This window comes from Streptomyces sp. NPDC045899 (assembly GCF_056431485.1).
Window position 1 is genome coordinate 230,687 of record NZ_JBWKKP010000010.1, and the last position, 54,727, is coordinate 285,413.

At 72.8% G+C, this 54,727-nt stretch carries 49 protein-coding genes (1 of these 49 only partly in view); 39 read left to right on the forward strand and 10 right to left on the reverse strand.

All coding sequences use genetic code 11. The annotated features are described in order from the left end of the window. Both AC07FT_RS17520 and AC07FT_RS17525 read left to right on the forward strand, forming a co-directional pair. Positions 1-764, forward strand: the end of a protein-coding gene (locus tag AC07FT_RS17520) for a sensor histidine kinase (RefSeq protein WP_479176997.1). Its footprint begins 784 nt before the window's first position; 764 of the gene's 1,548 nt are visible here — the last part of the coding sequence; its start codon lies off the left edge, out of view; the stop codon is at positions 762-764. Further along, on the forward strand, positions 761-1,207 hold the full coding sequence (locus AC07FT_RS17525) for a response regulator (protein ID WP_479176951.1): 447 nt from the start codon (positions 761-763) through the stop codon (positions 1,205-1,207). The genes AC07FT_RS17520 and AC07FT_RS17525 overlap by 4 nt, the downstream gene beginning before the upstream one ends. Positions 1,208-1,226: 19 nt before the next feature. Here AC07FT_RS17525 and AC07FT_RS17530 read toward each other — a convergent pair whose 3' ends face one another. Continuing rightward, complete coding sequence (locus tag AC07FT_RS17530) at positions 1,227-2,732, reverse strand: aminotransferase-like domain-containing protein (protein WP_479176952.1); 1,506 nt, start codon at positions 2,730-2,732, stop codon at positions 1,227-1,229. Between the two features lie 95 nt (positions 2,733-2,827). On the opposite strand from AC07FT_RS17530, the gene AC07FT_RS17535 reads away from it, so the two are divergent. Continuing rightward, entirely contained in the window at positions 2,828-3,463 is a 636-nt protein-coding gene (locus tag AC07FT_RS17535; RefSeq protein WP_479176953.1) for a LysE family translocator, read from the forward strand. Here the strand turns inward: AC07FT_RS17535 and AC07FT_RS17540 are convergent. After that, on the reverse strand, positions 3,421-4,401 hold the full coding sequence (locus AC07FT_RS17540; protein ID WP_254738995.1) for a helix-turn-helix transcriptional regulator: 981 nt from the start codon (positions 4,399-4,401) through the stop codon (positions 3,421-3,423). The genes AC07FT_RS17535 and AC07FT_RS17540 overlap by 43 nt on opposite strands. A gap of 600 nt (positions 4,402-5,001) precedes the next feature. On the opposite strand from AC07FT_RS17540, the gene AC07FT_RS17545 reads away from it, so the two are divergent. From AC07FT_RS17545 to AC07FT_RS17620, 16 genes are all read left to right on the forward strand, one after another. Next, a complete protein-coding gene (locus AC07FT_RS17545) occupies positions 5,002-6,618 on the forward strand; it encodes an AMP-binding protein (protein ID WP_479176954.1) in 1,617 nt (538 codons plus the stop codon). A gap of 2 nt (positions 6,619-6,620) precedes the next feature. Then, complete coding sequence (locus tag AC07FT_RS17550) at positions 6,621-6,920, forward strand: phosphopantetheine-binding protein (RefSeq protein WP_471197823.1); 300 nt, start codon at positions 6,621-6,623, stop codon at positions 6,918-6,920. Beyond that, entirely contained in the window at positions 6,917-8,038 is a 1,122-nt protein-coding gene (locus tag AC07FT_RS17555) for a hypothetical protein (RefSeq protein WP_479176955.1), read from the forward strand. Before AC07FT_RS17550 ends, AC07FT_RS17555 begins: the two co-directional genes overlap by 4 nt. Further along, positions 8,031-8,873: a tryptophan synthase subunit alpha gene (gene trpA, locus AC07FT_RS17560; RefSeq protein ID WP_479176956.1), complete on the forward strand. Its 843-nt coding sequence runs from the start codon at positions 8,031-8,033 to the stop codon at positions 8,871-8,873. Before AC07FT_RS17555 ends, trpA begins: the two co-directional genes overlap by 8 nt. Continuing rightward, complete coding sequence (locus tag AC07FT_RS17565) at positions 8,870-9,244, forward strand: ectoine synthase (protein ID WP_479176957.1); 375 nt, start codon at positions 8,870-8,872, stop codon at positions 9,242-9,244. Before trpA ends, AC07FT_RS17565 begins: the two co-directional genes overlap by 4 nt. A gap of 41 nt (positions 9,245-9,285) precedes the next feature. Then, complete coding sequence (locus AC07FT_RS17570; RefSeq protein WP_479176958.1) at positions 9,286-10,425, forward strand: acyl-CoA dehydrogenase family protein; 1,140 nt, start codon at positions 9,286-9,288, stop codon at positions 10,423-10,425. 38 nt (positions 10,426-10,463) lie between these two features. Beyond that, on the forward strand, positions 10,464-11,153 hold the full coding sequence (locus AC07FT_RS17575; RefSeq protein WP_471197808.1) for a transglutaminase-like domain-containing protein: 690 nt from the start codon (positions 10,464-10,466) through the stop codon (positions 11,151-11,153). Positions 11,154-11,170: 17 nt separating this feature from the next. Next, on the forward strand, positions 11,171-12,547 hold the full coding sequence (locus AC07FT_RS17580) for a TrpB-like pyridoxal phosphate-dependent enzyme (RefSeq protein ID WP_479176959.1): 1,377 nt from the start codon (positions 11,171-11,173) through the stop codon (positions 12,545-12,547). A 6-nt stretch (positions 12,548-12,553) separates the two neighbouring features. Next, complete coding sequence (gene trpF / locus AC07FT_RS17585) at positions 12,554-13,240, forward strand: phosphoribosylanthranilate isomerase (RefSeq protein WP_479176960.1); 687 nt, start codon at positions 12,554-12,556, stop codon at positions 13,238-13,240. After that, positions 13,237-13,968 (forward strand): beta/alpha barrel domain-containing protein, encoded by a 732-nt coding sequence (locus tag AC07FT_RS17590; RefSeq protein ID WP_479176961.1) that lies wholly within the window; start codon positions 13,237-13,239, stop codon positions 13,966-13,968. Before trpF ends, AC07FT_RS17590 begins: the two co-directional genes overlap by 4 nt. Continuing rightward, positions 13,965-15,425 carry a UbiD family decarboxylase domain-containing protein gene (locus AC07FT_RS17595; protein WP_479176962.1) on the forward strand — a complete coding sequence of 487 codons (1,461 nt, stop codon included), beginning with the start codon at positions 13,965-13,967 and terminating at the stop codon, positions 15,423-15,425. The genes AC07FT_RS17590 and AC07FT_RS17595 overlap by 4 nt, the downstream gene beginning before the upstream one ends. 134 nt (positions 15,426-15,559) lie before the next feature. After that, the gene (locus AC07FT_RS17600) at positions 15,560-24,544 is read left to right on the forward strand and encodes an amino acid adenylation domain-containing protein (RefSeq protein WP_479176963.1); all 8,985 of its coding nucleotides are present in this window, start codon (positions 15,560-15,562) and stop codon (positions 24,542-24,544) included. A gap of 85 nt (positions 24,545-24,629) precedes the next feature. Continuing rightward, a complete protein-coding gene (locus AC07FT_RS17605) occupies positions 24,630-24,851 on the forward strand; it encodes an MbtH family protein (protein WP_479176964.1) in 222 nt (73 codons plus the stop codon). 8 nt (positions 24,852-24,859) lie between these two features. Beyond that, positions 24,860-26,374: an MFS transporter gene (locus tag AC07FT_RS17610; RefSeq protein ID WP_479176965.1), complete on the forward strand. Its 1,515-nt coding sequence runs from the start codon at positions 24,860-24,862 to the stop codon at positions 26,372-26,374. Positions 26,375-26,432: 58 nt separating this feature from the next. After that, positions 26,433-27,515, forward strand: a complete 1,083-nt coding sequence (locus AC07FT_RS17615; RefSeq protein WP_479176966.1) for a MupA/Atu3671 family FMN-dependent luciferase-like monooxygenase — start codon at positions 26,433-26,435, stop codon at positions 27,513-27,515. Next, positions 27,512-28,069, forward strand: a complete 558-nt coding sequence (locus AC07FT_RS17620; protein ID WP_479176967.1) for an NADPH-dependent FMN reductase — start codon at positions 27,512-27,514, stop codon at positions 28,067-28,069. Before AC07FT_RS17615 ends, AC07FT_RS17620 begins: the two co-directional genes overlap by 4 nt. Before the next feature lie 97 nt (positions 28,070-28,166). Here the strand turns inward: AC07FT_RS17620 and AC07FT_RS17625 are convergent, their stop codons facing one another. Further along, positions 28,167-28,649: a VOC family protein gene (locus AC07FT_RS17625; protein ID WP_479176968.1), complete on the reverse strand. Its 483-nt coding sequence runs from the start codon at positions 28,647-28,649 to the stop codon at positions 28,167-28,169. A gap of 83 nt (positions 28,650-28,732) precedes the next feature. Next, positions 28,733-29,500 carry a glycine betaine ABC transporter substrate-binding protein gene (locus tag AC07FT_RS17630; protein ID WP_479176969.1) on the reverse strand — a complete coding sequence of 256 codons (768 nt, stop codon included), beginning with the start codon at positions 29,498-29,500 and terminating at the stop codon, positions 28,733-28,735. Positions 29,501-29,675: 175 nt separating this feature from the next. On the opposite strand from AC07FT_RS17630, the gene AC07FT_RS17635 reads away from it, so the two are divergent. Together AC07FT_RS17635 and AC07FT_RS17640 are read left to right on the forward strand one after the other, a co-directional pair. Then, positions 29,676-30,632, forward strand: a complete 957-nt coding sequence (locus AC07FT_RS17635) for a LysR family transcriptional regulator (protein WP_479176970.1) — start codon at positions 29,676-29,678, stop codon at positions 30,630-30,632. Position 30,633: 1 nt separating this feature from the next. Continuing rightward, positions 30,634-30,987, forward strand: coding sequence for a VOC family protein (locus AC07FT_RS17640; RefSeq protein WP_479176971.1), 354 nt, complete (start codon positions 30,634-30,636; stop codon positions 30,985-30,987). 28 nt (positions 30,988-31,015) lie between these two features. Here the strand turns inward: AC07FT_RS17640 and AC07FT_RS17645 are convergent, their stop codons facing one another. Both AC07FT_RS17645 and AC07FT_RS17650 read right to left on the reverse strand, forming a co-directional pair. Then, positions 31,016-32,299 (reverse strand): carboxylesterase family protein, encoded by a 1,284-nt coding sequence (locus tag AC07FT_RS17645; RefSeq protein ID WP_479176972.1) that lies wholly within the window; start codon positions 32,297-32,299, stop codon positions 31,016-31,018. Next, the gene (locus AC07FT_RS17650) at positions 32,296-33,624 is read right to left on the reverse strand and encodes an MFS transporter (protein ID WP_479176973.1); all 1,329 of its coding nucleotides are present in this window, start codon (positions 33,622-33,624) and stop codon (positions 32,296-32,298) included. The genes AC07FT_RS17645 and AC07FT_RS17650 overlap by 4 nt, the downstream gene beginning before the upstream one ends. 251 nt (positions 33,625-33,875) lie before the next feature. Here AC07FT_RS17650 and AC07FT_RS17655 point away from each other — a divergent pair, with 251 nt between their 5' ends. The 5 genes from AC07FT_RS17655 to AC07FT_RS17675 all read left to right on the forward strand — a co-directional run bounded on the left by AC07FT_RS17655 (position 33,876) and on the right by AC07FT_RS17675 (position 38,172). Next, the gene (locus tag AC07FT_RS17655; RefSeq protein ID WP_479176974.1) at positions 33,876-35,348 is read left to right on the forward strand and encodes a 2-hydroxymuconic semialdehyde dehydrogenase; all 1,473 of its coding nucleotides are present in this window, start codon (positions 33,876-33,878) and stop codon (positions 35,346-35,348) included. A gap of 87 nt (positions 35,349-35,435) precedes the next feature. Next, entirely contained in the window at positions 35,436-36,200 is a 765-nt protein-coding gene (locus tag AC07FT_RS17660) for a 2-keto-4-pentenoate hydratase (protein ID WP_432011860.1), read from the forward strand. Beyond that, positions 36,200-36,658: a RidA family protein gene (locus AC07FT_RS17665; RefSeq protein ID WP_479176975.1), complete on the forward strand. Its 459-nt coding sequence runs from the start codon at positions 36,200-36,202 to the stop codon at positions 36,656-36,658. Before AC07FT_RS17660 ends, AC07FT_RS17665 begins: the two co-directional genes overlap by 1 nt. After that, entirely contained in the window at positions 36,655-37,176 is a 522-nt protein-coding gene (locus AC07FT_RS17670; protein WP_471197758.1) for a 3-hydroxyanthranilate 3,4-dioxygenase, read from the forward strand. The genes AC07FT_RS17665 and AC07FT_RS17670 overlap by 4 nt, the downstream gene beginning before the upstream one ends. Before the next feature lie 3 nt (positions 37,177-37,179). After that, positions 37,180-38,172, forward strand: coding sequence for an amidohydrolase family protein (locus AC07FT_RS17675; RefSeq protein ID WP_471197755.1), 993 nt, complete (start codon positions 37,180-37,182; stop codon positions 38,170-38,172). Here the strand turns inward: AC07FT_RS17675 and AC07FT_RS17680 are convergent. Together AC07FT_RS17680 and AC07FT_RS17685 are read right to left on the reverse strand one after the other, a co-directional pair. Further along, positions 38,157-39,182, reverse strand: a complete 1,026-nt coding sequence (locus tag AC07FT_RS17680) for a LysR substrate-binding domain-containing protein (protein ID WP_479176976.1) — start codon at positions 39,180-39,182, stop codon at positions 38,157-38,159. The genes AC07FT_RS17675 and AC07FT_RS17680 overlap by 16 nt on opposite strands. Positions 39,183-39,221: 39 nt before the next feature. After that, the gene (locus AC07FT_RS17685) at positions 39,222-39,950 is read right to left on the reverse strand and encodes an IclR family transcriptional regulator (RefSeq protein WP_479176998.1); all 729 of its coding nucleotides are present in this window, start codon (positions 39,948-39,950) and stop codon (positions 39,222-39,224) included. A gap of 150 nt (positions 39,951-40,100) precedes the next feature. Between AC07FT_RS17685 and AC07FT_RS17690 the strand changes: the two genes are divergently transcribed. From AC07FT_RS17690 to AC07FT_RS17725, 8 genes are all read left to right on the forward strand, one after another. Further along, complete coding sequence (locus tag AC07FT_RS17690; protein ID WP_471197750.1) at positions 40,101-40,919, forward strand: 2-keto-4-pentenoate hydratase; 819 nt, start codon at positions 40,101-40,103, stop codon at positions 40,917-40,919. After that, on the forward strand, positions 40,916-41,878 hold the full coding sequence (locus AC07FT_RS17695) for an acetaldehyde dehydrogenase (acetylating) (RefSeq protein ID WP_479176977.1): 963 nt from the start codon (positions 40,916-40,918) through the stop codon (positions 41,876-41,878). Before AC07FT_RS17690 ends, AC07FT_RS17695 begins: the two co-directional genes overlap by 4 nt. Further along, positions 41,875-42,930 carry a 4-hydroxy-2-oxovalerate aldolase gene (dmpG, locus tag AC07FT_RS17700; protein WP_479176978.1) on the forward strand — a complete coding sequence of 352 codons (1,056 nt, stop codon included), beginning with the start codon at positions 41,875-41,877 and terminating at the stop codon, positions 42,928-42,930. The genes AC07FT_RS17695 and dmpG overlap by 4 nt, the downstream gene beginning before the upstream one ends. 120 nt (positions 42,931-43,050) lie before the next feature. After that, positions 43,051-43,581 carry an EF-hand domain-containing protein gene (locus tag AC07FT_RS17705; protein WP_471197742.1) on the forward strand — a complete coding sequence of 177 codons (531 nt, stop codon included), beginning with the start codon at positions 43,051-43,053 and terminating at the stop codon, positions 43,579-43,581. A gap of 12 nt (positions 43,582-43,593) precedes the next feature. Further along, positions 43,594-45,459 carry an acyl-CoA dehydrogenase family protein gene (locus AC07FT_RS17710; RefSeq protein ID WP_479176979.1) on the forward strand — a complete coding sequence of 622 codons (1,866 nt, stop codon included), beginning with the start codon at positions 43,594-43,596 and terminating at the stop codon, positions 45,457-45,459. Between the two features lie 72 nt (positions 45,460-45,531). Further along, positions 45,532-46,908, forward strand: a complete 1,377-nt coding sequence (locus AC07FT_RS17715; RefSeq protein WP_479176980.1) for a cytochrome P450 — start codon at positions 45,532-45,534, stop codon at positions 46,906-46,908. A gap of 542 nt (positions 46,909-47,450) precedes the next feature. Next, complete coding sequence (locus AC07FT_RS17720) at positions 47,451-48,359, forward strand: NADP-dependent oxidoreductase (RefSeq protein ID WP_479176981.1); 909 nt, start codon at positions 47,451-47,453, stop codon at positions 48,357-48,359. 75 nt (positions 48,360-48,434) lie between these two features. Further along, the gene (locus tag AC07FT_RS17725; RefSeq protein ID WP_479176982.1) at positions 48,435-49,388 is read left to right on the forward strand and encodes an NAD(P)-dependent alcohol dehydrogenase; all 954 of its coding nucleotides are present in this window, start codon (positions 48,435-48,437) and stop codon (positions 49,386-49,388) included. Between the two features lie 59 nt (positions 49,389-49,447). On the opposite strand, the gene AC07FT_RS17730 is transcribed toward AC07FT_RS17725, so the two are convergent. After that, positions 49,448-50,266, reverse strand: a complete 819-nt coding sequence (locus AC07FT_RS17730) for a DUF899 family protein (RefSeq protein WP_479176983.1) — start codon at positions 50,264-50,266, stop codon at positions 49,448-49,450. A gap of 168 nt (positions 50,267-50,434) precedes the next feature. Here AC07FT_RS17730 and AC07FT_RS17735 point away from each other — a divergent pair, with 168 nt between their 5' ends. From AC07FT_RS17735 to AC07FT_RS17755, 5 genes are read left to right on the forward strand one after another with little or no spacing between them, the layout of a single operon-like run. Then, positions 50,435-50,914 carry a MarR family winged helix-turn-helix transcriptional regulator gene (locus tag AC07FT_RS17735; RefSeq protein WP_479176984.1) on the forward strand — a complete coding sequence of 160 codons (480 nt, stop codon included), beginning with the start codon at positions 50,435-50,437 and terminating at the stop codon, positions 50,912-50,914. Between the two features lie 12 nt (positions 50,915-50,926). After that, positions 50,927-51,394, forward strand: coding sequence for a MarR family transcriptional regulator (locus AC07FT_RS17740; protein WP_479176985.1), 468 nt, complete (start codon positions 50,927-50,929; stop codon positions 51,392-51,394). Between the two features lie 45 nt (positions 51,395-51,439). Continuing rightward, a complete protein-coding gene (locus tag AC07FT_RS17745; protein ID WP_479176986.1) occupies positions 51,440-51,997 on the forward strand; it encodes a GNAT family N-acetyltransferase in 558 nt (185 codons plus the stop codon). Positions 51,998-52,052: 55 nt separating this feature from the next. Next, complete coding sequence (locus tag AC07FT_RS17750) at positions 52,053-53,252, forward strand: acyl-CoA dehydrogenase family protein (RefSeq protein WP_479176987.1); 1,200 nt, start codon at positions 52,053-52,055, stop codon at positions 53,250-53,252. Beyond that, on the forward strand, positions 53,252-54,010 hold the full coding sequence (locus AC07FT_RS17755) for an SDR family NAD(P)-dependent oxidoreductase (protein WP_479176988.1): 759 nt from the start codon (positions 53,252-53,254) through the stop codon (positions 54,008-54,010). Before AC07FT_RS17750 ends, AC07FT_RS17755 begins: the two co-directional genes overlap by 1 nt. Before the next feature lie 31 nt (positions 54,011-54,041). On the opposite strand, the gene AC07FT_RS17760 is transcribed toward AC07FT_RS17755, so the two are convergent. Next, positions 54,042-54,614 (reverse strand): TetR/AcrR family transcriptional regulator, encoded by a 573-nt coding sequence (locus tag AC07FT_RS17760; protein ID WP_479176989.1) that lies wholly within the window; start codon positions 54,612-54,614, stop codon positions 54,042-54,044. Between the last annotated feature and the right edge of the window lie 113 nt (positions 54,615-54,727).

The following is a 54,727-nucleotide window of genomic DNA, read 5'->3' on the forward strand; positions in this document are numbered from 1 at the left end:
CCCAGGCCGTGGAACTGCGCCGGTCCAACGTCGAACTGGAACAGTTCGCCTATGTCGCCTCCCATGACCTCCAGGAGCCGCTGCGCAAGGTGGCGTCCTTCTGTCAGCTGCTGGAACGGCGGTACGGGGACAAACTGGACGACCGGGGGCGGCAGTACGTGGACTTCGCCGTCGACGGGGCGAAGCGCATGCAGGTGCTCATCAACGACCTGCTGACCTTCTCCCGCGTCGGACGGGTCAACGACAGCCGGCTGCCCATCGCCCTCCACCAGCCGCTGGACAAGGCCCTGGCCAACCTGGGGGCGGCCGTGGAGGAGTCCGGCGCCCGCGTGGACCGGCCGGATCGGCTGCCCGAGGTCATCGGGGACCCGACCATGCTGACCATGCTCTGGCAGAACCTGGTGGGCAACGCCCTGAAGTTCCGTGACCCCGAGCGCCCCGTCCACGTCTCGATCACCTGCGAAACCGATCCGGACGACCCGGACAGCCTGCTGCTGAGCGTCACCGACAACGGCATCGGCATCCCCGGGCAGTTCGCCGAGAAGGTCTTCCTCATCTTCCAGCGCCTGCACAGCCGAGAGGCCTACGGGGGCACCGGTATCGGTCTGGCCCTGTGCAAGAAGATCGTGGAGCAGCACGGCGGGCGGATCTGGATCGACACCGCCCACACCGACGGCACCCGCTTCCGCTTCGTCCTCCCCACCTCCCGCGCCGGGAGCCCCGACGGGTCCGGCGCCCCCACCGAGACAGAGGCCCTGACATGACCCCTGCCGCCAGCCCCATCGTCGTGCTCCTCGTCGAGGACGACCCCGGGGACGAGCTGATGACCCGGGAGGCGTTCGAGGACAACAAGATCGGCAACACCCTCCTGGTGGTCAGGGACGGCGAGGAGGCACTGGACTTCCTCTACCGGCGCGGCGACCACCCCGACGCCCCACGGCCCGATCTGATCCTGCTCGATCTGAACCTGCCCAAGTACGACGGCCGTCAGGTCCTGGAGAAGATCAAGTCCGACCCGGAGCTGGCCCATATCCCCGTCGTCGTCCTCACCACCTCCGCGGCCGAGGAGGACATCCTGCGCAGCTACAGGCTCCACGCCAACGCCTATGTCACCAAGCCGGTGGACCTGGACCAGTTCATCGCCGCGGTCCGTCAGATCGACGACTTCTTCGTCCAGGTCGTCCGGCTGCCGGGGCAGGTCGGGTAGCCGTCCCCGCCCCCGTCCGTCAGGGGCCCAGATCCGCCCACGCCGCGGCGAGCCGGTCCACCAGTGCGGTGAGCCGCTCCTCCGGCAGGGTGAGCGGAATCCTGATGTGACTGTCGTGCGCCCCACTGGGGTCCGTCACCGCTCCGGGGACGACCTCGACCCCGTGCCGCAACGCCACCTGGGCGTACACCTGGGCGTCGGTGTCATGGGGCAGCCTCGTCCACAGCGCGGAACCGCCGGGCTGTCTGCTCCACCGCCAGGCGGGCAGTCTCGCGGTGAGGAGCCCCTCCAGATGGTCCAGACGGCGGCGCAGGGTCAGTGCCCGGCGGGCCTTGAGCTCATCGAGCCGCGGCAGCAGCCGGGCCGCGAGGGCCTGGTCGAGCACCGGACTGCCCAGGTCCGCCAGTGCCTTCAGCCGGGCCAGCCGCCCGATCACCTCGGCCGGGCCCCGGACCCAGCCGATCCGCAGCCCGCCCCAGACCGCCTTCGCCAGTGAGCCCACGGTGAGCACCTCGGCACCCTGGCGCACCCCGCGGCCCGCGCCCGCCGCCGCGAACGCCGCGATGGGCGCGGGCTCCCGCGCACCCTCGTCGATACCGATGTCATAGGCGAGGTCCTCGACGAGCGGTACGCCGTGGTGGGCGCAGAGTTCGGCCACCCGGCGGCGGCGCCCCGCGGACATCAGCACCCCGGTCGGGTTGTGGTACGTGGGCGTCACGTACACCAGCTCGGGACGGTGCCGGGAAAGCGCTTCCGCGAGTCCGTCGACCCGGATCCCGTCCTGGTCCAGCGGCACCCCGTGCGGTACGGCACCGGCGGCGCGGAACACATCGAGACACCCCGGCCAGCTGGGGCACTCCACCACCACCGCCGAGCCCCGGCGCAGATACAACTGGGCCACCAGACCCAGCGCCTGGGTCGCCCCCGTGGTCACCAGCACCTGCTCGGGGGCGGTGGCCAGCCCGGTGGTGGCGAAGTGGTCCGCCAGCGCGTGGCGCAGAACCGGCAGGCCACCGGGGTGGTACCCGGTGTCCGCCATCAGCCCGGCCAGATCGGTGCGCAGTACGTCGTGCAGCGCCTCGCGCACCTCGGCCACCGCCGGTTCGGCCGCCATGGCCAGCGAGATGGTGTCCTCCCGGCGGTCCACCATCCGCTGGATCAGCGCGGTCGCCCGGCCGCCGGAGACCCGGCCGTCGGTCCCCGCGGGGCGGGGGACCGGGCGCGGGGTCACCCGGGTGCCGCTGCCGCGGCGGCTCTCCACCGCGCCGAGCGCCCGCAGTTCGTCGTAGGCCGCCACCACGGTGGCCCGGCTGACACCGAGGGCCTTGGCCAGTCCCCGTTCGGAGGGCAGCCGGGCGCTGGCGCACAGGTCTCCCGTGCGCACGGCGCGGTGCAGCGCCCGCGCCAGTTTGGTGTACAGCGGTCCGGGACCGGCCATCCAGTCGTCGAGCAGGAGCAGCAGCTCCGGTGGATGGGCCGCCCGGTCCGTGCCGAGGTCCGTCATCCGGTCCACTTCCCCCTTCATTGGCCCGGTCGGAAATCCTCCCGCACCGTCAGGCTGGAGGGGACCCCGCCGGAGGCAGGCTTCGACCGCCGGTACCGTACAGCGCTGGAGGGCACATGATCCCGGAGACCTCGCGGCTCCTCGCCTTCGTCGCCGCGTCGTTCGCCCTTGTGCTGATCCCCGGCCCCAACCTGGTCTACGTCCTCACCCGGAGCGTCAGCCAGGGGCGTCGTTCGGGGGTGTGCTCGGCGCTCGGGGTGGAGACGGGCACCCTGGTGCACATCGCGGCGGCCGTGTTCGGGCTCTCGGCCCTGATCGCCCGCTCCGACGTGGCCTACGCGACACTGAGGTACGCCGGTGCCGCCTATCTCGTCCACCTCGGTCTGCGGGCCCTGCGGCGGCCCGAAGCGCTGGATCTGTCCGGGACGGCGGCCCGGATCCCCCTGGCCGAGGTGTTCCGGGACGGCGTCCTGGTGAACGTGCTCAATCCCAAGGTCGCCCTGTTCTTCCTCGCCTTCCTGCCACAGTTCGTCAGTCCCGGGCAGGGCACGGCCGGGACACGGGGCCAGATGCTGGTGCTGGGCGCGGTGTTCTTCCTGGTGGCGCTGGCCCTGGACCTGGTCTACGCCCTGGCGGGCGGTCTGCTGAGCGGCTGGCTCCGCGACCGCCCCCGGATCCTGCGGCGCCAGCCGCAGGCGGTCGGAGCGGTCTACATCTCGCTGGGACTCTTCGCGGTGGTCCCGGCGCTGTGATCGAGCCAGCCCAGTTCATGCGCCCGCACCCCCGCCTGGAAGCGGCTGGTGGCGTTGAGCTTGTCCATCAGGTCGGCGGTGATCCGGCGCAAGGTCCGTATGGAGACGCCCAGTTCGCGGGCGATGGCCTCGTCCTTGAGTCCGGCGTTCAGCATCTGGAGCACGGTGAACTGCTGGGTGTCCAGCGGTGGGGCCTGCTCACGGCCGCTGTCGGGATGCATGCTGTCCAGGGGGGTCGCCGAATGCCAGCAGTGCTCGAAGACCCGGCGCAGCAGATGGGTGATGAGCGGGCCACGGGTGACCAGGGCGGCCGCCTGGTCCTCGTTGCCGGGGGCCGGGGTGAAGGCCATGACGTCGTCGACCACGATGAGCCGGAAGGGGATGGTGTGGGCCAGCCGGATCTCGGCGCCGATGGCCTGGAGTTCCCGCAGATAGCGCAGACCGTGCGGGATACGGCTGGTGGACGCGAGGTGGATGGTGCGCATGGCCACCCCGCGTTTGATGACCCGTTCGTTGCGGTTGATGCGGTCCGGGGTGCGGCTCTCGATCACCGGACCGGGCTGCATGCTCAGGACTTCGTTGACCGCGATCTCGGAGGAGTCCTCGAGCACCTCCGAGATACGGTCCATGCCGATGATCAGTTCCGCCGGGGCCAGGCTCCGCTGATCGTGGTACTGATCGGCCAGTTCGGTGCAGAGCAGCCGGATCGCCTTGCGCAGCCGCACGGTGTCGGCCAGCCACATATCGGCCGACTCCTCGGCCTGGAGCGCCAGCCTGGCCAGCGCCTTCTCGGTGGAGACGGTGGCGAGCCGGCCGGGACCCGCGTCGGTGAGCAGCCCGACCTCGCGCAGCAGATCAGTCGCCTCGCGGCAGGCGTCCGGGTCGAGGCTGGTGCGCTCACCTAACTCGCGCAGTTCCAGCGACGGTTCCTTCAGCATGTTCCGATACAGGTCCGCAAGCACTTTTCGGTCCTCTTCGATATCCACGGGTGAACCCCCTTGCGGCAAAACGGAATGATTCATTTTGCTGGCCCATGTGCGTCACGTCCCTTGTCGGCCAGCCTTGGTCACTTTACTGACCTTTTTTCCGGCAGCAGAGTTGTCCTAGGCGCCTTCCTCGCGGGATCGCACCGCTGGGGGGCGGAACGGTTGAAAGGAGTGCACGGGGAGATGGGAACAGTGACTGCATGCGGGTCCGCCGGTACGGCGGCGCGCATGAGGCGGGGGACGGTCAAAGGATCACCGGTCAGAGCGGCGGGCACGCCGTTCGCCGTGGTCGCGGCGAAGCGGGGAGTAGAAACCGCTTCCTGGGCGCGCCAGGACGGTGGGGACGACTTCGAGTGGGGCTGATCGTGCCGCGCGGCTGAGTCCGCGACAGCACGTTTCCGGCCATTGGGGGCCGGTCCGGATTCCCGATAGGCCCCCATTTCAAATGTTCGGCGCTCAACATCTTGGCATTCCTGTGTGCCGGGTGCTGAATTCGCCTGCCCCTTCCGCCGTTTGCCTTGCACGCGACCGCGTGCCGAGGAGGTCTGACCCATGCCCGCTTGTCTGCCCGCGCTCATCGCGCGGCACGCGGCGAACCACCCTGACGCACCCGCCCTTTTCTGGCACGGAGACACCACCGGTTACGGCGAGCTGGTCGCCATGGCCGACCGGGCCGCCGCGTGGATCGGCACCCACCGCGGTGGTTCCGGAGCCCCCCGGCCCGGGGACCCGGGCGAACGGCCGGGCCCGCTGGCCCTGGTCGCGAAGAAGACACCCGAGGCCGTGGCCGTGGTCCTCGCGTGTCTGCTGCTGCGCCGCCCCCTCCTCATCGCCTCCACGGACCTCGGCGCGGAAGCGCTCTCCGCCCTGCTGGCGTCCGCCGGAGCGGAACGGCTGCCGGACCCCACGGAGCTCACCGCGCGCCCCGACGAGGGCGCCCCGCCCGTGCCCACCACGCCGTACCCGGCCGCGGACGACTCCGATGACACCGCTCTGCTGCTGACCACCTCCGGCTCCACCGGCATCCCCAAGATCGCGCCGGTCACCTTCGGCGCGCTCGATCGTTTCACCGCGTGGGCGGCCGGCCACTTCGGCCTCGACGCGGAGACGACCGTACTCAACCACGCCCCACTCAACTTCGACTTGTGCCTCTTCGATCTCTGGACGACGCTCGGCAGCGGTGGCTGTGTCGCCCTGGTGGACCAGGACCTCGCCGTCAACCCGGCCCATCTGGAGGGGATCCTCCGCGCCCGGCCCGTCCATGTGGTCCAGGGGGTGCCCCTGCTCCACGCCCTGCTCACCCGGGGCGCCGCCGGCGGCGACGCCTCCCACCTCGCCCCGGTCCGGCACGTCCTGATCACCGGTGACGCGATCTCCGGCCCGGCCTTCGCCGCCCTCCCGCCGCTCTTCCCGCGGGCGCGCTTCCACAACGTCTACGGCTGCACCGAGACCAACGACAGCTTCGTGCACGAGATCGACCCGCGGGACCCGATGCCGCACGGCACACTGCCGCTCGGCTCCCCCGTGGCGGGCACGACCGCGTGGATCCGCACCGAGGACGGCGGGGTGCTGCACGGTCCCGGGCGCGGTGAACTCGTGGTGCGCACGCCCTTCCAGACCCCCGGCTACACCGGCGCCGCCCCCGCCGTCAGCCCGTTCGTCCCGCATCCGGAGGACCCGGACGGCGGCCCCTGCTACCGCACCGGCGACCTGGTGCGCCGGCACCCCGACGGCACGCTCACCCTGGAGGGCCGACGGGACTTCGTGGTGAAGGTGCGGGGCGTCCGCGTCAACACCGCCGAGGTGGAGGCCGCCCTGTGCGCCCACGACGGGATCGAGGAGGCCGCGGTCCTCGCGGTCCCCGACGACGAGGCCGGGAAGGTGCTGCACGCGGTCGTCCGCCGGACACCGGCCGCCACCCTCGACAGCCTCACCCTCCGCCACTACCTCGGTCAGCGGCTGCCGCGCGCCGCACTGCCCCGGACCGTGCGCTGGTCCGGTGAGCCGCTGCCCCGCACCTCCACCGGAAAGCTCGACCGGACCGCGCTGACGGACGCGCTCGCCACCGGGCCGTCCGCGTCCGGCGCGCCCGGTGCCCCCGCGGCCGTCGGCGCCCTCGTCGCCCGCGCGTCCGCCGACACCCGCCCCAGCCAAGGAACCGGAGACTGACCATGGCCCGCACCACGCAGATCAAGAAGTACCTGATCGAGCAGTTCTCGCTCGAGATCCAGCCCGAGGAACTCGCGGACGACTACGACCTGCTGGCCGGCGGCGTCATCGACAGCCTGGGTCTGCTCACCCTGGTGAGCTGGCTGGAGGACACCTACGGACTGGACGTGGACGTGCTCGACGTCGCGCCCGACAACTTCCGTTCCGTGGCCGCGATCGACGCGTTCTGCGACGCGGCGGCCGCGGGCGCCGGGGCGGCGGGTTCGGCGGAGACCGCCGCCACGGGGGCAAACCAGCCGTGAACGACCTGCTCCCCGCCCTCATCGCCCGGGAGCGCCCGGTCCCGGTCCACCTGTGGACCGCGTTCTGGGACCGGCTGCGCTCCGGTGACGGCCCGCCCGGCGAGGCCCTGGCCACGCTGACCGCGATGTCCACGCTGCTGCCCGGCGCCGAGACCCTGGACGCCTTCCTCACCTCGCTCGACGAGCGGTGCGAGGACGGACCGCGCGGCGGCGGACCGGTTCCGGCCGACTGGCCGGGCACGGTCAACCTGGTCGGGACCGGCGGCGGCCCGCCCACCGTCAACCTGAGCACCGCCGCCGCCCTGCTCGCCGCCACCCTCGGCGTACGGATCGTCAAGACCGGCTCCCGCGGCTACTCGGGCCGCACCGGATCGGTCGACGTCCTGGAGCGGCTGGGTATCCCGCTCACCACGTCCTACGCGCAGTGCGAGGACGCCCTGGACCGCCACGGCATCGCGTTCGCGGGCGGATTCGTCTACCCGCCCGAACTCACCACGCTCGCCCGGCGCATCCTGCCGTACGGGCTGAAGCAGGTCGGCCGGGCCGTCAACACCCTGGGGCCGCTACTGGCCCGCGTCCCGGTGACCACCCAGCTCACCGGGGTCTCGGACCCGCACGTCCACACCGTGTTCACCCGTCTCGCCGCGCTGCGCGCCCGCCCCGGCCACCGGCTGTGGCTGCTCTCCAACGACCTCGGCGTGGACGAGCTGGTCAGCTTCACCGACAACACCGTCTTCACCGACAGCACCGACCACACTGTCGTCACCGACACCACCGTCCCCTCGCACAACACCGCCGCGCAGCGCGTCGGCCCGAGCACCCTGCCCGCGCTGCGCCCCGCCCGGGGCACCCTCGCCGACCTGGCGCCCGTACCCGGAGGGCCGCCCCCCGAGGTCCTGCTGAAGGAACTCCTCGGCGGCCGGGGGCCGGAGGCCGCGCTGTCCACCATCGCCCTCAACGCGGCCGCGGCCGCCGTCCTCGGCGGCGCCCGGCCCGACTGGGCGACGGCCCTGGCCGACGCGCGGGACGCACTCGCCGAGGGCACCGCGCTCGGTCTCGTCGAGCGGCTGACCGCGCCCCGCGCGGGGTCCGGGACGGGGGCGACCGGCCATGGCTGAAGCCGCCCCGCGCACCCGTCCGTTCTTCCCCGGCCGCGGACCGCATGACCCCGGGCTGGCACTGTTCCTCAACGCCGGGGACCCGGGCCCGCCCGAGGTCTTCACCGATCTGCTGCTCGCCCTGGACGACGCCGGGGTGGACTGTGTGGAACTGGCCGTGCCGTTCCCGGACTCGATCACCGACGGACCGGTGATCCGGCGTTCCGCGGAGCGGGCCCTGGACCGCGGTGTCGACCTGGCGGCGACCCTGCGGCTGCTGGCCCGGGTCCGTCCGCGAATGCGGCACACCGCGGTGGCCCTGCTCGCCGACTGGCGGCATACCGTGGCCCCGCTCGGCCCGCCGGAGTTCATGCGGCGTGCCCGGGACAGCGGCGCCGACGCGGTGCTCGTGCACGGGGCGCCGCCCCGCGCCCGGCCCCGGTGCCTGGAGGCCGCGCACCACATCGGCCAGCCGATGGTGACGACCTGCTACGCCCGTTCCGAACCGGCCGTGCTGGACGAGGCCGCCCGCACCGCGTCGGCCTATCTCTACCTCGTCGCCCACTACGGGCGCACGGGCGCCACACCGGTCGAACCGGTGTCCCTGGAACCGGTCCTGACCCGGCTCCGGAAGCTGACCGGCGCACCGCTCGCGGTGGGCTTCGGCGTCCGTACCGCCGGCGATGTCGCGGCGCTGGGCCGGGCGGGGGCGGACGCCGCCGTCGTCGGCACCGCCCTGGTCGCCCGGCTGGAGGCAGCCCTGCTGGCCGGTGAGGATCCGGTCGCCGAGGCCCGCGCCTGCGTCGCGGACCTGCTCATCAGTACCTCGGACATGTCCAACGGGAGGAACCCATGATCATCCGTCAGCTCGCGGAGGTGCCGTCCGTCGAATGGGGCAACGGCCTGAGCCGTCGTTTCCTGCTGGCCTCGGACGGCCTGGGCTACACGGTCACCGACACCGTCGTGACGGCCGGGAGCAAGTCCCTGCTGGAGTACAAGCACCACCTGGAGGCCTGCTACTGCATATCCGGCAGCGGTGAGGTCGTGGACATGGCCGGGGACAGCCACCCCGTCACCCCCGGCACCCTCTACGCGCTGGACGAGCACGACGCGCACTGGCTGATCGCCCACCCCGAGGAGGACCTGCGGCTGGTCTGTGTCTTCTCCCCGGCGCTGCGCGGCGACGAGAAGCATTCGCTGAGCGACGCCGGCTCCTCCCACTACTGAGACACCGGACCGGCAGACGACGAGAAGACGCGGGAGCCCCAGTGATCGAATGGTCCGATGAGCAGACGCGGTTGCGTGACGGACTCACCCCCTGGTTCGAGAAGTTCGCGGCCGAACACGACCGCTACGACGCCGCGGCCGAGTTCCCGCGCGGTCCCTGGGAGGCCGTACGGGACAGCGGGCTCCTGCGGCTGCCCTTCGGCGAGGAGTGGGGCGGGCTCGGCCAGTCGCTCCTGACCACCATGTACGTACTCGACGGCCTCGGGTACGGCTGCCGCAACGGCGGGCTGAACTTCTCGGTCACCACCCATATGGTCAGCACCGGAGTGCCGCTCCAGCGCTTCGGATCCGCCGCCCTCAAACGGCGGTACCTGCCGGCCGTGTGCGACGGTTCGCTGATCGGCGCGCACGCCATCAGCGAACCGGACGCCGGCTCCGACGCGATGAGCATGCGGACCACCGCGACGCGCGACGGCGACAGCTATGTGCTGCGCGGTTCCAAGACGTTCGTCAGCAACGGTCCGGTGGCCGGTCTGGTCGTGGTGTACGCCCGTACCGACGCCACCGCCGGGCCGCTGGGGGTCAGCGCCTTCCTGCTCCGGCGCGACACCCCCGGGCTGGTCTTCGGCAGTCCCATCGCCAAGATGGGGCTGAAGTCCTCGCCGTTCTGCGAACTCTTCTTCGACGACTGCCGGGTCCCGGCCGACGCCCTGATCGGCCGGGAGGGCAGCGGCTTCCTGATCCTCGACCACGTCATGCGCTGGGAGATCCTGTGCTCCTTCGCCGTGACCCTGGGCGAGATGCGGCGGCGCCTGGAGCGCTGTGTGGCCTACGCCAAGGAGCGCCGCGCCTTCGGCCAGCCGATCGGCGGCTTCCAGGCCGTCTCGCACCGCATCGTCGATATGCGGATCGGTGTGGAGAGCGCCCACAAGTGGCTCTACGACACCGCCGAGAAGCACACCAGGGGCCAGAACATCACCGCTGACCTGGCCATGGCCAAACGTGTGGTCAGCGAGGCCAATGTGGCCTCCGCGCTGAGCGCCGTCCAGATCTTCGGCGGCAACGGCTACACCGCGGAGTACGGCCTGGAGCAGGAGCTGCGCAACGCGGTGGCCGGGACCATCTACTCGGGCACCTCCGAGATCCAGTCCTCCCGCATCGCCGCCACCCTGGGCCTGTGAGCCCGCCGCCCGACCACCCACCGAGACGACGAGGCCCCATGGAGACCGACCCCGCACTCGCCCGCACCGCCTTCCTGGACCATGACGCCCCCGAGGTGACGGAGTTCGTCCAGCGGGCCCTGCGCGACACCGGTACCGGCGACCGGGAACGCGCGGTGGCGCTCTACTACGCCGTACGCGACCGGATCCGCTACGAGATCTACGGCGCCGACCTCACCCGCACCGGGCTGACCGCCTCCCAGGTGGTCCGCTCCGGCAAGGGGCTGTGCATCCACAAGTCGGTGCTCTACGTGTCCGCGCTGCGCTCGGTGGGCATCCCCGCCCGGCTGGTGCTCGCCGACGTCCGCAACCACCTGTCCTCGGAGGCGGTGCGCGCCCGTGTCGGCGGCGACGTCTTCCACTACCACGCGTTCACCTCACTGCGACTGGACCGGTGGCTGCGCGCCACCCCGGTCTTCAACCGCCTGCTGTGCCGCCTCTACCGCATCGAGCCCATGGAGTTCGACGGGACCGCCGACAGCGTCTACCACCCCTACGACGAGTCCGGCGAACACCACATGGAACTCCTCCGGGAGCACGGCGAGTTCGACGACCTCCCCTACGACGAGGTGCTGGCCGGGCTTCGCCTGAAGCACCCGGGCCTCTTCGTGGCCGGAGGCGGCGACCGGTTCGTCGCCGGCTCACTGGAAGCCGACGCGGCCGGCACCGCCGCGCTCCCCACCCACTGACCGAGAGGAAAGCCGCAGTGGAATCCGTCAAATACCAGCTCAGCGACGTCCAGATCCCCCGGGCCTGGTACAACATCGCCGCCGATCTGCCCCGGCTCGCACCGGCGCTGCACCCCGGCACCGGCGCCCCCGCCTCGGTCGACGACCTGACCGGCATCATGCCCAAGGAGATCGCCGAGCAGGAGCTGTCCACCACCCGCGAGATAGAGATCCCGGACCCGGTCCGGCAGCTCTACGCCCAATGGCGGCCCTCGCCGCTGTTCCGCGCCCGCCGGCTGGAGCGCGCCCTGGGCACCCCCGCGCGGATCTACTACAAGTACGAGGGCGGCAGCCCGGCCGGCAGCCACAAGCCCAACACCGCCATCCCGCAGTGCTTCTACAACCAGCAGGCGGGCATCCGGCGGCTGACCACCGAGACCGGCGCCGGGCAGTGGGGTTCGGCCCTCGCCTTCGCCGGTGCGCTGTTCGGGCTCGACGTCCAGGTGCACATGGTGCGCGTCAGCTACCACCAGAAGCCCCAGCGCCGCGCCCTGATGCACGCCTACGGCGCCACCTGTCTGCCCAGCCCCTCCCGCGCCACCGACGTCGGCAGCCGGATCCTCGACGACGACCCGGACTGCCCGGGGAGCCTGGGCATCGCCACCTCCGAGGCGCTGGAGCTGGCCATGAACGACCCGCACACCAACTACGCGGGCGGCAGCGTGCTCAACAACGTCGTACTGCACCAGACCCTGATCGGACAGGAGGCCATGACCCAGCTCGACATGGCCGACGACTACCCCGATCTGATCGTCGGCTGCGCGGGCGGCGGCAGCAACCTCGGCGGACTGGTCTTCCCCTTCCTCGGCGCCCAGCTGCGCGGCGGTGACTCCGTCCAGGTGATCGCCGCGGAGCCGGAGGCCTGCCCCTCGCTGACCCGCGGCACGGTGGCCTACGACTTCGGGGACGCCAGCGGGCTCACCCCGCTGATGCGGATGCACACCCTCGGCCACGCCTTCGTCCCGCCGTCCATCCACGCGGGCGGGCTGCGCTACCACGGCATCTCCCCGCTCGTCAGCCAGGCGCTGTCGGAGGGGCTGATGGAGGCGCGTGCGGTGCCGCAGACCCGCTGCTTCGAGGCCGGGCTGGCCTTCGCACGCAGCGAGGGCATCGTTCCGGCGCCGGAGTCCACCCACGCCGTGCGCGTCGTCATCGACGAGGCCGTGCGCTGCCGCGAGGAGGGCAGGCCGCGGGTGATCCTGTTCGGCCTGTCCGGACATGGCCACTTCGACCTGGCCTCGTACGAGAAGTACCTCGCGGGTGAGCTGAGCGACGAGGCGTTCGACCCCGAGGGGGTGGCGCGTTCGCTGGCCGCCCTCCCTGACGTCCCCGGCTCCGCCGGACAGGAGAACTGAGGCGCCGTGCTGCTGAAGGTGTGCGGGGTGACCGATGTCCACCAGCTGCGGCGGATGTCCTGCTTCCCCGTGGAACTGGCCGGGCTCTGGTACGGCGTGCCCGGCGGACGCTGGGACCTGTCGCTGGAGCGGTTCGCCGGACTGGCGGCCGCGGCCCGCGAGATGGCCGTGGAACCGGTGCTGGTCACCCTGCTCGACGACCCCGTGCGGCTGCGGGAGGCGGTCGACGCCTCCGGCGTCCGCTGGGTCCAGCTGCACGGCTACCCGGCCCCGGCCGGGGTGCGGCGGATCCGGGCGGCGCTGCCGGACGTCACCCTGGTCAAGGTGGTCCACGTACGGGAGGGGAAGGCCGTCGAGGAACCCTTCGCCGACGCCTACCGGCGGGCGGGGGCCGACCTCTTCCTCTTCGACTCGGTGGGCGACGACGGCCGGGTCGGCAGCACCGGCACCCCGCTGGACCCCTGCGCCGCCGCCCGGGTCCTGGACCGCGCCGAGCTGCCGTTCCTGCTCGCCGGGGGCATCAGCGCGGACGGCGCCGAGCGCTATGACGCACTGCTGGGGCACAGCGGGTTCCGCGGCCTGGACGTGGACAGCGCGCTGCGCGGCAGGGACGGCACCCTGCGGCTGAGCCGGGTCGACGCCCTGTCGGCCGCCTGGCGGCTGCGGCGCGAGACCGTGCGGTGCGCGTCATGACCGCCGCCCCGGCCCCGGTGCCCGGCACCGGCCCCGCGCCCTTCACCGACGCGCTGTTCGGCGCGCGCACCCCGGTGATCATGGAGTTGAAGCGGCGCAGCGCCCACGGCGCCGATCTGTTCCGGGGCCGTACGGTGGAGCAACTGGTCGGGACCTACGAGGCGTTGGGCGCACCGGCGCTCTCGGTGGTCACCGGTGCCTGGTTCGGCGGTGACCCCACACTGCTGGCCCAGGTGACGGCGGCCACCCGGCTGCCGGTGCTGGTCAAGGACTTCCTCACCAAGGAGCGCCAGCTCGCCGGGGCGGCCGCCGACGGCGCGTCCGCCGTCCTGCTCACCGCGGGCCTGCTGCCGCGGACCGTGCTGCCCCGGCTCACCGAGAGCGCGCTGTCCCTGGGGCTGACCCCGTTCGTCGAGGTGACCTCCGAGGAGGAGCTGTCCCGGGTCGTCCACGCCGACCGGTGCGTCATCGCCGTCAACAACAAGGACATCCGGCAGCGGGAACGCGACCCCGGCGACCCCGCCCGCAGCCATGCCCTGCTGCCCGCCGTCCTGGCCACCGGCACCCCGGTGCCGGTCAGTGCCAGCGGTATCCACACCCCCGGGCAGGCGGCCGGACTGCTCACCGCGGGCTACCGGGGGCTGCTGGTGGGCACCGGGCTGCTGCTCCACGACGACCTCCCGGGCTGGTTCGCCGGTCTGGAGCGCGGACGGGGGGACACCTGGTGAGCGGGGTGACGACGGCGCCGGGACCGGGACTGTCCCTGCGGGCGGCGCTGGCCGAGCTGTCCGCGGAGCACCCCGGCGCCGTCCCCGCGCACGAGGGACCGACCGCCCCCACCCGGGTGGCGGACCACTACGCCCGGGCCTACGCGGGGGTCCCCGCCACCGGTCTGTCCCGCGACGAACCGGCCGTGCTCTACACGGGGGTGCGCGGCGGCCCGGTCCTGCTGGGGCTGTACGGGGACGAGCGGCGGCTGCGCCGCTGGCTGCCCGGGCTGCCCGCGCGTACCGCCCCGGACACCGCGGACCGGCTGGTGGCCGAGGCCACCGGGGAGCGGGCCGCGCCGGTGACGGTGACCGGCCCCGGCTGCCAGGAGCACCGGATCACCGGTGACGCGCTGGACCTGACGTCCCTTCCGGTGCTCACCTGCACCCCGCGTGACGCGGGCCCGTACCTGACCGCCGCGCTGGTGCGCGCCGAGGATCCGGAGACGGGCGAGACCGCGCTGTCCGCCCACCGGATGCTGGTCCTGGACCGCACCCGGCTCACCGTCTGGATGGTGCCGGGGCGTCAGCTGGGGGCGCTGTACGAGCGGGCGGTCCAGGACGGCCGGCGGCTGCCGGTCACCGTGAACATCGGGGTGCCGCCCGCCGCGATGGTGGCCTCCGCGCTCGGCTCCCGCTTCCTGCCCGGCGGTCTGGACAAGCTGGCCGTCGCCGGTGCGCTCGCCGGGCAGCCGGTCACCACGGCACCCGCCCTCACCCAGCCCGTCCCGGCGCTCGCGGAGGCCGAGATCGTCCTGGAGGGTTACCTGGACGGTTCGCTCGCGGACGAGGCGTTGCCGGGCGCCGGACCCGCCGGATCCCTCCCGGAGTTCCTGGGCTACGACGGCGGCGCGCGCACCGGACTGCCGGTGCTGACCGTCACCGCCGTCACCCACCGGTCCGCACCGCTGTACCAGGCGGTGATCGGGCCGGGCCGTGAGCAGTCGCACATCCTGGGCACGGCCGGGGCGCTCTCGGCCGCGCTGTCGCTGCGTGCGGTGCTGCCGCGTGCGGCGGGCGTGCGGGTGCGGGACATGCACCTGGCCGCGGCGGGCGGCGGCATGCTGCTGCTGACCGTCGCCGTGACGAAGGAGTCGGCCGACGGCGACCGCGCCCCGGACCTGCTCGCCCGCGAACTGCTGGACCGCCACCCGTTCGTGAAGACCGTGGTCTTCACCGACGACGACATCGCCATCGGATGCGCCGAGGACGTGCTGTGGGCCCTGCTGACCCGCTGCAACCTCGGTGCCGACACCACGGCCTGGCCGCAGTTCCGGCCGGTGCCCATGGACCCGTCCCAGACCCCGGAGTGGGCCGCGGCCCGCCACGGCACCGAACGGCCCCCGGGCCGGGTGTCCGTGGACGCCACGACCCCCTACGCGCTGCGCGCCCGCACCGCGCGCAGCTTCGTCCCGTGACCGTCCGCTGGCCGCTACCGGCCATTGCCGGTAGCGGGCACGGCCGGGCCGGGGGACCACACATCACCCGTCGTTAGATTTTTCGGATTCGCAGGCTCTGGAAGGGCATTGAGGTGAATTGGAATGACACTGCCGTGCCGCTGCCCGGCACGGACAGGACCCTGCCGGAGCTGTTCGCCGCGCAGGTGGCACGCACACCGGACCGGGTCGCACTGATCCACGAGGACCACCGTCTCAGCTACGCCGAGCTCGACGAGCGGGTGGACCGGCTGGCCCGGCTGCTCATCGACCACGGCGTCGGCCCGGAGACCGTCGTCGCGATCACCGTGCCCCGCTCGATCGAGCTGATCACCGCGTTGATGGCGGTGGTCCGGGCCGGTGCCGCCTACCTCCCCGTCGACCCCGACTACCCGGCCGACCGCATCACCTATCTGCTGCGGGACTCCGCGCCCGCGCTCGTCCTCAGCCACACCGCGGCCGAGGCCGTGCTGCCGTCCGGGGCCCGCCCCGAGGGGCTGGAGACCGTGGTGCTCGACGCCCCGGAGACCCGGGAGCGCCTCGCCGCCTCCACCGGTGGCCCCGTCGTGCCCGCCCGTCCGCTGACCGGCCATGACGCGGCGTACGTCATCTACACCTCCGGCTCCACCGGCCGGCCCAAGGGCGTGGTCGTGCCCCATGAGGGGATCGTCAACCGCCTCCAGTGGATGCAGGCGGAGTACCGCCTGGACGCCGAGGACCGCGTCCTGCAGAAGACGCCCTCCGGATTCGACGTCTCCGTCTGGGAGTTCTTCTGGCCGCTGTCCTTCGGTGCCGCACTGGTGATGGCCCGGCCCGAGGGGCACCGCGACCCGGGGTACCTCGCCGAGGTGATCCGCCGCGAGCGGATCACCACCATCCACTTCGTTCCCTCCATGCTCCAGCTGTTCCTGGAGGAACCGGCCGCCGCGCGCTGCCCGTCCCTGCGCAATGTCATCTGCAGCGGTGAGGCGCTCCCGGCCGACCTGGCCGAGCGGTTCCGCACCACCCTGGGCGCCACCGCCTCGCTGCACAACCTGTACGGACCCACCGAGGCGTCCGTGGACGTCACCTACTGGGAGTGCGTCGCCGAACCCGGCGCGCACACCGTGCCCATCGGGTACCCGGTGTGGAACACCCGGGTCCATGTCCTCGGCCCGGACCTCGGGGAAGTGGCCCCCGGCGAGACCGGTGAGCTGTACCTCGCGGGCGTCCAGCTGGCCCGCGGCTACCTGGGCCGCCCCGCCCTCACCTCCGAGCGCTTCGTGGCCGACCCCGGCGGTCCGCCCGGCTCCCGGATGTACCGCACCGGGGACCTGGCCAGGCGTCGCGAGAGCGGTGCGATCGAGTACGTCGGACGGGTGGACCACCAGGTCAAGATCCGCGGCGTACGCATCGAACTCGGTGAGATCGAGGCGGCGTTCGCCACCCTGCCGGGGATCGCCCAGTCCACCGTGATCATCCGCGAGGACCGCCCCGGCGACCGCAGGCTCGTCGGCTACCTGGTGCCCGAGCCCGGGGAACCGGCCGACCCCGTCGCCGTCCGCGCCCGGCTGGCCGGGCTGCTGCCCGAGTACATGGTGCCCTCCGCCGTCGTCGTCCTCGACACCTTCCCGCTCACCCCCAACGGCAAGCTGGACCGGGCCGCCCTGCCCGCGCCGTCCGGCGCCCGCGCCCCCGAGGCCGTGGGCCGGAAGGCCGCAAGCCCCCGCGAAGCGCTGCTGTGCGAGCTGTTCGCCGAGGTGCTGGGGCTCGACGAGGTCGGCGCCGACGAGGACTTCTTCGCCCTGGGCGGCCACTCCCTGCTCGCCACCCGGCTGGTGGGGCGGATCCGGACCGCGACCGGCGCCGTGCTCGGCGCCCGCGGTCTGTTCGAGGCCCCCACCCCCGAGGCGCTGGCCCGGCGCCTGGAGGACCCGGACCGGACCGAGGAGGTCCGTCCGCCGCTGCTCCCGGCGGTGCGGCCGGAGCGCGTCCCGCTGTCCTACGGGCAGCGGCGGCTGTGGTTCCTCAGCCGCATGGACGACATCCCGCCCGCCACGTACCACATCCCGCTGGCCCAGCGGCTCACCGGACCGCTGGACACCGACGCCCTGCGACGGGCACTCGCCGATGTCTGCGACCGCCATGAGGCGCTGCGCACCGTCTTCCCCTCCGCCGACGGGGAACCCCACCAGAGCGTCCTGTCCGGCCACGCGCCCGAGCTGCCGGTCACCGGTGTCCCCGCGGCCGAGCTGTCCCGGGCGCTGACCGACGAGGCCGGACGCGGTTTCGACCTGGCCGCCGAACCGCCGCTGCGGGCACGGCTGTTCCGGCTGGACGAGCACGAGCACGTCCTGCTGCTGACGCTGCACCACATCGCCGACGACGGCTGGTCGCACCAGCCCCTGCTGGACGACCTGGCCCGCGCCTACCGCGCCCGGACCGCCGGAGCCGCCCCCGACTGGGCCCCGCTGCCCGTGCAGTACGCCGACTACGCGCTGTGGCAGCGGGAGCTGCTGGGCGCCGAGGACGATCCGGACAGTCTCCAGTCGCGCGAACTCGCCTTCTGGAAGGAGGCCCTGGCCGGACTGCCCGACCAGCTCGGCCTGGCCACCGACCACCCCCGGCCCGCCCGTCTGGGCTACCGCGGCCACAGCCTCCCGGTCCGCTTCGACGCCACCTTGCACCAGGCTCTGCGCACCCTGGCCCAGCGCCACCACTGCACCCTGTTCATGGTCCTCCAGGCCGGCCTCGCCGCCCTGCTGACCCGGCTCGGCGCGGGCGAGGACATCCCGCTCGGCGCCCCGGTGGCCGGACGCGAGGACGAGGCGGCCGAGGGCCTGGCCGGACTCTTCATCAACACCCTGGTGCTGCGCACCGACACCTCGGGCGACCCGGCCTTCGGTGAACTGCTCGCCCGGGTGCGGGAGCGGGACGTAGCCGCCTACGCCCACCAGAACGTGCCCTTCGAGCGGCTGGTCGAGGCGCTCAACCCGGCCCGTTCGATGGCCCGGCACCCCCTGTTCCAGGTGCTGCTGGCCCTCCAGGGCGGCCCGAGCCCCCGGCTACGGCTGCCCGGGGTGACCGCGGCCGCCGAGCCGGTGGCGCTGCCCGTGGCCAAGTTCGACCTGTCGTTCTACCTCGAGGAGGAGTACGGCGCCGACGGCAGCCCGGCCGGGATCGGCGGTGTCCTCGAGTACAGCACCGAGCTGTTCGAGCGGACCACCGCCGAGCTGCTGACCGAACGGCTGGCCCGGCTGCTCACCGACGCCGCGGCCGACCCCGGACGCCCCCTGACCCGGCTCGCCGTCCTCGGCGACGATGAGCGGGAGCGGGTCCTGCGCGGCTGGAACGACACCGCCCACACCCCGCCCGCCCACGGGTTCGTCGAGCGCTTCCAGACCCTCGCCGCCCGGAACCCCGCCGCGCCCGCGCTCCTCGCGGGCGGGGACACCCTCGACTACGCCACGCTCAACGCCCGCGCCAACCGGCTCGCCCACCACCTCGTCTCCCGGGGCGTCGGCACCGAGGACTTCGTGGCGATCGCCCTGCCCCGCACCCCCGACCTGCTGGTCGCGCTGCTGGCGGTGCTGAAGTCCGGGGCCGCGTACCTGCCGCTGGACCCCGGCTACCCCGCCGACCGTGTGGCCTACATGCTCGACGACGCCCGCCCCGCGCTGGCGCTGGCGACCACCGCCACCACGGCCGCGCTCCCCGGCGAGGAGTCCGTGCCCCGGCTCCTGCTCGACCTGCCCGCCACCGCGGACGTCCTCGCCGGACACCCGGACACCGACCCGGACACCGCGCACCTCCCGGCCGGCCGGCCCGCCTACGTCATCTACACCTCCGGCTCCACCGGCCGCCCCAAGGGCGTGGTCGTACCGCGCGGCGCCCTGGAGAACTTCCTGGCCGCCATGGGGGAGCGGTTCGACCCCGGGCCCGGTGACCGGCTGACCGCCGTCACCACCATCGCCTTCGACATCGCGGCGCTGGAGATGTACCTGCCGCTGCTCGGCGGGGCCGCCGTGGTCCTCGCCGACGAGGACACCGTCCGCGACCCGGGAGCGCTCGGCGCCCTGCTGGAGGACACCGGCACCACCCTCATGCAGGCCACGCCCTCGCTGTGGCAGACCCTGGTCGGCCATCGCCCCCGGGCCCTGGCCGGGCTGCGCGCCCTGACCGGCGGGGAGGCCCTCCCCGAGGCCCTCGCCGCGCGGCTGCGCCGCCACTGCCGAAGCGTCACCAACCTCTACGGGCCCACCGAGACCACCATCTGGTCCACGGTGGCAGGGCTCGACGGCGAGGACGGCGCACCCACCATCGGCCGGCCGATGCGCAACACCCAGGTGTACGTGCTGGACACCGCGCTGCGGCCGGTGGCCCCCGGGGTGGCCGGTGAGCTGTACATCGCGGGCGACGGCCTGGCCCGCGGCTACCGAGGCCGCCCCACACTCACCGCGGAGCGGTTCGTGGCCTGCCCCTACGGTCCGCCCGGTGCGCGGATGTACCGCACCGGTGACCTGGCGCGCTGGCGGGACGACGGCCGGCTGGAGTTCCTGGGCCGGGTCGACCACCAGGTGAAGATCCGCGGCTTCCGTATCGAACTCGGCGAGATCGAGGCCGTTCTCGCCGATCTGCCCGAGGTGGCCACGGCCGCCGTGGTCGTCCGTGAGGACACCCCCGGCGATCCCCGGCTGACCGGCTACGCGGTGCCCGCGCCCGGTGCGGGCCCCCTCGCCCCGGAGGCGCTGCGCACGGCCGCCGCCCGGCGGCTGCCCGCGTATATGGTCCCCGGCGCGATCGTCGTCCTGGACGCGCTGCCGCTCACGCCCAACGGCAAGCTGGACCGTGCCGCGCTCCCCGCCCCCGCCGCCACGGCCGAGGGCGGGGCCCGGAGCCGGGCCGCCCGCAACCCCCGCGAAGCACTGCTGTGCGAGCTCTTCGCCGACATCCTGGACCTGCCCGCGGTCGGCCCGGAGGACGACTTCTTCGCCCTCGGCGGCCACTCCCTGCTCGCCATCCGGCTGATCACCCGCGCCCGTTCCCTCCTGGGGCGGGAGCTGAAGGTCCGCCACCTCTTCGAGTCCACCACCCCCGCCGCCCTCGCCCAGCACCTCGACGGTGAGCGCGGTGAGCGCGAACCCCTGGCGCGGACGGCGGACCGCCCCGCCGCGGTGCCGCTCTCGTTCCAGCAGCAGCGCCTGTGGTTCCTCAACCGCTTCGAGGACGACGGGGCCCTCTACAACATCCCGCTGGTGCTCCGGCTCGACGGACCGCTGGACCGGGCCGCCCTCACCGCGGCCCTGACCGATCTGGCCGCACATCAGGAGTCACTGCGTTCGGTCTTCCCGGAGGTGGCGGGGGAGCCCCGGCAGCGGGTCCTGGACGGTGCCGCGGCCGAACCGCCCCTGGAGCACCGCCGGTGCGAGCGCTCCGCCGTCGACGACACGGTCCGCGAACTGTCCCGGCGCGGTTTCGACCTGACCCGTGAACTCCCGGTGCGCGCCCACCTCCTGGAGCTCGCGCCGGAGGAACACGTCCTGCTGCTGGTGCTGCACCACATCGCGGCCGACGGGCCCTCCACCACCCCGCTCACCCGCGACCTGTCCCACGCCTACGCCGCCCGGACCACCGGTACGGCCCCCCGCTGGGAGCCGCTGCCCGTCACCTACGCCGACTACGCGCTCTGGCAGCGCCGCACCCTCGGCACCGAGACCGACCCCGACAGCGGGCTCGCACGTCAGCTCGCCTTCTGGCGGTCCGCCCTGGACGGTCTGCCCGACCAGCTCAACCTGCCCACCGACCGGCCCCGGCCCGCCATCGCCGGATACCGCGGCGGCACCGTGCCGGTGGACATCGAACCCGCCCTGCACCGGCGGCTCGGTGAGATGGCCCGCGCCGAGGGCGCCACCGTCTTCATGGCGCTCCAGGCCGCCCTGGCCACCGTGCTCACCCGGCTCGGCGCGGGCGAGGACATCCCGCTCGGCAGTCCCGTGGGCGCCCGCACCGACGCCGCCCTCGACGGCCTGGTCGGCTTCTTCGCCAACACCCTGGTGCTGCGCACCGACACCTCGGGGGACCCCACCTTCGCCGAGCTCCTCGCCCGGGTGCGGGAAGGCGACCTGGCCGCCTTCGGCCACCCCGACCTGCCGTTCGAGCGGCTGGTGGAGGTGCTCAACCCGGCCCGTTCGCTCGCCCGGCACCCCCTGTTCCAGGTGCTGCTGGCCTTCCAGGACAGTCTGCGCCCGGAGCTCGACCTGCCCGGTCTGGACGGCGCCGTCGAGATCCCGCACCTGGGCACCGCGCGGTTCGACCTCGCGGTGGACCTCACCGAGCGGCGCGCCGCCGACGGCACCCCCGACGGCATCAGCGGTGTGCTGGAGTACAGCGCCGAACTCTTCGAGGAGAGCACGGCCCGCCGTCTCGCGGGCTATCTGCTGCGGGTGCTGCGAGCCGTCGCCGACGACCCCACGCGGCCCCTCAGCCGGATCGCCCTGCTCCCCGACGAGGAGCGGACACGGATCCTGCACACCTGGAACGACACCGCGCACGAGCTGCCGGTCCGTACCCTGCCCCGGCTGTTCGAGGAGCAGGTGCGGCGGACCCCCGGTCATGACGCCGTGGTCTTCGCCGAAGAGACCGTCAGTTACCGGGAGCTGAACGAGCGGGCCAACCGGCTCGCCCACCACCTCATCTCCCATGGCGTCGGTCCCGAGGACTTCGTCGCCCTGGTCGTGCCCCGCTCGGTGGAGATGGTCGTGGCCCTCCTGGCCACCGTGAAGGCCGGTGCGGCGTATCTGCCGGTGGACCCCGCCTACCCGGCCGAGCGCATCGGCCACATGGTCCACGACGGCCGGCCGGTGCTGGCCCTGACCACCACCGCCGTGGCCGGTACCGTCCCCGGCGACGTCCCCACCCTCGTCCTGGACGATCCGGCGACCACGGACGCCCTGGCCGGGCGGCCCGTCCACGACCCGGCCGACGCCGAGCGGCGGGCCCCGCTGAGCCCCGCCCACCCCGCGTACGTCATCTACACCTCCGGCTCCACCGGCCTGCCCAAGGGCGTGGTCGTCACCCACACCGGGATCGCCGCGGTCGCCGGGGTGCACATCGAGCGCCTCGGCCTGGACGAGACCAGCCGCTTCCTGCTGCTGGTCTCCCTCTCCTTCGACGTGTCGATGGCCGATATCGTCATGACGCTGATCTGCGGCGCGGCCCTGGTCGTTCCCGAGCCGGGACAGCCGGTGTTCGGCGACGGACTCGGCGAACTCATCAGCACCCGCGCCATCACCCACACCGACCTGGTGGCGCCCATGCTCGCCTCGCTGCCCGAGGGCGCGCTGCCCACCCTCCGCGGCTGTGTGGTGGGCGGTGAGGCGCTCTCCGCCGAACTGGTGGAGCGCTGGGCGCCGGGCCGTCGTGTCATGCAGGTCTACGGCCCCACCGAGGCCACCGTGGTGACGACGATGAGCAGTCCGCTCACCCCCGACGGCACCGCACCGCCCATCGGACGACCGGTGTGGAACGCGCGGGTGTACGTACTGGACGGAGGGCTGCGGCCGGTGCCGCCCGGGGTGGCCGGTGAGCTGTACATCGCGGGCGACGGACTGGCCCGCGGCTACTGGGGCCGGGCGGTGCTGACCGCGGAGCGGTTCGTGGCCTGCCCCTACGGTCCGCCCGGTGCGCGGATGTACCGCACCGGTGACCTGGCGCGCTGGCGGGACGACGGCCAGCTGGAGTTCCTGGGCCGGGTCGACCACCAGGTGAAGATCCGCGGCTTCCGCGTCGAACTCGGCGAGATCGACGCGGCACTGGCCAAACACCCGGCCGTCGACTCCGCCGTGACCGTGGCCCGCACCGCCGACGACGGAAGCCGGTTCCTGGTCGGCTACGCCGTCCCCGGCGACGGGGCCACCCTGGCCGCCGCCGAGGTCCGTTCGTTCCTGGCCGGGGCGCTCCCCGAGCACATGGTGCCCGCGGCCGTGGTCGTCCTGGACGAACTGCCGCTCACCCCCAGCGGCAAGCTGGACCGCAATGCGCTGCCCGAACCCACCCTGGACGTCCAGGTGTCCGAACGCGGTCCGCGCACCGTCCACGAAGAGCTGCTGTGCGAGCTGTTCGCCGAGGTGCTGGGGCTGCCCCGGGTCGGTATCGACGACAACTTCTTCTCCCTGGGCGGCCACTCCCTGCTCGCCACCCGGCTGATCAGCCGCATCCGGTCGGTGCTCGGCACCGAACTGGGCATCCGCGGCCTGTTCGAGACCCCCACGGTCGCCGGACTGGCCGGCCGCCTCGGGGACCGGTCCACCGGGGGCGCCGCGCGCGACGACTTCGACGTGGTGCTGCCGCTGCGGGCGCAGGGAGACCTCCCGCCGCTGTTCTGCGTCCACCCCGCCGCGGGCATCAGCTGGGTGTACTCCGGGCTGCTGCGCCACGTGGAGCCCGGGCGGCCGGTGTTCGGACTCCAGGCCCGCGGGCTGACGGATCCGGAGGCCGCGCCCGCCGATGTGGCGGAGATGGCCGAGGACTACGTGGCCCGGATCCGCGAGATCCAGCCGCACGGCCCCTACCACCTGCTGGGCTGGTCCTTCGGTGGCGCCGTGGCCCATGAGATGGCCGTCCTGCTGCGCGGGGCGGGGGAGCGGGTGGCGCTGCTCGCGCTGCTCGACAGCGCCGTCGGCGACGGGACCGGCGGCACCGTGCCCTCCGGCCCCGAGACCCTGACCCAGCTGCTGGAATCGCTGGGCCACCGAGTCCCCGACGATGCCGCCGACCCGGCCGAACTCACCCCGGCGGGCGTCCTGCGGCTGCTGCGGGCCGACTTCAGCCCGCTGGCCGCCCTCGGCGAGGACCGGCTCGCCGCCGTCGTCACCACCTTCACCGACAACGCCCGCCTGGCCGCCGGGTTCACCCCCGGCGTCCACCAGGGGGACCTGCTCTGCTTCACCGCGGCCGACCGCGATCCGGCGGACGGTGACACACCGCGCCACACGGCCTGGACGGCCCATGTCACCGGCCGCGTCCTGCACCACCCGGTGCCCTGCGCGCACGGCGCCATGGTCCAGCCGGACGCGCTCGCCGTGATCGGACCGGTTCTGGCCAAGGCGCTGACCGACAGCTGAGCTCCGCACCGCCCGGGGCCCGCCCTCACGCGGGCCCCGGCACCCACCCGCAGCCACTCCCTACGCACCCATACGAAGGACGGCCATGCAGACCAATCCTTTCGAGGACCCGGAAACCGGCTTCCTCGCCCTGGTGAACGACGAGGGCCAGTACTCCCTGTGGCCCCACACCCTCGAGGCACCCGCGGGGTGGCACACCGCCTTCGGGCCCGCCAGCCGTCAGGATGCCCTCGACCACATCGAGACCCACTGGACCGATATGCGACCGCTCAGCCTGGTCCGCGCCACCGACACCGCACGCTCCTAGGAGTCCCCATGACCAACAGCCAGGAGCGGACGGACACCCGCTCCGCCGCGCCCGCCGGGCCGCTCGCCACGGCGCGGGAGCGGATGCGCAGGCCGTGGTTCGCGCTGTTCGCGGTCTGCTTCGCGCAGGCCGTCGTACTGCTCGACACCACCGCGGTCAATGTCGCGGTGCCCGCCATCACCACCGGGCTGGACACCGGGCTCACCCAGGTGCTGTGGGTGATCAACGCGTATCTGCTGTCCTTCGCCGTGCTGTTGGTCACCGGCGGGCGCCTCGGCGACCTGTTCGGCTCCCGCCGGGTGTTCCTGGCCGGTCTGCTGCTGTTCACCCTGGCCTCCGCCGCCTGCGGCTTCGCCCAGGACCCCGGACAGGCCATCGCCGCCCGCGCGCTCCAGGGCATCGGCGGCGCCCTGCTCACCCCGCAGACGCTGGTGATCATCAATCAGATGTTCCCGGCCGAGCGGCGCGGCGCGGCGCTCGGTATCTGGGGCTCCTTCGCGGGCATCGTGGCCGCCGCAGGACCCACCGTCGGCGGCATGCTGGTGGCCTCGCTGAGCTGGCGCTGGATCTTCTACATCAACATCCCGATCGGCCTGATCGGCGGTGCCCTGGTGCTGCTCTCGGTCCCCCGCCTGCCCAGCCGCAGCAGACCGCGGATCGACATCGTGGGATCGGTCCTGCTGTCGGTCGCCATGCTCGCGATCGTCTACGGGCTGCTGGAGGGCGAGTCGCACCACTGGGGCACGGTGTGGGGCCCGGTCACCGTTCCGGCCCTGGTCGTCGCCGGACTGCTGGTGCTCGGGGTGTTCTTCCTGGTCGAGCGTGGCCGCCAGGACAGCGATCCGCTGGTGCCCTTCGCGATGCTGCGCAACCGCAACTTCACCCTGATGTCCGCGGTGGTGTGCGTCCTGCCCTGCGGGCTCGGCGGCATGCTGCTGCTGACGGGGCTCTATCTCCAGGAGGTCCAGGACCTGTCCGCGTTCCGCGCCGGACTGGTGATCGCCGTCGCCCCCCTGGTGTCGGTGTTCCTGGCGCCGTACTCCGGACGGCTCACCGACCGGTTCGGCGGCAAGTACGTGATGATCACCGGGCTGCTCTCGTTCTCCGGGGGCATCGCGCTCATCGCCGCCCTGATCCGGGCCGACTCCGGGCCCGCCGCCGCGCTCCCCGGGCTGGTGTTCGTCGGCGTCGGCATGGGCGTGGCCTTCGCCCCCGCCAGCGTCGTCGCCTTCCAGGACATCGACCCCGCGATGGCCGGGGCGGCGTCCGGACTGTTCAACACCACCCGGCTGTGCGGCAGTCTGCTCGGCAGCGCGGCCGTCGGTGCGCTGCTGCAGACCCAGCTGGACCGCACCGATATGACCACCGCCATCCGCATCACCTATCTGCTGCCCGTCGCCATCATGCTGGCCGGTGCCGCCGCCACCCTCGCCGTCCGTGTGCGGCCGGCCGCACGGCCCGCGGAGGAGACGGCGGCCCCGCTGCCCGGCCCGGAGGCGACGTCCGAGGCGGCCGGCGGCTGACCCGTCGCCACACCCCGCCCCACCCGGAACGCCTCAGTACTTCAGGGAGAAGCATCCGATGGACTTCAGCCTCTTCTACTTCGCGGCCGGCCAGGAGGCCGGTGCCGACGGCTACCAGCTCCTGCTGGACGGCGCGCGCTTCGCCGACCGGCACGGCTTCAGTGCCGTCTGGACGCCCGAACGCCACTTCCACGAGTTCGGCGGCCCCTATCCCAACCCGGCGGTGACCGGCGCCGCCGTGGCCGCCGTCACGACACGGATCGGCATCCGGGCGGGCAGCGTCGTCGGCCCGCTGCACCACCCGGTGCGCCTGGCCGAGGACTGGTCGGTCGTGGACAACCTCTCCGGAGGCCGGGTCGGGCTCTCGTTCGCCTCCGGCTGGCACGCCAGGGACTTCATCCTCCGCCCGGAGAACTACGCCGACCGCCGCAACGTCCTCACCGACACCATCGGGACCGTCGAGCGCCTGTGGCAGGGGGAGTCCATAACCCGGCCCGACGGCGAGGGGGAACCGGCCGAGGTGCGCACCTTCCCCCGGCCCGTCCAGCCCCGGCTGCCGGTCTGGGTGACCAGCGCCGGAAGCCCGCAGACCTTCCAGGAGGCCGGGCGCCGCGGCTACGGACTGCTGACGCATCTGCTCGGCCAGGAACTGCCCGACCTGGAGAAGAAGATCGCCGAGTACCGGGCGCATCTGCCCGCGGACGAGGGCGCCCGCAATCCCGCGGCGGGCAAGGTGGCGCTGATGCTGCACACCTTCCTCGGCACCGACAAGGACGCGGTCCGCGAGACCGTCCGCGAGCCGTTCTCCGAGTACATCCGCAGCTCCCTCGGCCTGATCATGAAGGCGGCCGGGGACATCCTGCCGGGTGTCGATCCCGAAGACCTCGACCCCGAGGACACGGAGTTCCTCGTCCAGCGCTCGTTCGACCGCTACTTCACCACCGGCGGTCTCTTCGGCACCGTGGAAGACACCCTTCCGCTGCTGGCGCGGCTGGAGGCCATCGGCGTGGACGAGATCGCCTGTCTGATCGACTTCGGTGTCGCACCCGGACAGGTACTGGCCGGACTGGACCACCTCGGCGAGCTGCGCGCCGCCTGGGACCGGCAGCGCGGCGGCGACGACGTCCGGAGCGCCCGATGAAACTGTGTCTCATCTCCGGCACCACCGCGGCCGTCTCCGGCTGCCACCGGCTGACCGCGCTCATCCGCGACCGTGCGGAGGGCGTCGGGTTCGACACCCGGGAACTGGACCGCACCCTGCTCGCGCTGCCCGTGCTGGCGCCCGAGCGCTATGTCTCCGGTGAGCTCTTCGAGGACCTCGACGTCCGCCGGCTGCTGAAGGAGGTGGCGGAGGCCGACGCGGTCGTCCTCACCACACCGGTGCAGCACGGCAGTCTGTCGGGCGCCCTGAAGAACGCGCTGGACCACCTGCCGTCCACCGCGCTGCGCGGCAAACCGGTGCTGCTCGCCTCCGCGGCGGCCAGTCTCTACAACGGCGCCACCGCCTGTGACCACCTGCGATCGGTGGTCCGTGCGCTGGGCGGATGGTCCGCGCCCACCCAGATCGTGGCCGAGCGGTCCGAGCTGGCCCGCCCCGAGGCGGCCGAGGCGCTGCGCGGCCGGATCGACGCGGGGCTCGCCGAACTGCCGCCGCTGATCCGGGCGTTCCGCGAGGCCCCCGCGTCACTGGTGTGACCGCGGCCCCGAGGCGGCCGCCGCTACGGCGCGCGGGGACCGGGAACACCTCGTCGGTGTTCCCGGTCCCCGCTCGTATCGCGTGGCGCCGCCCCCGCTACGCGTCGCGCAGCGCGGGCCGCTTGATGAACTCGATGACCTCACCGTCCGGGCCGTGGACGAAGGCGACCTGAAGGGTCATCGGGGCGCTGCCCTTGGCCTCGACCTCGGCCGGTGCCATCAGCGGCCTGGCCCCGGCCTCGACCGCGCGCCGGAACAGCTCGGCGGGGTCACCGGTGCGCACCGCGAAGTGGACCAGCGCGGCGTGCCGGGCCCGCTCCTCGTCGCTCGGGCGGGTCGCGTCCGGGGAGAGCGGGTGGGCCGATCCGCCGGGCGGGGTGGAGGCGGCATCGAAGATCTCGATGATCCGGTCGTCACCGGCGTCCAGGAACACACAGCGGTGCACACCCGCCTCGGGCGCGGCCCACTCGCTGAGGAACCGGAACCCGAGGGCGTCGGTGTAGAAGCGGACGGTGGCGTCGAGGTCGTAGGCGCGCAGGGCGATGTGGTCGAGGCCCTGGTTGAGCGAGTCGGTGGACATGGGTCGGTCTCCTGGGTGCGGTGTGGTGGTGACGGCGGGCCGGGGCCGTGGGGTCCGGTGGCCCGCCAGGGGGTATGAGCCGGTCAGCGGGCCGTGTCCTCGGCGTCCCGCAGATACCGGTCTGCGGCGTCCAGCGGGGTGAGCCCGTCGATGTTGATCAGCTGATCGATCGCCTCGATACCGTCGTTGCCGAGGCGCAGGGTGCGCAGCCGCTCCAGAGCGGCCGGGGCGATGGTGGTCAGGGCGGTCCTGGTGACGACCGGACTCGCCGCGTCCGTTCCGCCGAGCAGCCCCTTGGGCTCGGCCAGCGGGCGCAGCCCGTGCACGCGGTTGAGGTACTGCGGCCGCCAGATCGGGATGACGAACCACTCCCGCTCGGCGATACCGCGTTCCACCCGGTGGATGAAGGACCGCTCGGTGCCGGGCCGGAACGCGTAGCCCGACCGGTCGAGCCCGTACTCCGCGATCATGCGGGCGGAGAAGCGGCTGATACCCGCCCCGGCGTTGATGCCGTCGAGGGCCCGGGTCATCCGGCCGGCGACCTCCGGCCGTGCCAGGTCGGCGACCTCGGCGACCGCCTCGACGGGTACGTACGGGGGTACGGCCCATACGCAGTAGGGCGCGTAGTGCGGGTCCAGCACCTGGACATCGTCCTCGTACCGGGCCAGATACGTGCCGTGGCTGGCGGGCAGCCAGGCCGAGACCAGCAGATCGATCTCCCCCGCCGCCTGGAGGCCGAAGAGCTGTTCGTGCGGCGCCTCGACACCGTGCACCTCATGCCCGGCGTCCTCCAGCACCCGGCGCACGACCGCGGCGGCCGCACGGTGGAACGAGAGGGCGATGTTACCCACCGTGAGGGACGGAGGGCGCGACGGTCCGGGCACGACGGCTCCTGTTCGGAGAAGGGGGAAGAGGGGGAGTGTGGCGGGGGCCGCCGTTCCCGGCGTCCTCGTGTGCCATCAGCCTGCACCACCCACAGCCCATGCGTCCAAGGACAGGATTTTGTCGGATCGATAAGCTGAGCGCATGGCTACGCTGCGTCAGCTGGAGTACTTCGTCGCGATCGCGGACGAGGGGTCGTTCACCCGTGCCGCCACCGGTCTGAACATCACCCAGCCCGGACTGTCGCACCAGTTCCAGGCCCTGGAGAAGGAGGTCGGCGGACGTCTGGTGGAACGGCTGCCGCGCGGGCTCCGGCTGACCGCCGCCGGGCGGGCGATGCTGCCCCCGGCGCGTGCGGCCATCGCCGACGCCCGGCGCGCGATGACGGCGGCCCGCCGCGCCACCGGCCTCGCCTCCGGCGATCTCCAGCTGGCGACGCTGTACTCGATCAGCTACGGGGTGCTGCCCAAGGTCCTCACCGTGTGGCGCTCCCGCCACCCGGACATGCGCATCACCCTCTTCGAGCACCAGCACATGAACGAACTGGCGGAGGCGATGGGCGCGGGCCAGGCGGACGTCGCCATCGGCCCGCCGCCGCCCGCGTGGCAGGGCACCGTCCGCTACCTCGGCACGGAGGAGTTCTTCCTGGTCACCTCGGCCGACGACCCTCTGGTCGAGCAGGTCTCCGGGACCTCGGTGCGCCTCGCGGACCTCGCCGAGCGCGAATGGGTCCACTTCACCCCCACCAGCGGCCTCGCCGATGTGCTCGATCAGGCGTGCACCACCGCCGGTTTCCGGCCGCGCGTCGCCGTACGCACCCAACAGGCCCCCTTCGCGGCCAACTTCGCAGCCTCCGGGATGGGACTCTCCCTCGTCCCCGGCAACAACGTCCCCGGTGACTTCACGGGCCGGCTCTTCCGACCGGATCCGCCGATCCGCAGGACGCTCACCGCGTACACCCACAGCAGTCCGGACTCCGTCACCGGCGCCTTCCTCGACCTCGTCGCGGAGGAGTGCGAGCTGATCCCGGCACATGTCCGCGCGAGCGTCGACGGCACCACCCCACCAGACGGCACCACCCCACCACAGGAAGGCCGATGACATGGCGAACCGCTGGACCGGAGTGACCATCGACTGCGTCGATGTGCCACGGGTGGCGGCGTTCTGGAGCGCGCTGCTGGACCGTCCGCCGGGGCCGACCCGCTCGGGCTGGGTCTACCTCGGCCGTCCCGGCGATCCACAGCCACGGCTCGTCTTCCAGCCCGTGACGGAGCCCAAGCAGGGCAAGGTCCGCCTTCACCTGGACATCGCGGTCGACGACATCGACCGGGGCATCGCCCAGGTGATCTCCCTCGGTGGCAGGTCCACCGGTGAGCGGCACGACTACGACGAGGGCGTGGTCGTGGTGATGACCGATCCCGAGGAGCATGAGTTCTGCCTGGTCCAGTACTACTGAGCGCCGTACGCCGCCGGATGCCGTGGCGTCAGGACGGGTCGGGCCGGGCGGACACCAGCGCCGTCCGGTCCGGCCGCCGCCATGGCCCGGCGGAGGGGTCGGCGAGCGGGGCGGGGAGAGGTCCGGGGGCGCCGGTCCGGACGAAGGAGATCCACGCGGCGCGGACTGCCCGCCCGAGGGCGGCCACCTCCCGCCAGGGCGTGGAGCCGAGCATCGGCGCGTGCCGCCAGGCCGCCTCCGACCCCAGCAGCAGGGGGAGTTCCAGACAGTGCGTGGCACCCAGCGGGGTACCGGACGGACGCCAGTCGAGCCGGTAGGCATGGGTGCGGGCGCCCGCCCCGCGCAATTCGGCGGCGAGCCGGCCCAAGGGCTCCCGGTAGTGGAGCCGGGTGCGTTCGCCGACGTCGGAGGGTTCACCACGACCCGGCGGAAAGGCGGACATGTCATCGGCGTTCCACCCGTGGAACACATCCGTGCCATGCACACCCGGGTCCGGCGGCGCCGTGTCCGGCAGCGCCGGCACCCCGGACACCGGGGTGAACGGCGGCTCCAGGACACGTCCGGTGCGCTGCCGGTGGTCGGCGGCGAGCCGCGCCTGCACCGCCAGCAGCGCCGCGACGGGCGCCGTGCGGGGATCGGCGGTGCCCAGCCGGCGCAGATGGTCGGCGAAGACCCGGCCGGTCTCCGCCGCGTCCCGCGCGGGCCGGGTGGCGATGGCGAGTGGCGGGCTCTGCAGCACCACACGGTGGAACAGGCCCCGTGCCACGGGCATCCGCATCAGCAGCACGGCGGAGAGGGCGCCGGCCGACTGTCCGGCGACCGTGACATTGTCCGGGTCACCGCCGTACCCGGCGATATGCTCCCGGACCCACCGCAACGCCGCCACCTGGTCCCACAGACCGAGGTTCCCCTCGGACACCCCGTCCAGGAACAGATAACCGAGCGCTCCCAGACGGTAGTTGACGCTCACGACCACCATCCCGCCCTCCCGGGCGAGGTCCCCGGCGTCGTACCAGGCACACAGCCCGGAACCGCTGCTGAAGCCCCCGCCGTGCAACCAGACCAGCACCGGGCGCTTCCCGCCGCCGCGCCCGGATCCGGGCGCGGTGACGGTGAGCCGCAGGCAGTCCTCGTCCTGGACCAGCCGGTCCCGGGGCGGGCCCATCACCGCGTCCAGCCGGGACGGGAGCTGGGGGCAGATCAGGGCGCGCGGCGGGGTCCGCTCCTCCCCGGTCACCGGCCGGGGGAGGCCGAACCGCCGGGCGGTGGCGTAGCGGAGCGGACCGCTGCGCAGAACGGGGACGCCGCTCACGCCTCTGAGGCGAATTCGGGGAGCCGGGCGGTTCCGGCACCCGGCCGTGGCTCGGGGACCGTACGGAACAGTGCCACCGCACCGGCCAGGCTCAGTGCGCAGACGGCCACGAGGTACCAGGTGACACCGGCCGAGGAGGCGTCCGGGCCGACCAGCGCGGTGGAGATCATCGGGGCCAGTCCGCCACCGAGGACGGCCCCCGCCTGGAGGATCAGGGACGAACCGGAGTAGCGGACCCGGGCGGGGAAGGTGTCCGCGATGATGGCGCCCTGGACGCAGTGCGTCACCGGGATGATCAGGCCCATCCCGGCGAGGGCGACCAGCGCGAGCGCGTTGTTCCCGGTGTCGAGCAGGGGGAAGAACACCGCGCACCACACCAGGATGGCGGCCGATCCGGCGAGGAACATGGTGCGCCGTCCGTGCCGGTCGGCGACGCCGGTCCACACCGGGATGGTGGCGAACCACAGTACGGCCGCCCCGCTCACCCCGAGCACCAGGAACTGCTTGTCGTAGCCCGCGTGCTGGGTGCCGTAGGACAGCGTGAACACCATGAAGACATAGGCGACGGCGGAGTTGGCCACCACCGCGAGCAGGGTCAGCGCCAGCCGGACCACACCCACCTGGAGGGCCGCGGCGAGCGGGAAGCGCGCCACCTCACCCCGCTCCCGCACCTGGTCGAAGGAGGGGGACTCCTCGATCCGCAGCCGTATCACCAGCCCGGCCGCCACCAGCACGACGCTGAACAGGAACGGGATCCGCCACGCCCACGCGGTGAACGCGGCGTCCCCCGCGAGGGCGTTGGTCCCGAGGAAGGCGAGGTTGGCGACGACCAGTCCGGCCGGGGTGCCCATCTGCGGGAAGCCCGCGTACAGATTGCGCCGCCCGGCCGGGGCGTGCTCCATCGACATCAGGGTGGCGCCCGCCCCCTCACCGCCGAGCCCGATGCCCTGCACGACACGCAGCACGACGAGGAGGAAGGGGGCCCACAGCCCGATGGTGTCGTAGGTGGGGACCAGGCCGATGAGCGTGGAGCCCAGCCCCATCAGGAGCAGCGAGACGACGAGGGTGGCGCGGCGGCCCACCCGGTCGCCGAAGTGTCCGAAGACCAGTCCGCCCAGTGGCCGGGCGATGAACCCGACGGCGAGCGTGGCGAAGGAGGCGAGGGTACCGGCGGTGGGGCTGAGGGAGGGGAAGAACTGCTGGTTGAAGATGAGAGCGGCGGCGGTTCCGTAGAGGAAGAAGTCGTACCACTCCAGGGTGGTGCCGACGAGGGTGGCGATCGCCGTTCTGCTCACGCCCCCGGGGGGCCGTGCTGCGGTGCTCATGGGGAGACCTCTCGCTGGTGGCGGCGGGCGATGGGGTGTGTATCGCTGGATCCTCACGGCACCGCACATGGCGCACAAATACCGAAGCGGGGCGCCGCCATAGCGGTTTCGCTATAGCGGGCGGCCAGAAGCGCCGCTAGGTCCCGCCCCGCCGGGAAGGCCACGCCTCGTATGCGCCATGCAAAAACCGGTATAGCGGACCACGAGAAGGTCATTTGTCAGGCATGACCACGGGTTCCAGGGTGGAAGCCATGACGGCACCCACCCCGCGCTGGATCCGCAACTTCGTCGACGGACACCTCGTCGAACCCGACGAACGCCACGGCTTCGACGCCATCGACCCGGCCACCGGACATGTGCACGCCCGTGTCCACGAGGCCGGCGCCCCCCTGGTGGACCGCGCCGTGACGGCCGCCCGGCGCGCGCTGCCCGGCTGGTCGGCCACCCCGGTGCGGGAGCGCACCGAGGTGCTGCGGCGGGCGGCCGCCCTGATCGAGGAGCGCCGCGAGGAGTTCACCGCGGCCGAGGTCGCGGACACCGGCAAGCCCGTCACCCAGGCCCGCGAGCTGGACGTGGCCCGCGCCGTCACCAACTTCCGCACCTTCGCGGACCTGGTGGCCGCGGCCGGTCAGGAGTCATGTCTGACCGATCTGCCGGACGGACGTCGGGCCCTCAACTACGCGGTGCGCAAACCCCTCGGCGTGGTCGCGGTCATCGTCCCGTGGAACCTGCCGCTGCTGCTGCTCACCTGGAAGGTGGCCCCGGCCCTGGCCTGCGGCAACACCGTGGTGGTCAAGCCGAGCGAGGAGACACCGGGCACCGCGGCGCTGCTCGGCGGGGTACTGGCCGAGGCGGGTCTGCCGGCCGGCGCGTACAACGTGGTGCACGGCTTCGGGCCCGGTTCGGCCGGTGAACACCTCACCACCCACCCCGGGATCGACGGCGTCACCTTCACCGGCTCCTCGGCCACCGGCGCCCATGTCATGCGGACCGTGGCGCCCCGGGTACGGCCGGTCTCCTTCGAACTCGGTGGCAAGAACGCGGCGCTGGTCTTCGCCGACGCCGACCTCGAGGAGACCCTCGACGGGCTGACCCGCTCGGTGTTCTCCAACACCGGGCAGGTCTGCCTCTGCACCGAGCGGGTCTACGTGCAGCGGGAGGTGTTCGCCGACATCGCCGACGGACTGGTGGAACGGGCCCGCGCGCTACGGCTGGGCCGCCCCGCCGACGCGGCGACCACCACCGGCCCGCTGATCTCCACGGCCCACCGGGAGAAGGTGCGCGGCTACGCGGAACTGGCCGAACGGGCGGGCGCGACGGTCCTCACCGGTGGTGGCGTCCCGACACTGGGCGACGGCCTGGACGGTGGCTCCTGGTTCGAGCCCACCCTCTGGACGGGGCTGGACCACACCGCCCGGCCGGTGCGCGAGGAGATCTTCGGCCCGGTGGCCGCGCTGCTCCCGTTCGACACCGAGGAGGAGGCCGTGGCACTCGCCAACGACACCGCATACGGGCTGGCCGCCTCGGTGTGGACGCGGGACCTGCGACGCGGCCACCGGGTGGCCCAGGCGATGGACGTCGGCACGGCCTGGGTCAACACCTGGTTCCTGCGCGACCTGCGCGCGCCCTTCGGCGGGACGGGCCTGTCCGGCCTGGGCCGCGAGGGCGGCGACGCCTCGCTCCACTTCTACACCGAGCCCACCAATGTGTGCGTCCGGCTGTGATGTCCCGGCGCGTGTCCGCGCCCGGACCCGACCTGGACCGATGGACCAGCCGCCGCCCCGACGGGCGGGCGGCGAGGAGGAGTGATCGTGGACGCAACAGAGACGACGGCGGCGCTGGCCGACCGGCTGGACACCGCGCGGACCACCCGGACCGCCGTCCCCAGCCTCGCCGACACCCACCGGCTGGACGTGGACGGCGCGTACGCCGTCCAACGGGCCCTGGTCGCCCGGCGACGGGCCCGCGGTGAACGGCTCACCGGGGTCAAACTGGGCTTCACCAGCGAGGCCAAGATGGCGCAGATGGGCGTCAGCGAGGTCATCGTCGGACGGCTCACCGACGCCATGCGGGTGACCGACGACGGGGATCTCGCGCTCGGGGGGCTGATCCACCCCAAGGTCGAACCGGAGATCGCCTACCGGCTCGGTCGCGATGTGGACCCCGGGGACCCGACGGACTTCCTCCTGGCGGCCGTCGACGCGGTGGCTCCCGCGCTGGAGGTCATCGACTCCCGCTACCGAGACTTCCGCTTCACCTACGAGGACGTCATCGCCGACAACACCTCCGCCGCCGCCTATGTCCTGGGCCCCTGGAGCCCGCCGCGGGACCTGCGCGACCTGAAGGTCGTACTGACCAGCGGCACCCAGGAGACCACCGGTTCCACCTCGGCGATCCTCGGCGACCCCGCCCGGGCGCTGCGCGCGCTGCGGGACATCTGCCACCGCCGGGTGATCCCGCTGCGGGCCGGCGACGTGGTCCTCGCCGGAGCGGCCACCGCCGCGGTGCCGCTCACCGCCGGGACCACCCGCGCCGAGGTCGAGGGCCTCGGCGCCGTCACCGTGCGGGGGGTGTGATGGACCGGGCACGCGTCGTCCCCGGGAAGGCCACGCCCCGGGGCCGGTTCCCGCACCTGCGACGGGCCGGGGAGTTCGTCTATGTCTCCGGCACCAGCTCACGGCGACCGGACAACACCTTCGCCGGGGTCCGTGCCGATGAGACGGGCACCACCGACCTCGACATCCGGGCGCAGACCGCCGCGGTCATCGAGAACATCCGCGACATCCTCGCCGACGTGGGCGCCGGCCTCTCCGATCTGGTGCAGGTGACCAGCTATCTGGTCTCCATGAACGACTTCGGCGGCTACAACGAGGTGTACGGCCGGTACTTCGACGAAAGTGGTCCCACCCGGACCACCGTCGCCGTGCACCAGCTTCCCCACCCCCATCTGCTCATCGAGATCCAGGCCGTGGCCCATGTGCCGTCCGCCGCCGCCCCGGCCTCCGACACCCCCTCCGCGAAGGAGTCCCCATGACCGGCATCCCCGAAGTGATCGACTTCCAGGGCTGGATCACCGACCACGCCCATCTGCTCACACCCCCGGTGAACAACCGGACGATGGCGCTCGGTGACGACTTCATCGTGCAGGTCGTCGGCGGCCCCAATCAGCGCACCGACTTTCATATCGACCCGTACGAGGAGTGGTTCTACCAGGTCAAGGGGGATATGCACGTCAACCTGATGACCGAGGAGGGTCCGCGCACCGTACATATCCCCCAGGGCTCGTGCTGGCTGCTCCCGGGCAATGTCCCGCACTCCCCGCAGCGCCCCGACCCGGACTCGGTGGGGCTGGTCATCGAACGGGTCAGGGAAGAGGGCACCCTGGAGAAGTTCCGCTGGTACTGCGTCGCCTGCCACGCACCGGTGCACGAGGTGGAACTCCAGGTGCGGGACATCGTGGCCGACCTGCCGCCGGTCTTCGAGGCGTTCTACCGCGACGAGCGGGCCCGCACCTGCCCCGCCTGCGGCGCCCCGCACCCCGGGAAGGGCTGAGCGGTGGCGGACCTGATCGACGTCCACACCCACTATGTGCCGCACGGCTGGCCGGATCTGTCGGGGGTGGGCGGCCCGGAGGCCCCGTGGCTGCGGATCGAGTCCGAGGCGGAGGCCATGATCATGATGGGCTCCAAGGAGTTCCGCCGGGTCGGGGCGGACTGCTGGGACGCCGAGGTCCGGCTGCGCGACATGGACGACGACGGGGTGGCCACCCAGGTGGTGTCGCCCACCCCGGCGTTCTTCTCCTACGGGCGCGACGGAGCCGAGGCCGCGAAGATCGCCCGGATCTTCAACGACCTGGCGCTGGAGATCGTCGCCCCGGCCCCCGAACGGCTGCTGCCGTTCTGTCAGGTGCCCCTCCAGGATCCGGACGCCGCCTGCCGGGAGCTGGAGCGCTGTGTCGCGGCCGGGCACCGGGGTGTCGAGATCGGCAACCACGTCGGTGACCGGGACCTGGACAGCGCGGGGGTGGTCACCTTCCTCCAGCACTGCGCCGCGCTGGACGTACCGGTCTTCGTGCACCCGTGGGACATGGACAACTCGCCCCGGCTGGACCGGTGGATGGCGCGCTGGCTGACCGCGATGCCCGCCGAGACACATCTGTCGATCCTGGCCATGGTGCTGGGCGGGGTCTTCGACCGGGTGGACGAGCGGCTGCGGATCTGCTTCGCGCACGGTGGCGGCTCGTTCGCCTTCTGGCTGGGCCGGATGGAGAACGCCTGGTACGGGCGGAACGACGTGGTCGGCACCTCGCTGCACCCGCCCTCGCACTACCTGGGCCGCTTCTACGTCGACTCGGTGGTCTTCGACGACCGGGCGCTGCGGCTGCTGGTGGACACGGTCGGCGAGGACCGGGTGATGATCGGCAGCGACTACCCCTACCCGCTGGGCGAGCGCCCGGTGGGCGCGGTGGTCGGCAAGAGCGGCTTCCTCGGCGAGCGGGCCCGGCGCAAGATCGAGCGCGGTAACGCCCGGCGCTATCTGGGGCTCTGACGTCCCCCCGGCCCGCCGTGCCCCGCCCCGCCGGGCCCGGCTGTCTCCCCGTCGGGCCCGGCCGCCTCCCCGTCCTGCGGACGTCCGCCGCCGGACATCCCGGCGGCGGCCTCCTCCAGGCTCCGGACCATCGCCCGCGCCGAGGGGCTCAGCGTACGGGTGGCCGAAGTGGTCACCCCCACGCTGTGCCCGACGGCCTCCAGCGGGACCGGGAGCTGCGCCAGTCTGCCGTCGTCACGGACCAGGAGCGCGGGCAGTGCGGCCACCACGTCCGTCTCCAGCAGGAGCTGGCGCACCGTCAGGAAGGAGGTGGTCTCCACCCGGTTCTCCGGGAGACCGAGCCCGTGCCGGGCGAAGAGCCCCTCCACCTCCCCACGCAGCGCGGTCTGCGGTCCGGGCAGGATCCACGGATAGGCCACCAGATCGGCGAACCGGATCCCGGAGGTGCCGACCAGCGGATGGCCCGCCCGCACCGTCAGCTCGATCGACTCCTCGTAGAGCGGCCGGCGCAGCAGCCCTTCCCCGGAGGGCGCGGTCAGCCGGCCCACCACCAGGTCGATCCGGCCCGCCTCCAGCCCCAGCAGCAGCTCCTCGGGGGTGGACTCGCGCACGATCACCGTCAGATGGGGGTGGTCATGCTTCAGGGCGGCGATCGCGCGGGGCAGCAGGATGTTGGACCCGGCCAGATGGGTGCCGACCACCACCGTCCCGCGGTCCGCCTCGGCCAGCTCCACCACATGCCGCCCGGCCTGGACGAGTTGCGCCAGCACCGCCCGCGCGTGCTGGGTGAACGCCTCGCCGAAGACCGTGGGCGTCACCCCGCGGGGACCGCGCTCGTACAGCTCCACCCCGAGGATGTCCTCCACCTCGTGCAGGCTGCGGGTGGCGGCGGGCTGGGTCACATGGAGTTCGGCGGCGGCGCTGACGACCGTGCCCTGCCGCGAGAGGGCGTCCACCAGCAGCAGGTGGCGCACCTTGAGCCGGCCGTCGAACAGGCGGGGCATCTCCACGCCACGACAGTATCCGACTCCCCGGCCGGACGGCTCCGGTCAGCCGCCGTGGCCGCCGCGCAGCACCCGGGAGAGGCCGAGCGCGGCCGTCCGGACGGCGGGGGCGAGCCGGGCCGCGCTGAACCGCTCCCGGGGCACGGCCACCGAGAGCGCGGCCACCACCGTCCCCCGGGCGAACACCGGCGCGGCGATACAGCTGACCCCGGGCGCTGCTTCCTCCTCCTCGTAGGCGAGTCCGGCGACCTGCGCCTTCTCCAGGGCCGAGCGCAACAGCACCGGATCGGTGATCGAGCGGGGCGTGAGGCTCCGCAGCGGGTGGGCGAGCACCTCGTCGGTCAACTCCGGCCCGGAGAAGGCGAGCAGCGCCTTGCCCACCCCGGTGCAGCTCAGCGGCAGGCTGCCACCGATGCGGGAGGGCAGCCGCAGCGCGTCATGGCCGTGTACGCGCTCCACGTACACCACGTCCAGGCCCTCGCGGACGCCGAGGTGGACCGTCTCCCGGGTGGCCTCGAAGAGGTCCTGGAGGAACGGCAGCGCCGCCTCCCGCAGATCCCGGCGCCGGGGCACCCGCGCGCCCAGCTCGAAGAGCTTCGCTCCGAGCCGGTACCGGTGCCCGGTGCGCTCCAGCCACCCCAGCCGGACCAGATCGGCGGCGAGCCGGTGCGCGGTCGGCTTCGGCAGTCCGGTCCGCTCACAGAGTTCCGACAGGCGGTACGACTCCCGCTCCGGAGCGAAGCAGTCCAGGATCAGTCCCGCTTTGTCCAGCATGTTCCCGGCGGCATTGTTCCGTGTCACGGAACGAACTTTGCCGCAGCCGCCGAGCCCTGTCTATACCGGAACCTCCCCGCCCGGACCCGCGCCCCCACCGCTCGGGTGTCCGCACCACCCCACCGCCGTCCCCCTCCCGGAGGCCGTCCCATGCCCGCACCCCCTGTCCGCACCACGTCCGAAGCCATCAACGAGGCGGCCGACGCCCTCGACCGGGCCGCCCGCACCCTGGTGCCCTGCCCCCCGGTGCGCACCCTCTTCGACGAGGGCGACCTCGCCTCCGCCTACGCGGTGCAGCGGCTCACCGTCCGCCGCGCGCTCGCCGAGGGGCGCCGCACCACCGGCCGCAAGATCGGGCTGACCTCCCCGGCCGTACAGCGCCAGCTCGGCGTGGACCAGCCCGACTTCGGCACCCTCTTCGCCGACATGGCGGTCCCCGGCGGTGTGGTCCCGGCCGGACTGCTGCTCCAGCCCAAGGTGGAGGCCGAGGTCGCACTGGTCCTCGGACGGGATCTGCCCCAGCACCTGTGCACCCCGCGGGATGTGCTGCGCGCGGTCGCGTACGCGCTCCCCGCCCTGGAGATCGTCGACAGCCGGGTGGCGGACTGGGACATCTCCATCGTCGACACCATCGCCGACAACGCCTCCTGCGGTCTCTACGTCCTCGGGGACCGCCCCGTCCCGCTCGGCACCCTCGACCTGAGCACGGTCACCATGACCCTGGAACGCTCCGGGGCCACCGTCTCCGAAGGGACCGGCGCCGACTGCCTGGGCAGCCCGCTCGCCGCCGCGGCCTGGCTGGCCTCCGCCCTGGCCCAGCGGGGCGACCCGCTGCGCGCAGGGGAGACGCTGCTGACCGGTGCGCTCGGCCCGATGGTCCCCGCCGCCCCCGGCGACGCCTTCGAAGCCCGGATCTCCCACCTGGGCTCCGTACGGGTCGAGTTCGCCCCCGAGGGGAGCGGACGATGAGCCGGGACACCGCCGCCCGCACCAAGGTCGCCGTCATCGGCTCCGGCAACATCGGAACCGACCTGATGATCAAGGTGCTACGGCTCTCCGAGAGCCTGGAGATCGCCGCCATGGCGGGCATCGACCCCGGCTCCGACGGCCTCGCCCGCGCCCGCCGACTGGGCGTCGCCACCACCCACGAGGGCGTCGAAGGGCTCGTGGCCATGGAGGAGTTCACCGATGTGGAGATCGTCTTCGACGCCACCTCGGCCGGTGCCCACCGCCGCCACGACCAGGTGCTCCGCCCCCTGGGCCGGACCCTGGTCGACCTCACCCCCGCCGCGCTCGGCCCGTTCGTGGTCCCCCCGGTCAACGGCACCGCCCACCTCGACGCCCCCAACGTCAACATGGTCACCTGCGGCGGCCAGGCCACCATCCCGGTGGTCGCCGCCATCGGGGCCGTCACCCCGGTGCACTACGGCGAGATCGTCGCCTCCATCGCCTCCCGCTCCGCCGGGCCCGGCACCCGCGCCAACATCGACGAGTTCACCGAGACCACCGCGCGCGCCGTCGAACGGGTCGGCGGCGCCACCCGGGGCAAGGCGATCATCATCCTCAACCCGGCCGAACCCCCGCTCATCATGCGGGACACCGTGCACTGCCTGGTCTCCGCGTGCGCCACCGAGGACATCACCGCCTCCGTCGAGGAGATGGCCGACCGGGTACGGACCTACGTCCCCGGCTACCGGCTCAAACAGCGGGTGCAGTTCGAGCCGGTGGCCCCCGACGACCCGCTGTGCGGGCTGCTCCCACCCGACGCCACCGGACCCGCCCTGCGCGTCTCGGTCTTCCTCGAGGTCGAGGGCGCCGCGCACTACCTCCCGGCCTACGCCGGCAACCTCGACATCATGACCTCCGCCGCGCTGCGCACCGCCGAACGCCTCGCCGCCCACCGCACCGCCCAGAGGGAGCCCCGATGACCACCTCCGGCACCGTCCCGTCCGGCCCGCTCCTCGTCCAGGACGTCACCCTGCGGGACGGTATGCACGCCGTCCGGCACCGGTACACCGTCGACCAGGCCCGCGCCATCGCGGCCGCGCTGGACGCGGCCGGGGTCGGCGCCATCGAGATCGCCCACGGCGACGGACTCTCCGGCTCCAGCGTCAACTACGGCATCGGCGCCCATACGGACTGGGAGTGGATCGAGGCGGTGACCGACAGCGCCCGGCACGCCGTCCCCACCACGCTGCTGCTCCCCGGTATCGGGACCGTCGCGGACCTGCGCCGCGCCCACGCCCTCGGCATCCGCTCGGTCCGCGTCGCCACCCACTGCACCGAGGCCGATATCTCCGCCCAGCACATCGACGCCGCCCGTGAGCTGGGCATGGACGTCGCCGGATTCCTGATGATGTCCCATATGGCCGAACCCGCCGAACTCGCCCGCCAGGCGAAGCTGATGGAGTCCTACGGCGCCCGGTGCGTCTACGTCACGGACTCCGGCGGCCGGCTCACCATGGACGGGGTCCGTGACCGCCTCCGCGCCTACCGCGACATCCTCGACCCGGCCACCGAACTGGGCATCCACGCCCACCACAACCTCACCCTGGGCGTCGCCAACTCCGTCGTCGCCGTGGAGAACGGCGCCGTCCGCGTCGACGCGTCCCTCGCGGGCCAGGGCGCCGGTGCGGGCAACTGCCCCCTGGAGGCGTTCATCGCCGTCGCCGACCTGATGGGCTGGGAGCACGGCTGCGACCTCTTCCCCCTGATGGACGCCGCCGACGACCTGGTCCGCCCGCTCCAGGACCGTGAGGTCCGTGTCGACCGCGAAACCCTCAGCCTCGGCTACGCCGGGGTCTACTCCAGCTTCCTCCGGCACGCCGAGGCCGCCGCCGTCCGCCACGGACTCGACACCCGCTCCCTCCTCGTCGAGGTGGGCCGCCGGGCCATGGTCGGCGGTCAGGAGGACATGATCACCGATATCGCCCTGGATCTGGTGGCGGGCCGAGAGGAAATCGAACGGCGTCACCTTTGAGATCGGCCTTTCACTCGAAGGGGGATTCCCCGCCGGGTGGATTCATCTGATCGCCCGCCGATATTCTCAATCCGCTTCGGGAGAACCGTTCAGCACGGACCGTCGGCACAGGAGGACCACATGGGCGCGCTGCTGGATCAGAAATACGAGAAGCTCTTCTCCTTACTGGACGCCAACGGCGACGGTGTGATCGCCGAAGACGACTTCACACTGATGGCCGGCCGGGTCCGCGCCTCCTTCAGCGAGGAGCGCGCGGCGAAGGGGGAGACCTACGCCGACGAGATGATGAACTACTGGCGGGCCCTGCGCGACACGGCCGACGCCGACGGCGACGGCCGGATCGACAGGGATGAGTTCCGCGAGGCCCTGCACCAGGTGAGCGACCGGTTCGACACTCTGATCGGCCCGCTCTACCAGGCGGGATTCCACCTCGCCGACCGGGACGACGACGGTCTGGTCGGCCGGGAGGACTTCGTCGCGGTCCTGGTCGCCATCGGTGTCCCGGCGGATGAGGCCGGGGCGACCTTCGACCGGCTGGCCGAGCGGGACGGGCAGCTGACGAAGGACCGGTTGATGACCGCCGCCACCCTGTACTACCGCGACGAGAATCCGGACAACGCCGCGAGTCATCTCTTCTTCGGCGCACTGTGAGGTAATTCCGCGGTGAATCTCCTCGCGGTGGTGGAAACGGGCGCCCCGGTCGACGGCCACTCCGTCCCCGCGGACCGGGTAACGGTGGCGCAGTTGACCGAGGCGCTTTTCGACGGGCGTTTCGGCGATCTGCACGGACCCTGGGCGGAATTCTTCTGCCGGGACGTCTTCCGGTACCGCGACGGATTGTCGCCCGCGGAGCGCTCCGAACTCGCCTATGAGCGGCTGCGGGTCATCAACGAGGGCATCGACGGCGTCGAGGACATGGTCGCCTCGACGGACCGGCTGGTGGCACTGCACGAGTGGCTGGGGGTGGTCGACGGCACTCTGACCACCCTCGCCACCATCCACTACAACCTCTTCCTGGGCAGCCTCCTCCGGCTCGATCCCCACCGCACGGTGGACCGCGAACCGTTCGTCCGGCTGCGGCGGTACGGCACCGTTCTGATCACCGAGCTCGGATACGGGAACAACGCCGCGGAACTGGAGACCAGGGCGACCCACCAGCCGGAGACCGGCACCTTCGTCCTGCACACCCCCTCATCCGGGGCCCAGAAGTTCATGCCCAACACCGGCCCGGCCGGGGGGAGCAAGAGCGGTCTCGTCGCGGCCCGGCTGATCGTCCGGGGCCAGGACTGCGGTGTGTTCCTCTTCCTCGTACCGCTGCGCGACGAAAACGGCCCGCTGCCCGGCATCCGGGTGCGCCTGCTGTCCGAGACACCCGGATCGGCGGTCGACCACGCCATCACCTCGTTCGACCGGGTGGTGCTGCCGCGCACCGCGCTGCTGGCGGGCGACCACGGGGACCTGACCGCCGAAGGTGCCTTCCGCAGCACCATCGGCAGTCGGCGCCGCCGGTTCCTGCGGTCCATCGAACGCGTCACCACGGGCAAGCTGTGCCTGAGCGCGGCGGCGCTGGGCGGTGCCCGCGCGAGCCTCACCGTGGCCGTCCGGTACGCCCATCGGCGGCACACCTTCGCCCCGGCCGGCAGATCCGCCGTCCCGGTCTTCGCCTACCGCTGCCACCAGACCAGACTGCTCGGCGCGGTGGCCCGCGCCTACGCCGCGACCTTCCTGCTGCGCGAGGCCACCGGCCACCCCGCGGCCGGGGCCGGGGCCGGACCGGCCGGGGAGGAGGTCCTCGTCGCGGCGGCGAAGGGCTGGATCACCTGGCAGGCCAGGGACATCGTGACCGAGTGCCGGGAACGCTGCGGTGCCCAGGGGCTGCTGTCGGCCAACCGCATCGTCGACCTGCTCACACCCATCGAGAGCACCATCACGGCCGAAGGGGACAATCTGGTCATCTGGACCAAGGCCGCCGCCGACATGCTGACCGGCCGTGGCTACACCCCGCCCGCGGCACCCGCCGCGCGGAGCGGTCCGCTGACCGACCGCGCCCTTCTGCTCGATCTGCTCGTCCGCCATGAGCTGCACTGCCTTCATCACGCCCGCGGTCGGCTCGGCCTGCCCAGCACCGATCCGATGGACCGCTGGAACCACGTGGTGAACCCGGCCCTGGCCCTCGTCGACGCGTACGCCACCCGGCGGGCCGCCCAGACGTTCCTGGCCGCCGCCGACAGCATCGCCGACGACGCCACGCGGCAGGTGTTCGAGGGGCTCTTCCGGCTGTTCGTCCTGCAACGCCTCGCCCCGCACACGGGTCAGCTCTTGGCGGACGGACACCTCACCGCCGAAGCGGTCCGTGATCTGGCCCCCGCCGTCGACCGTCTCGGCGCCGCGCTGGCTCCCCACGCGCTCGCCCTCGTGGCGGCGTTCGCCGTGCCGGACGCGCTCCTCCAGGCACCCATCGCCACCGAGGGCTACGCCGCCGCCTACGACGACCCGGCGGGCCCCTGGCAGTCGGGGCCGGCCGGCTGAGCCGGACCGGACCGACCGTCCGCGCCCCGGTCCGCCGTCCACCGTCCATCGACCTGAGGAGGGGCACCGGCCATGAGCGACGCGTTCACCCGGGAGCCGCGGTGGGATCCCCGGCGCTTCCCGCCCGCAGCCCGGGCGCCGCGGGCCGTGCAGACGGTCCGGATGCTCCGGGACCCCCAGGGCTATCCGCGCGCCCTGCGGCGGCGGTTCGGCCCGGTGTTCTCGCTCCGCGCGTACCCCTACCGCGGTGCCCTGGTGTGCGCGGCCGGCGCCGCCGCCAACCGGGCGGTGCTGACCGACCACGAGCGGTTCACCGGCGGGGACGCCGCCGCGCTGCTGGCGCCCGCGGTCGGCGCCGGATCGCTGATCTGCACCCCGCCCCCGGTGCACCTGGACCACCGCAAGCTCCTGCTGCCCCCGTTCCACGGGGCGCGGATCACCCGCTGGACGGGGCGCGTGCGCGACCTCGTGCACGCCGGACTGCCCGGTCTGCTGAGCGGTGACGGCGTAGCCGTACGGCCGTGGGCGCAGCGGCTGACGCTCGATGTCATCCTCAGGGTCGTCTTCGGTCTGACGGACCCGGCCCGGGTCGCCGCCTTCCGGCACGCGCTGAACGCGTTCGTCGGCACGGCCAACCTCGCCGTGCTGTTCCTGCCCGAACCGCTTCGGCGCGATCTCGGGCCGCTCTCGCCGGGCGGCCGCTTCCACCGCCGTCGCGCGGCAGTACGGGACCTGACGCGTGCGGAGATCGCCGCCCGTCGGGCCGCGCCCGACCGGGCCGACCGCGACGACGTGCTGTCCCTGCTGCTCGACACGCGTGACGAGCACGGGGCCGGGCTGGACGACGCCCAGCTCCTCGACGAGCTGACCGGTCTCGTGCTGGCCGGGTACGAGACCACGGCGACCACGATCGCCTGGACGCTGCATCTGCTCGCCCACCATCCCGCCGCCCGCGACGACCTCATCGACGATCTCGACGCGGGTTCGGACCGTCTGCTCAAGGCGGTGGTCAAGGAGTCCGGCCGACTGCGTCCCGCCGTCTACAACGCCATGCGCACCGCGGCACAGGACACGGAGCTCGGTGGCCACCCGGTGCCGCGGCACGCGTTCGTCGCGGCGCTGTTCCCGGTCACCCAGCTCGACCCCGAGCTGTGGCCGGCACCGGACGCCTTCCGGCCCGAGCGCCATCTGGACACGGACCGGATGCCCTACGCGCTGACGCCGTTCGGCGGCGGTGTGCGGCGCTGTATCGGGGTGCCGCTGGCCCAGCTGGAGATCGAGACCGTCCTCCGCGAGGTCCTCGCGGTGGCCGTCCCCGAACCGGCCGGTCCCCCGGAACCAGCGCGGCTGGTGTCGGTGACGCTCATCCCCGCCCGGGGTGGCCGGATCCGGCTCCGTGAGCGGCGGGTTCGGCGCCCCCGGCGGCCACGCCGAGGTCGGTCCAGGTGAACGGATGGGAGCCGTAGGATCGCAGGAACATCAACATGCCTCCACGTAAGCCCACTTCTTGTCGTATATTGAGCAAATGAGCTCACGTGACCCGGAGCCTCGCCCGCCTCTCACACTGGTCGGCAAGATAGACAACGTGCTGGCGATACTCCTCATCATCGGTATGACCTACGGGCTGTTCTGGCTGATCACCAGCCTCGCCTCGTCCTATATCGGGCTGTTCACCTGACGCGTCCGGGCACCCCCGGCACCGCCTCCTGAGCACTGCCGGGAAGAGCCGGGGCCCATCTGGCTCCCGCCGCCGATGCCGTCCACCCCTGTCGAGCGCTCGCCTTCTGATGCGGGCGGCTCCCGCCGTGATTCCGCCCCACCGTCTGGGCGCTGATTCCGCTACTCACTCGGGGTGACCAGGGCGGACATGTGAATCATGCGCCATGTGTGATTCGTGTCATCAGTCGAATCATCCAGTGCGTGTGATACAAAGAAATCACACGCACTGGATGATTAATGCTCCGTGCGGCCCCTCACCCAAGGAGTGCCCCATGTCCACCGCGATCACCTTCTCCGCGTACGGCGGACCCGATGTCCTCACCTCCTCGTGGGTCGCCACCCCCGAACCGGGCCCGGGCCAGGTCCGCGTCCGCGTACGGGCGAGCGCCGTCAACCCGATCGATGTGCGTATCCGAGCCGGGCTGATGCGGGGGATCTTCCCGGTCGAGTTCCCGATGGTCCCGGGCTGGGATGTGGCCGGGGTCGTCGACGCGGTGGGGGAGGGCGTCTCCGCCGCGGTCGGTGACGAGGTCTTCGGGGTCGCCGCCACCGGTGGCTACAGCGAGTACGCCCTGCTCGACCGGCCTTTCCTCCGGCCCGAAGGGCTGTCCGCGGAGGCCGCGGCCGCGATGATCACGGTCGGCGAGGCCGCCTACCGGGCGCTTGAGCACCTCGGTGCGGAGCCGGGGCGGACCCTGCTGATCCACGGCGCGGGCGGCAGCGTCGGAACCGTCGCGGTGCAGCTGGCCACCGCCCGCGGTATCACCGTGATCGGCACCACCGCCGAGCGGGACGCCGCACGTGTCAGCGGGCTCGGGGCCACCACCGTGCGGTACGGCGAGGGCTGGGCGGAGCGCGTCGGGGCCATCACGCCGGACGGTGTGGACTTCATCCTCGACGCCTCCGGCGCGGGGGTCCTCGCCGACTCCGTCGCGCTGGCCGGTGACCCGAGCCGGGTCATCACCATCGCCGACCCGTCCTCCGCCGAGCACGGCGTGCGGTTCACCGGGGCGGACCCGGCCGACCGCTTCCCCGGGGCCCTGCCCGAGCTGGCCGCGCTGATGGCCGTGGGCAGGCTCGACGTCCCCGTCTGGAGGACCTATCCGCTCGCCGAGGCCGCCCGCGCGCACGCCGACATCGAGGCCCGCCGCAACCAGGGGAAGATCCTCCTCCTTCCCTGACCCCTCCTTCTCCGACCTCCCCGATCTCCACCGACCCCACCGCCCCGTGCGGAGAACCACCGATAGGAACGTGACATGAAGGCCGCTCAGATCACCGGCTACGGCACCCCCGATGTCCTCCGGATCCACGATGCCGACCGCCCCGCCCCCGGCGCCGGAGAGGTGCTGGTGTCGGTCGAGGCGTCCAGCGTGAACGGACTCGACACCATCGTCCGCGCCGGAGGGATGCGGATCCTCACCGGGCGCCGGTTCCCCATCGGTGTGGGACTGGACTTCGCCGGAGTCGTCGCCGCGACGGGCACCGGGGTCCAGCAGTACCGGGCAGGGGACAGGGTGTGGGGCACCGTGCACCCGCTCAAGCGGCACACCATCGCCGGGGCCGCCCAGTACGTCGTGGTCCCCGCGGACCGCCTCGGTCCCACGCCGGACGGCCTCGAATCGGTGGCGGCCGCTTCCCTGGTGGTCGCGGGGACGACGGCGCTGACCGCGCTGCGGGACACACTGCGGCTCGCCGGTGGCGAACGCCTCCTGGTGCGCGGCGCCGCCGGAGGAGTCGGTACGGCCGCCGTGCAGCTCGCCCGCGCGATGGGCGGGCATGTCACCGCGCTGGCCCGGGACCGTCACGCCGGGGCGCTGCGCGAGCTGGGAGCCGACGAGGTCTTCGACTACGGCGTCACCACGGCGGACCGGATCGGGCCCTTCGACGCCATCCTGGACACGGTCGGCTCGGAGCTGGGTGTCCACCGCCGTCGGCTGACCCGGACGGGCAGGATGGCCACCATCGCGCTGTCGGCCTCCTCCATGGCCGCGATCTGCGCGTCGAGCGTGCACGGCGCCCGCCGCGTACGCATGTTGAGCTCCGATCCCGGCACCGCCGTGCTGCGGGACCTGGCCGCGTACGTGACCTCGGGGGAACTGCGGCCCGTGGTCGACAGCGTGTACCCGCTGGCGGACATCGCCGCGGCGCACCGGGCGTTCGAGCGGGGCGGTGTGGTCGGCAAGCAGGTGGTGGCGGTGTCCGGGACGTAACCGGACCGGGGCGTCCGCGCACGCGGCCGGTGGCGGAGGCGCTCGACGACGACGGCGCGTCAGTGATGCCGGCCTTCTCGGCCCAGGGTCTCCACGGGGGTCGCGCCGGGGCGGGTCCACTGCGGTACGGGGCGGCTGGTCGGCCCCCAGGTCGCCGCACCGTCGGCGTCCGAGCGCCAGTACCAGCAGGCCTGGCGGCCCTCGGCGGGGTACCCCTCGCGGACATCGCCGATCACGGGCCGGCCCTCGGGGTTGTCCTCCCATGCCTCGCCGCGGCCGTAGGGCGTCATGTCGAGCAGGCCGAGGGATCCGTTGACCGGTTCGTTGCCGCGGCCCGTCGTGGAGTAGGTGAGGAACACGCGGTCGCCGTCGCGCAGGAAGCAGATGAGGTGCCCCATCTGCCCGCCGATGGGCGCGTCCACGCCCCGCACCGAGTACCAGGGCTGGGTGTAGCCCATGAACGCGACGTAGGAGGCCACCTCGTCCCACCGGCCCGTGGTCAGGACCGCGAACGAGACACCGCGGGCGTTGAGGTAGACGGCGTCCTTCAGATGCCAGGCCGTGGTGGTGCAGCCCTCGCACTGGCCCTGGTGCGGTGCGCCGTCGTACCACATGTGCTGGTAGACCACGAGCTCGTCGCGGCCCTGGAACAGGTCGAGGAACGGGGCCGGCCCATCGGCTCCGACGACCTCCACCGTGCCGTCGAGCTCGGCCATCGGCAGCCGCCGCCGGGCCGCGGCGATCGCGTCGCCCTCACGGGTGTGCGCCTTCTCGCGGACCAGCAGCTCCTCGCGCGCCGCCTGCCAGGTGGCCAGGTCGACGACGGGCGGCTTGCCGGGGAGGGCGCCGCCGCTCGCGGTGCCGGGCGTGGTCGTCATGGTGTCCTCCGTGGAGTCTCATAGCGGGGCGTCCGTGCCTGGTCCTGCGACGCTCACCAGTACAGACCCGCGGCCCGCTCAGAACTCATCGCACCGCGCCGGGCCGCGCGGTCACATCGTTTCCAAGAACAGTAGCCATGGACATAGTAGCCATGTACCCTATTTTTCATGAGCAAGGGTTCCCCGGGTCCCACGCCCGGTTTTCTCGTATGGCGGCTCGCCAACAAGTGGCGCGTCGCGGTCGATCGCGCGGTGGCTCCACTGGGTCTGACCCACGCGCAGTACTCACTGGTGGCGTCGCTGTACGGCATGCAGCGCACCGGCGAGCGGCCCAGTCAGCGCCGACTCGCCGACCACACCGGCCTGGAGGCGCTGTACGTCTCGAAGCTGGCGCGCGCCCTGGAGTCGTCCGGGCTGATCGAGCGCACCCGCGACCCCCGTGATCCGCGCGCCGTACAGCTCGCGCTCACCGAACAGGGCCGGACCGTCACCCGGCAGGCCATCGGGGTGGTCCACGAACTGCTCCAGCAATTGCTGGAGCCGCTCGGCGGCCTCGGCGCCGAGCGGACCCACGCGTTCACCGAGGAGCTGACGACCCTGCTCAACGCACCTCTCGAGCCATCCGCACCGCACCACGAGAGCACTTAAGGGGAGAACACCATGACCACGCCCGCGGCCTCCACCGCCACCACCACCGCACCCGTCGCCGACGCCCGCGCCCTCGGTCTGGCCCACTACGCCGCCCGCGGTGTCCTGGAGCGGGTCCTGGCCCGGTACGGCACCACGTTCCAGCAGCAGGTCGCCCTGCGCGCCGCCGTCACCGCCGACGCCCCGCGGACGCCGGAGCGGCTCATCGCCCGGATCCAGGGCTCCCTCAAGGCCGATCCGGCCGATATCCGCGCCACTCTCGACGAGTTGCTGGCCCGGGAGCTGCTCGTCGCGGACGGCGCGCACCTCCGCCCCACGGAGGCGGGGCGCGAGCTCATCGCCACCCTCGGCGCGGAGACCGCGCCCCTCTCCGCCCGTATCTGGGGTGGAATACCCGCCGAGGACCTGGCCGCCGCCGGCCGTGTCCTCGCCCTGGTCACCGAGCGCGCCGACGCGGAGCTCGCGGCGCTGACCGCCTGAGTCACGTACCACTCCGAGCGGTGGTCCGGTCCGTAGGATCCCCGGATGACGATCACCAGTTGCCTCCTGTACGCGTCGCGCGTGGCCATACGGCACGTCCGCCGCACGGATCACGAAGAGCTCACCGCGCTGACCCGGGCCAGTGCCGGGATGCTCCATCGCTGGCTGGGGGCCCGCGAGAACACGGTGGAGGCGTTCGAGAGCTACCTGGAGCGGTGCGGGCGACCCACCCATGAGGGCTTCGTGATCTGCCTGCGCGAAACCGGCGCCATCGTGGGCGGTGTCAACATCAACAACATCGTCCGGGGCGCCCTTCAGGGCGGCACGCTCGGGTACACCGCCTACGCCCCGACCGCCGGCCGCGGCTATATGACCGAAGGGCTCGGGCTCGTCATCCGGCACGCCTTCGGTGAGATCGGACTGCACCGGCTGGAGGCGAACATCCAGCCGGACAACACCCCCTCGCTGAACCTCGTCCGGCGCCTGGGCTTCCGGCGGGAGGGCTACTCGCCCGGCTTCCAGCTCATCAACGGTGTGTGGCGGGACCACGAGCGCTGGGCCCTCACCACCGAGATGGCGGGCGCCGCCGCCTCCCTGCGGTAATACGCTCAATGATACTGTGGTGCTGAATTCCGTATCACCCGGATAGGGGGAGACGTTGCCCGCTGACCGCGCGCTGCCCAGTCCCGAGGCCGTCCGCCTCGTCGGCCACCTCCGTGAACTGGCCCAGGAGACACTCGTACCGCGTGCCGCCCGGGCCGAGGCCGAGGGGCACTTCCCCCGCGATGTCTTCCGGACCCTGGGCCGCACCGGCCTGCTGGGGCTCCCCTATCCGCGGGAGTACGGGGGCGGGGGACAGGACTACGAGGTGTATCTGCAGGCCCTCGAGGAAGTCGCCACCGCGTGGGCCAGTGTGGGCGTCGGGGTCTCGGTGCATGTGATGTCCTGCTTCGCGCTCGCCACCTACGGCACCGAGGAGCAGCGCCGGACCTGGCTGCCCGACATGCTCGGCGGTGAACTGCTCGGCGCGTACTGCCTGTCCGAGCCCGAGGCGGGATCCGATCCGGCGGCGATGCGCACCCGGGCCGTCCTGGACGGCGATCACTATGTGATCAATGGTGTGAAGGCGTGGGCCACCCACGGCGGACACGCGGACTTCTACACGGTGATGGCGCGCACCTCCGACCACCGGTCGCGCGGCATCTCGTGCTTCCTCGTCCCGGCCGACACCCCCGGCCTGTTCGCCGACCCTCCCGAGCGCAAGATGGGGCTCACCGGCTCGGCCACCGCGACCATGCGGTTCGAGGGGGTGCGCGTTCCCGTGGACCGGCTGATCGGCCAGGAGGGCCAGGGACTCCAGATCGCCCTCGCGGCTCTCGACTGCGGACGCATGGGCATCGCGGCGGTGGCCACCGGGCTCGCGCAGGCGGCGCTGGACGACGCGGTCCGCTACGCCCGTGAGCACCAGTTCCTCGGTGAGCTCCTCATCGAGCAGCAGGGCCCGGCCTTCGCGCTGGCCGACATGGCGGCCTCGGTCGCCGCGGCGCGGGCCACCACCCTCACCGCCGCCCGCCTCAAGGACCAGGGGCTGGGCTTCGGCCGGGAGGCGTCCATCGCCAAGATGGTCGCCACCGACAACGCCATGAACGTCACCGGCGCGGCGGTGCAACTGCTGGGCGACGAGGGCTACTCGCGCCGCTTCACCGTCGAGCGCTATATGCGCGAGGCCAAGGTCATGCAGATCTTCGAGGGCACCAACCAGATCCAGCGCCTGGTGATAAGCCGGGCGCTGAAGAAGACCGACGGGGGAGTCCTGACGGCCCTGACCGGCCCCTCCGACCGGCATGAGGAGCATTGATGTACATCGGCCACACCGCCGCGATCGTCACCGGCGGGGCCTCCGGGCTCGGTGCCGCGACGGTGGAAGCGCTGGCCGCACGAGGTGTGACGGTCTTCGCCCTCGACCTCCCGGACAGCCTCGGGAACGCACCGGCGCGCGAGGGGGTCCACCACGTCCCCACCGATGTCACCGACCCCGCCCAGGTGCGGGCCGCCGTGGCCACCGCCGCCTCGTCGGGCGTCCCGCTGCGCACCGTCGTCAACTGCGCCGGAATCGCTCCCTCGATGAGGGTGCTCGGCAAACGCGGCCCGCACGACCTCGAGCTGTTCGCGAAGGTGGTCCAGGTCAACCTGGTCGGCACGTTCCACGTCCTCACGCTCGCCGCGCAGGCCATCGCGGAGACGGAGGCCGATGAACACGGCCAGCGCGGTGTCATCGTCAACACCGCGTCCATCGCGGCGTACGAGGGCCAGATCGGCCAGGCCGCATATGCCTCCTCCAAGGGAGGTGTGGTGGGCCTGACCCTGCCCGCCGCGCGTGACCTCGCGCAGTACGGCATCCGTGTGTGCGCCATCGCGCCGGGCATCGTGGAGACCCCCATGCTCGCCACCGTGTCCGAGGAGTTCCGCACCCAGCTCGCCGCCGGTGTGCCGTTCCCCCGTCGGCTGGCCAGACCGGACGAATACGCCCAGCTCGTGCTCTCCATCGTCGACCACGACTACCTGAACGGCGAGACCATCCGTATGGACGGGGCCCTCCGGATGTCCCCCCGCTGACCACCTCCGGGGGCCGCCGGGCCGCGGGTCTTCATGAGGCGACGGCGTGCACGATCAGGGACGCCAGCTCGGCATAGGCGTCCGCGTCGCCCAGTCCGGTGCGCGCGGTGACCTCTCCCCGCTGGATCGCCTCCATGGTGGCGGCGGCGACCTCACCGACGAACGCCGCGTGGACGTCGCGGAAGGCACCTGCGGCGACCCCCTCGGTGATCAGTTGCCGGATGCGTTCCGCGGCGTGACGGGTGTTGGCCTCGTACACCTCACGGGTGGTGTCGAAGTCGGCCATGTCGTCGAGGAACTGCCGGGACAGCGGGCGGAGCTGCTCCGCGACGGCGGTGAGGTACACCAGTACCCGTTCGGCCGGTGCGGAGGTGTCGGCCACCCGCTTCTCGACTGCTGCGGTCGCGTTCTTGAAGTAGTGCTTGACCGCTTCCCGCACCAGCCCCTGTTTGCTGCTGGCGAGCTGGTAGAGCGTGGTCTTCGAGCAGCGCAGCCGCTCCGCCAGCCCGTCGAGGGTGAACGAGGCGAACCCCTCCGCCACGATGAGCGCCACCAGCCGCTCCAGGAGATCGGTCTGGCGGGCGGTGCGACGGGTCGGTGGCATGAGCACAGAGTAGCGACTGGACGGCCGTGGGGCCCCGTACGCGGTGTGCGTTCGGGGCCCCACGGGTCTGTTCGGTGGGGGTCAGCCCTTGCGGGTCTTGACCTCTTCGGTGA

Excerpts from the sequence above, each read along its gene's own strand:
- AC07FT_RS17525 (WP_479176951.1), top strand. The coding sequence starts at position 761 with ATGACCCCTGCCGCCAGCCCCATCGTCGTGCTCCTCGTCGAGGACGAC.
- AC07FT_RS17530 (WP_479176952.1), bottom strand. The coding sequence starts at position 2,732 with ATGAAGGGGGAAGTGGACCGGATGACGGACCTCGGCACGGACCGGGCG.
- AC07FT_RS17535 (WP_479176953.1), top strand. The coding sequence starts at position 2,828 with ATGATCCCGGAGACCTCGCGGCTCCTCGCCTTCGTCGCCGCGTCGTTC.
- AC07FT_RS17540 (WP_254738995.1), bottom strand. The coding sequence starts at position 4,401 with ATGCTGAAGGAACCGTCGCTGGAACTGCGCGAGTTAGGTGAGCGCACC.
- AC07FT_RS17545 (WP_479176954.1), top strand. The coding sequence starts at position 5,002 with ATGCCCGCTTGTCTGCCCGCGCTCATCGCGCGGCACGCGGCGAACCAC.
- AC07FT_RS17550 (WP_471197823.1), top strand. The coding sequence starts at position 6,621 with ATGGCCCGCACCACGCAGATCAAGAAGTACCTGATCGAGCAGTTCTCG.
- trpA (WP_479176956.1), top strand. The coding sequence starts at position 8,031 with ATGGCTGAAGCCGCCCCGCGCACCCGTCCGTTCTTCCCCGGCCGCGGA.
- AC07FT_RS17565 (WP_479176957.1), top strand. The coding sequence starts at position 8,870 with ATGATCATCCGTCAGCTCGCGGAGGTGCCGTCCGTCGAATGGGGCAAC.
- AC07FT_RS17575 (WP_471197808.1), top strand. The coding sequence starts at position 10,464 with ATGGAGACCGACCCCGCACTCGCCCGCACCGCCTTCCTGGACCATGAC.
- AC07FT_RS17590 (WP_479176961.1), top strand. The coding sequence starts at position 13,237 with ATGACCGCCGCCCCGGCCCCGGTGCCCGGCACCGGCCCCGCGCCCTTC.
- AC07FT_RS17605 (WP_479176964.1), top strand. The coding sequence starts at position 24,630 with ATGCAGACCAATCCTTTCGAGGACCCGGAAACCGGCTTCCTCGCCCTG.
- AC07FT_RS17610 (WP_479176965.1), top strand. The coding sequence starts at position 24,860 with ATGACCAACAGCCAGGAGCGGACGGACACCCGCTCCGCCGCGCCCGCC.
- AC07FT_RS17615 (WP_479176966.1), top strand. The coding sequence starts at position 26,433 with ATGGACTTCAGCCTCTTCTACTTCGCGGCCGGCCAGGAGGCCGGTGCC.
- AC07FT_RS17620 (WP_479176967.1), top strand. The coding sequence starts at position 27,512 with ATGAAACTGTGTCTCATCTCCGGCACCACCGCGGCCGTCTCCGGCTGC.
- AC07FT_RS17625 (WP_479176968.1), bottom strand. The coding sequence starts at position 28,649 with ATGTCCACCGACTCGCTCAACCAGGGCCTCGACCACATCGCCCTGCGC.
- AC07FT_RS17635 (WP_479176970.1), top strand. The coding sequence starts at position 29,676 with ATGGCTACGCTGCGTCAGCTGGAGTACTTCGTCGCGATCGCGGACGAG.
- AC07FT_RS17640 (WP_479176971.1), top strand. The coding sequence starts at position 30,634 with ATGGCGAACCGCTGGACCGGAGTGACCATCGACTGCGTCGATGTGCCA.
- AC07FT_RS17650 (WP_479176973.1), bottom strand. The coding sequence starts at position 33,624 with ATGAGCACCGCAGCACGGCCCCCCGGGGGCGTGAGCAGAACGGCGATC.
- AC07FT_RS17655 (WP_479176974.1), top strand. The coding sequence starts at position 33,876 with ATGACGGCACCCACCCCGCGCTGGATCCGCAACTTCGTCGACGGACAC.
- AC07FT_RS17665 (WP_479176975.1), top strand. The coding sequence starts at position 36,200 with ATGGACCGGGCACGCGTCGTCCCCGGGAAGGCCACGCCCCGGGGCCGG.
- AC07FT_RS17670 (WP_471197758.1), top strand. The coding sequence starts at position 36,655 with ATGACCGGCATCCCCGAAGTGATCGACTTCCAGGGCTGGATCACCGAC.
- AC07FT_RS17685 (WP_479176998.1), bottom strand. The coding sequence starts at position 39,950 with ATGCTGGACAAAGCGGGACTGATCCTGGACTGCTTCGCTCCGGAGCGG.
- AC07FT_RS17690 (WP_471197750.1), top strand. The coding sequence starts at position 40,101 with ATGCCCGCACCCCCTGTCCGCACCACGTCCGAAGCCATCAACGAGGCG.
- AC07FT_RS17695 (WP_479176977.1), top strand. The coding sequence starts at position 40,916 with ATGAGCCGGGACACCGCCGCCCGCACCAAGGTCGCCGTCATCGGCTCC.
- dmpG (WP_479176978.1), top strand. The coding sequence starts at position 41,875 with ATGACCACCTCCGGCACCGTCCCGTCCGGCCCGCTCCTCGTCCAGGAC.
- AC07FT_RS17705 (WP_471197742.1), top strand. The coding sequence starts at position 43,051 with ATGGGCGCGCTGCTGGATCAGAAATACGAGAAGCTCTTCTCCTTACTG.
- AC07FT_RS17715 (WP_479176980.1), top strand. The coding sequence starts at position 45,532 with ATGAGCGACGCGTTCACCCGGGAGCCGCGGTGGGATCCCCGGCGCTTC.
- AC07FT_RS17720 (WP_479176981.1), top strand. The coding sequence starts at position 47,451 with ATGTCCACCGCGATCACCTTCTCCGCGTACGGCGGACCCGATGTCCTC.
- AC07FT_RS17725 (WP_479176982.1), top strand. The coding sequence starts at position 48,435 with ATGAAGGCCGCTCAGATCACCGGCTACGGCACCCCCGATGTCCTCCGG.
- AC07FT_RS17730 (WP_479176983.1), bottom strand. The coding sequence starts at position 50,266 with ATGACGACCACGCCCGGCACCGCGAGCGGCGGCGCCCTCCCCGGCAAG.
- AC07FT_RS17735 (WP_479176984.1), top strand. The coding sequence starts at position 50,435 with ATGAGCAAGGGTTCCCCGGGTCCCACGCCCGGTTTTCTCGTATGGCGG.
- AC07FT_RS17740 (WP_479176985.1), top strand. The coding sequence starts at position 50,927 with ATGACCACGCCCGCGGCCTCCACCGCCACCACCACCGCACCCGTCGCC.
- AC07FT_RS17745 (WP_479176986.1), top strand. The coding sequence starts at position 51,440 with ATGACGATCACCAGTTGCCTCCTGTACGCGTCGCGCGTGGCCATACGG.
- AC07FT_RS17755 (WP_479176988.1), top strand. The coding sequence starts at position 53,252 with ATGTACATCGGCCACACCGCCGCGATCGTCACCGGCGGGGCCTCCGGG.
- AC07FT_RS17760 (WP_479176989.1), bottom strand. The coding sequence starts at position 54,614 with ATGCCACCGACCCGTCGCACCGCCCGCCAGACCGATCTCCTGGAGCGG.